The organism is Bradyrhizobium sp. PUT101 (assembly GCF_052043945.1).
Taxonomy (GTDB): Bacteria; Pseudomonadota; Alphaproteobacteria; order Rhizobiales; family Xanthobacteraceae; genus Bradyrhizobium.
In genome coordinates this window covers 7,321,017-7,377,813 of record NZ_CP197207.1, presented here as the reverse complement: position 1 = coordinate 7,377,813, position 56,797 = coordinate 7,321,017, and the positions used below count along the sequence as shown (strand labels likewise).

Genomic DNA, 56,797 nt, shown 5'->3' with positions numbered 1-56,797 from the left:
CCGACCGTGCCGATACCGGACGCCGGCAGCGTGCGCTTGGACGCCTGCGCGAACACGGCGTTCTTGGGATCCGCCGTCCAGATCGGCGCCGACTCATAGGCGTTCAAGGTCTGCGTCAGATAGCCCTGCGCGCCATCCAGCCACTTCTCGTAGTTCTCCTTCTCCAGCATGAAGGCAACGAAGGCCTTCGCCGCGTTCGGATATTTGGTGAAGTTGAAGGCGAGGATCGGAAGCGCGAGTTGCAGTTCGGTCGGCTTGCCGACCGGTCCGACCGGCCAGAGCGCGTGATAGGTGTCCGCGGCAAGCTCCTTCTTGCTCGCGTCGGTCTTGGCAGCGACGTAGATCGAGATGCCGTTCGCCGTGCAGTAGAGCTCGCCGGCGAGGAATGCCTTGTTGTTGGAGGAGTCGTTCCAGGACGCCGTGCCCGGGATGAAGCTCTCGTACAGCCCCTTGCAGTACTCCAGCGCCTTCGCCGTCTCCGGCGAGTTGATGATGATCTTGTCGTTCTGGTCGACGGTGTAGGCGCCATGCCCCCACAGCACCCAGTGCAGCCAGGAATTGCCGTCGCCCGAGGCATGACCGAGCGCGAAGCCGGCCGGCGTGTTATTCTTCTTCAGGGCCTTGCACATCTCGAGGAAGCCGGGGAAATCCTTCGGGAATTCCTTGAAGCCAGCCTTCTCGAGCGCCGACTTGCGGTAGGTCATGTAACCGCCGTTGGTCGCGACGGGAATGCCGAGCCAGTCGTTGCCCTGCTTGCAGGTCTTGGCGGCCGCATCGGTCCAGCCGCCGTATTTCTTGCCGAGATAATCGGCGACGTCGTTCATCTTCAGCACTTTGGTGGGGAACAGCTGCGGCAGCGTGTGCAAGCCCCAGGCGAGATCGAGCCCGGAGCCGGTATTGGCCGCAACCGAGGCCTTCGGCTGCACGTCCTCGAAGGATTCGCTGAACACGTTCATCTCGGTGCCGGTCGCAGCCTTGAACGCCGCCACCATCGCGTTGAATGCATCGTCCTCCTGCGGCACGAAGCGCTTCCACCGCATCACGGTGAGCTTGGCGCCGGGCTCGGCCTTCCAGGGCGCGCTCTGTGCCCAGGCCTTGGCGAAGTCGAACAGCGCCGGCCCGGTCAGCATGCCGGTCGCAGCCAGTGCCGTTCCGCCTTGAAGCAGAGTCCGGCGGGTAAAGTCTTGCATGTTGTCCTCCCTGTGATGCTTTTTTGTCGTCTTATACTTTGTCGTCTTATGCGCTACGCGTTGAGGCGTTTTCCCGTCGCGTCATCGAACAGATGAACCAGCGACGGGTCGGGCTTCAGCCGTACCTTGTCGCCCGGGTTGAACTGGTGACGCTCGCGGAAGACCGCGACGACCTGCTCGCCGCCGACCTTGGCGAACACCTGCGTCTCCGAGCCGGTCGGCTCGACCACGATGATCTCGGCCTCGGCGCCATCATCGGCGATGGTGAAATGCTCAGGCCGCACGCCATAGACCGCAGGACGGCCGTCGGAGCCCGTCGGCGCAGTCTTGAGCGGCAGCTTGACTCCGTTCGGCCCCTCGAAGGTGGCAACGCCGTTGACGCGCACATGGCCCTTCAGGAAGTTCATCGCGGGCGAGCCGATGAAGCCCGCGACGAACTGGTTGTCCGGCTTGTCGTAGAGCTCGAGCGGCGTGCCCATCTGTTCGACGATGCCGTCATGCATGACGACGATCTTGTCGGCCATGGTCATGGCCTCGATCTGGTCGTGGGTGACGTAGACGGTCGTCGTCTTCAGCCGCTGGTGCAGCTCCTTGATCTCGGTGCGCATCGCGACGCGCAGCTTGGCATCCAGGTTCGACAAGGGCTCGTCGAACAGGAAGACTTGCGGATCGCGCACGATGGCGCGGCCCATGGCGACGCGCTGGCGCTGGCCGCCGGAGAGCTGGCGCGGATAGCGGTCGAGCAGCGGCGACAGCGCGAGGATCTCGGCGGCGCGCTTGACGCGCTTGTTGATCTCGTCGGCGCTCGCACTCCGCAGCTTCAGCGAGAAACCCATGTTCTCGGCCACCGTCATGTGCGGATAGAGCGCGTAGTTCTGGAACACCATCGCAATGTCCCGCTCCTTGGGCTGGACATTGTTGACGACGCGGTCGCCGATCGAGATCGTGCCGGAGGTGATGTTCTCGAGACCGGCGAGCATGCGCAGAAGCGTCGACTTGCCGCAGCCGGAAGGGCCAACCAGGACGACGAACTGGCCATCCTCGATCGGAATCGTCACGCCGTGCAGGACTTCAAAATTGCCGAACGATTTCCGCACGTCGCGGATTTGCACAGACGACATCTAGCTCCCTCCTCGAAAGTTCACGACGCCTCTCGCGCCGCGACCGTCTTGTTTTTCAGACTTCACCGAACGAAGCCCCATCTTAGCGGGCAACATTGTCGGTAGTTTGTGCGGTTTTGGCAATTTGTCTTTGGTTAGTCGTTGCTGGTAGCGCTGTCAACGTTCCTTTGTTTGCGGGACCGACTGTGTTAAGAGCAGCTAATGGGTCGAAAACGCACCAAGTCAGGCAAAATCCGGCTGGCCGAAGTCGCCGAGCTCGCCGGCGTCAGCCCGATTACCGCGTCCCGCTTCTTCCGCAATCCGGAGGCCCTGTCGGTCGCCAAGCGGACGCGGGTCGAGAGCGCCGCCAAGGAGCTCGGCTATGTGCCCAACCTTGCCGCACGCGCACTGGCTTCGCAACGCACCGAAGTCATCGGTGTATTGATCCCCTCCCTCACCAATAACGTGTTCTCGGACGTACTGCGCGGCATCTATGACGCGTCAGAGAGCAGCCGTTACTCGATCCAGTTGTCCAACACGCGCTACAGCATTCTCCAGGAAGAGAAGTTGCTGCGCCTGTTTCTGGCGCAGAAGCCGGCCGGGCTGATCGTCACCGGCATCGACCAGACCGCGGAATCGCGCGCGATGCTGGACGCCGCGGACTGCCCGATCGTGCAGATCATGGAGATCGGGCCGGATCCGGTCGACATGATGATCGGCTTTTCGCACTATGATGCAGCCCGCGCAGTGGTTGCGCACCTGTTCGAGCAAGGTCATCGCAAGATTGGCTTCGTCGGTGCGCGCATGGACCCGCGGGTGCAGCGACGGCTGGACGGATATGTCTCGGCCATGAAGGACGCCGCACTGTTCGAGCAGCGCCTCGTCGTCACGACGGCCACACCGACTTCGGTGACGCTCGGCGGAGCCCTGTTCACCGATCTCCTGGCGCGGGAGCCCGACATCGATGCGGTATTCTGCGCCAACGACGACCTCGCGCTCGGCGTGCTGTTCGAATGCCGACGCCGGGAGATCGCAGTCCCCGGGCAGATCGCAATCGTCGGCTTCAACGACCTCGAATTCATGGCCTCCGCCGTCCCCACACTCACCAGCGTTCGCACCAACCGCTACGAGATGGGGAAGACGGCCGCCAGCATGCTGATCAACGCGATCGAAGGGCGACGCCCGGAGCATCCGGTGCTCGATCTCGGCTTCAAGGTGATCGAACGGCAAAGCTCGTCGGCACGACGTTCGGACAGCAGGCCAGCCGTTTCCGGCGCGGGCGTAGCGAACAAAATGATAGCGTTACCAAGTAGCCGCGACTAGTATCGGACTCGTGAGGAAACGACCCGCCAGCGGGAACGCAGATCATCGCTCGTGCCGTTGGGCATCGCACATGCCGACACCATGAGACGGACGCCGGTGCGTTTGCATTGCAGGAGAAACCAATGACAAAGAAACCAACCAATGGGCATGCCGCCGGCAACAACGGCTCTCGCCGCCATCTTCGCTCGCAGGAATGGTTCAACAACCCGCACAATCCGGGCATGACCGCGCTCTATATGGAGCGCTACCTGAATTACGGCCTCACCCGTGCCGAGTTGCAGTCCGGCAAGCCGATCATCGGCATCGCCCAGACCGGCAACGACCTTTCTCCCTGCAACCGCCATCACATCGAGCTCGCCCATCGCGTCCGCGAGGGCATCCGCGAAGCCGGCGGCATCGCGATGGAATTCCCGACCCACCCGATCCAGGAGACCGGCAAGCGCCCGACCGCCGCGCTAGACCGCAACCTCGCCTATCTCGGCCTCGTCGAGGTCCTCTACGGCTATCCGCTCGACGGCGTCGTGCTGACCACCGGCTGCGACAAGACCACACCGGCCTGCATGATGGCAGCGGCCACCGTGAACCTGCCCGCGATCGTGCTGTCGGGCGGCCCGATGCTGAACGGCTGGCACAATGGCGAGCGCACCGGCTCCGGCACCATCGTTTGGAAATCGCGCGAGCGGCTCGCGGCCGGCGAGATCGACTATGAAGAGTTCATGGAGATCGTGGCCTCCTCTGCGCCCTCGGTCGGCCATTGCAACACCATGGGCACCGCCTCGACCATGAACGGGCTTGCCGAAGCGCTCGGCTTCTCGCTGCCGGGCTGCGCGGCGATCCCCGCGCCCTATCGCGAGCGCGGCCAGATCGCTTACGAGACGGGCAAGCGCATCGTCGAGATGGTCTGGGAGGACCTCAAGCCCTCGGACATCCTGACCCGCAAGGCGTTCGAGAACTGCATCGTGATCAACTCGGCGATCGGCGGCTCGACCAACGCACCGATCCACATCAACGCGCTGGCCCGCCATATCGGCGTCGAGCTCTCGATCGAGGACTGGCAGAAGGTCGGCCACGACGTGCCGCTGCTGGTCAACATGCAGCCGGCCGGCTTCTATCTCGGCGAGGAATTCCACCGCGCCGGCGGCGTGCCGGCCGTGGTGCGCGAGCTGATGAAGCACAAGCGAATCCACGAGGATGCGGTCACGGTCAACGGCCGCGGCATCGGCGAGAACTGCAAGAATGCGCCGGCGCCCGACAACGACGTGATCTGGGCTTACGAGAAGCCGCTGGTGAAGGATGCCGGCTTCCTGGTGCTGAAGGGCAACCTGTTCGACTCCGCGATCATGAAGACCAGCGTGATCTCCAAGGAATTCCGCGACCGCTATCTCAGCAACCCGAAGGACCTCAATGCTTTCGAGGGCCGCGCCATCGTGTTCGAAGGACCTGAGGACTATCACGAGCGGATCGACGATCCCTCGCTCGACATCGACGAGCACTGCGTGCTGTTCATCCGCGGCACCGGTCCGATCGGTTATCCCGGCGGCGCCGAGGTCGTGAACATGCAGCCGCCGGCAGCATTGATCAAACGCGGCATCCTGTCCCTGCCCTGCATCGGCGACGGCCGCCAGTCCGGCACCTCGGGCTCGCCCTCGATCCTCAATGCTTCGCCGGAAGCCGCCGCCAATGGCGGTCTTGCGATCCTGAAGACCGGCGACAAGGTGCGTATCGACCTCAACAAGGGCAGCGCCAACATCATGATCTCGGACGAGGAGCTGAAGAAGCGCCATGCCGAGCTCAAGGCCAATGGCGGCTTCAAGCATCCGCCGAACCAGACGCCGTGGCAGGAGATCTACCGCAACACCGTCGGCCAGCACTCGACGGGCGCCTGCATGGAGCTTGCCACGCGTTATCAGAACGTCGCCGGCACGTTTGGCGTGGCGCGGGACAATCACTAGGAAAGATTGTCATTCCGGGATGCGCCGCAAGGCGCAGGCCCGGAATCCATATTCCCGATCGTGGTTATGGATTCCGGGCTCGCGACTGCGTCGCGCCCCGGAATGACGAGAGACAATTCAAAGGAGAACAACATGGCAGACCGCCTCAAGGGCAAGCGCGCCGTCGTCACGGCTGCTGCGGCAGGCATCGGGCGCGCATGCGCCATCGCATTCGCGCGTGAAGGTGCGACCGTGATCGCCACCGACATCAACGAGGCCGGCATCGCGAGCCTGACCAGGGACGGAATCGCCGAGGTCGCCAAGCTCGACGTCCGCAACACCGCCGACGTCAACGCCTTTGCCAAGCGCGTCGGCAAGATCGACATCCTGCTCAACGCGGCGGGCTTCGTGCACCACGGCACCATCCTGGAGTGCTCCGAAGAGGATTTCGACTTTTCGTTCGACCTCAACGTCAAATCGATGCACCGGACCATCAGGGCCTTCCTTCCCGACATGCTCGCGGGCGGCGGCGGCAGCATCGTCAACATCTCCTCCTGCGCGGCGCTCCGGCCGCCGGCCAATCGCTACGTCTACAGCGCGTCGAAAGCGGCGGTGTCGCTGCTGACGCGCGCGGTCGCGCTCGACTTCATCACCAAGGGCATCCGCTGCAACTCGATCTGCCCCGGCACCGTAGAGACGCCCTCGATGCTCGACCGCGCCGCAGCCCAGGGACCGCAAGGTAAGGAGATGTTCATCTCCCGCCAGAAGATGGGCCGGCTCGGCACCGCCGAGGAGATCGCATCCATGGCGGTCTATCTCGGCAGCGACGAGAGCGCTTTCACCACCGGCGTCGACCTCGTTGTCGACGGCGGCTACATGCTCTGATCACTCCTCATCCCGAGGAGGCGCGACAGCGCCGTCTCGAGGGATGGGCCACGGGCTCCATGGTTCGAGACGCGCGCCAGGTGCGCGCTCCTCACCATGAGGGATAGGGAGGATTTCTCGATGAACAAGATCGATCTCAACGGCCGCCTCGCCATCGTCACGGGCGGCGCGCAGGGCTTTGGCCGCGCCATCACCGAGCGCTTTGTCGCCTCCGGCGCCAAAGTCGCCATCTGGGACTTCGACGCCGCACTCGCCGAAAAGACGGCAAAAGAGATCGGCGGCGAAACAAAGGTCTTCAAGGTCGACGTCACCGACACCGCGGCCGTCGAGCAGGCGCGCGATGCCACGCTGGCCGCCTTCGGCAGGATCGACATCCTGGTCAACAATGCCGGAATCGCCGGGGTCAACAAGCCGGTCTGGGAGACAGATCTGGAGGAATGGCGCAAGGTGCTGCGCATCAACCTCGACGGCCCCTTCATCTGCTGCAAGGCGATCGTGCCGGCGATGCTCAAGCAGAAATACGGGCGGATCGTGAACATTGCATCGATCGCCGGCAAGGAAGGCAATCCGAACGCGGCGCACTATTCGGCCTCCAAGGCCGGCCTGATCGCGCTGACGAAGTCGCTCGGCAAGGAGCTCGCCGCCCATGACATCCTCGTCAACGCGGTGACGCCGGCTGCGGCGAAGACCGCGATCTTCGACCAGATGACGCAACAGCACATCGACTTCATGCTGTCGAAGATCCCGAAGGGCCGCTTCGTGCTGGTGGAGGAACTCGCGGCGATGGTGGCCTGGCTCGCATCCGAGGATTGCGCCTTCTCGACCGGCGCCGTGTTCGATATCTCCGGTGGACGCGCGACCTATTGAGGAGCGTCATGATCCGGGAAGGTGGCTGCCGGTGCGGCGCGTGCGGTTCAAGGCGCAGGACGAGCCGATCAACGTCCGCATCTGCCACTGCGATGAGGAGAGCCTGATGGAGTTCTATTGGGAAACCAAAGACGGCAAGTGGTTCCTGCGTCCCGCCGTCGAGGCGCTGGAGCAGGCTCCTATCACCGTCGAGCAGGAGGACTGGTATTGGCTCGTGAAGATCGGTGGTCGTCCTCTCAATTTCCGCTTCACGGGTCTGATAGGTGCGAGGCAGAGCGCTTGGGAGTACGTCAAGCGCTACAGTCACATGCACTATGGCATCAAGTCGATCACGCTGCGGTCGATCGAGGAGCCTCACCGATCAGCTTGATGATGACCATCGAGCCTGTTCATCGCCTACCTTTGCCCGCGGTCGTCGCGATCCAGATCCCGGCAAACACCGCGACGATGCCCGCCGCCAGATTCCAGCGCAGCGGTTCGTTCAGCAGCCAGGCCCCGACCAGCGATGCCGTGATCGGATTGACCGTCACCGAAATCGCGACGCGCGTCGGCGTCGTCCGCTCCAGCGCCAGGGCCCAGAGGTAGAAGGTCAGCGCCGCGCCGAAGGCACCGAGATAGAAGGCCGCCAGCCATTGCGGCGTGCCCCAGCCGGCGACCGGCGCGAAGCTGCCGTGGATAGACGAGAGCAGGATGAGGCAGGCCGCGCCGGCCGCCATGCTCATGGTCGTAAAGGCGATCGGACTGGAGCGCCGGATCAGCGGCTTCGACCAGATGCCGTACAGCGCCATGCACAGTGCAGCCGCCATCATCAGGAGATCGCCGCGCCAGGCGCCCGACGGGGCTGATGTCAGGTCGGACAGAAGCGCCACCGCAACCCCAAGGGTCGCGATCACGACACCGACCGATTTGCGCCAGGTCAGGGCTTCGGCGCTGAGCGCAGCCCCGATCACGAGCGACAACAAAGGAAGCGTCGACAACGCAAGCGCACCGCGCGCGGCGGTCGTGAAGATCAGCGACGCGTTGAACAGGATCGGAAACAGCGCGAAGAACAGGATGCCGAGAGCGACGGCGGCAGCCCGATCGCCTCGCGTCGGCCAGCGATCGCCGCGCAGCAGCGCCAGCGGCAGCAGCAGGAGAAGGCCGATACCGAACCGGAACGAGCCGATCGCGAGCGGATCGATGCTTCCCACGAGATAGCGCGTGGCACCGATGGAGGTCCCGCCCAGTGCGCTCGACAACACGGCGGCAAAAACGCCAAAAATCTCGCCCACGATTCCTCCCAATGGCTCTGCGGGCAGCATAGGAGGCGCGCCGAAACGGGGAATGGAATTTCCGTCATGCCAGGATAAGTTTTCGTCATGACCGCGCCCGATCTAGACCCCGACCTCCTGAAGGCCTTCCTCGCTGTTGCCGAGCATCGGTCGTTCACGCGCGCGGCCGCGGTCCTCAACCGCACCCAATCGGCGGTGAGCGTCCAGATCAGGCGCCTGGAAGAACGGCTGGACGTCAGGCTGTTTCACCGCACGAGGTCGGGCGTGGCACTGAGCGCGGCCGGTCACGAGCTGCTCGTCTATGCAAGGCGGCTTCTCGACCTCAATGCAGAGGCGGTCGATGCGCTCCGCCCGTGCAAGCGCGATGCCGTAGTCCGCCTCGGCGTGATGGACGACTACGGCACGATCGTCATTCCGCCATTGCTGGCGCACTTCGCCAAAAGCCGTCCGGAGATCCGCGTCGAGATTGAGACGGGAATGACGGCGACGATGCCGGCCCGGCTCGGCGAAGACTATGACCTCGTTATCGCCATGCATCCGGAAGGCAGCGGCAATGGCGAACTGCTGCGACGCGAGCAGGCCGTCTGGGCCGCAGCCGCGTCATATTCAGCCGGGCCGCAGCGCCCCACGCTGCCCGTCGCACTCTATCCGCCGGGCTGCCTGTTCCGGCAGTGGGCCGCCGACGCCCTCGATGCCGCCGGCCGCCCCTGGCGGCTCGCCTATGTCAGCCGGACGCTTGCAGCGGTGGAAGCGATCGCGGCGCAGGGCCTCGCGATCACGGTCGTGAAGGCGGGCACCCTGCCCCCTCGCCTGCGCGTTCTGTCCGAGCGCGACGGCCTGCCGCCGCTGCCGGCGGCGGACATCCGCCTCCATCGCGCGCGCAACCTGTCGCGTCCGGCGTCACTGCTGGCGGATCATTTGCAGCGGGCAATTTCGGAATTGGGCGCCATATAACGGTAGATCGTAAAGGGTTGTGGCCCTATACGGCCTGCTTTGCAGGGCGCGCGGGCCGAACCGGAACGGATGAGCTGGTGAATATCTCCTTCTATGATCTTTCCGTCTGGGTGCTGCCACTGGTGCTGGCGATCACCTTTCATGAGGCCGCGCACGCCTTCGTCGCGGACCGGCTCGGGGACAACACGGCCTCGCAGCTCGGCCGCGTGAGCTTCAACCCGCTCAGGCATATCGACCCGTTCGGCACCCTGATACTGCCTGCAATGCTGCTATTTGCGCATTCGCCATTCCTGTTCGGCTATGCCAAGCCGGTGCCGGTGAACTTCCGCAAGCTGAACAACCCCAGGGTCGACATGGTCTGGGTGGCGCTGGCCGGGCCCGTCACCAACATCCTGCTGGCGCTGGCCGCGGCCCTCGCCTTCCATGCCCTGCCCCTGGTGCCCGCGAGCTCCGCGAAATGGGTTGCGGACAACCTCAAGAATGCCCTCGTGATCAACGCGATCCTCGCCGTGTTCAACATGATGCCGATCCCGCCGCTCGATGGCGGGCGCGTCGCAGTCGGGCTGTTGCCCCGTCCCCTCGCCGTTCCGCTGTCCCGGCTTGAGCCGTTCGGTATGCTGATCCTGATCGGCCTGTTGATCCTGCTGCCGCTTGCGGGTTCGCAGTTCGGTCTAAATCTTGATGTTATTTCAGCAATACTGCGAACGTTGACCGGTTATGTGATTCAGGCTGTTCTCTTCCTGACCGGCAACGCTTAGTTGAACAGAACACTCCCACGCCGAAGGGCCAGAGGCCGACTTGGTCAAAGCTGCCGATATGCTGATCGCGCGACGAGCCGACACCCGCGCCCGCGCCGATTTTGCCACCTGGAACATGATGGCCAAGCTCAACGGGTCGTCCGCACTGCCACCGGAGGCCCAGGAATTCCTCGCCAGCTACAGGAACCTGCTGACGCAGATGAGCGATAACGAGGCCACCGAAGCCACCATCGGCGCGATCTACAAGGCCTATTATGCCGAGATGGGCGGTGCTGGAACGCCGCCCGACGTCCGCGTCCGTCCGCCTGAAACAGCGGCGGACAATGTTACCGCCTTTCGCCGCCCGGCGCCGAAACCGAAGAAGGCCGCCTCCTTCGGGGCGGCGGCATTCGCTGAAAGCCAGAAACGGTCGCTCCCGGTAGCGCTGATTTTCGCGTGCCTGGTCGTGGTCTACGTCGGGATCCGGCTTTACTGGCGCTGAGCCGTCTTTTTCTTCTTCGCGTCCGGCGGTGTGAAGATGATATCGACGGTACGTTCGAACCGGTCCTCGGTCAGTCCGGCAGGCGGCTGCGGGATGGGATCGGACTTGCGGACGATCGACACCGCCGCCGCATCGTAGGCTGCATCCCCCGACGACTCCACGACATCCACCGTCAGCACGTTACCCTTCCGGTTGATGGCGAAGCTCACCTTGACCTTCTGGTTATTTGGCACTTTGCCTTCCGGATTGACCTTGTGCAGCGCCAGATGCGCGCTGATCTTGCGGTTCCAATCGGCCGTCAGCTTCAGGATGTCCTTGCCGATACCGATCACAGGTGCCAGTGCCTTCTCGGCCTCGCGCGCATCCTCCTCGAGCGTCTGCCGTGCCGTCGCAACCGATTTCGGCGACGCTTCGGCGGCCGGAGTCTCGACCGCCTGAATCTTCGGATCGTCTTCCGTCGGTTTCTTCGCGTTGTTCTCGGTCACGACGCGGTCGGGATCCTCGACCTCCTGCGACTGATCCTTTGGAAGCTCCGTCTCCTTGGTCTCGGCCTTCTGCTCGGGAAGCGCCTGCTGTTCCTGCATCGCTTCGCTGTCGGGCCCGGGCGGCAGATCGGTTTCGGGCGCCTTGGGTGATGCCATCTCCACGGCGAACTCCGCACCGTTGGCACCTAGGCCGTCGCCGTCATCATCGGTTTGTAGATGGGCCAGCGCGAGCGCAGCACCTCCCAGATGGAGTGCGAGCGCCGCCACCGCCGCCAGGATCCAGAGTTTTCGGGATGGTCTGAGTTCGTCCGACATGACGGGCCTTTAAGGCTGAGCGGCGCCTGGAGCAGGCGCCCCCGGCGCGCCTTCCAGCGCGACCAGTTTCACCCGTGTATAGCCGCCTGAGCGCAAGAGCTCCATGACTCCCATTAATTCGCCATACGGCACCGAACGATCGGCGCGCAGGAACACATACTTGTCCTTGCTCATGTCGGACAGGCCATCGAGGGTCCCGATCAACTCGGCCCGGTGAACAGGGTTCTCTCCGATCGCGAGCGTCAGATCGGGCTTGATGCTCAGATAGGTCGGCTTGTCCGGCTTCTTCTGCGGCGTCGCGCTCGACGTCGGCAGATCGATCGGCAGGTCGACCGTGGAGAGCGGCGCTGCGACCATGAAGATGATCAGCAGCACCAGGATGACGTCGATGAACGGCGTGACGTTGATGTCATGCGTTTCCGAGAAATCGTCGTCTTCGCCGTCGTTGTCTGCGAGCGAAACGCCCATGGTTCACTCCGCTGCGCGCGAATGCACGCTGCCGTGGCTGCGGTCGAGATCGCGCGAGAGCAGCCGTCCCGCCGCGCCCGAGGCGCGGCTGACGAGCTCGAGATAGCCCTTCGTCACGCGCGAAAAGTGGTTGTAGATGATGACGGCGGGAATGGCGGCGACGAGGCCGATCGCGGTGGCGAGCAGCGCTTCGGCGATGCCGGGCGCGACCACGGCGAGGTTCGTGGTCTGCGACTTCGAGATACCGATGAAGCTGTTCATGATGCCCCAGACGGTGCCGAACAGGCCGACGAAGGGCGAGGTCGAGCCGATGGTCGCGAGCACGCCCATGCCGATCCGGATGCGCCGCTGTTCCGCGCGCACGATCTCGGAAAAGCTCGAGGCCGCGCGCTCCTTGATGCCGGCATCGCTGGACAGGCCGGCCGACATCCGCGCCTCACGCAGCGCTGCCGCCAGGAAGGACGGCAGGATGCCCTGCTTGGTGCCGAGGGCCATCTGCGCTTCGGCGAGCGAGCGCGCCTCCGCAATCTTCTTCAGCGCCGACCGAAGTTTTGTGGATGCGACCGACAGCTCGATCGATTTGGCAATGAAGACTGTCCAAGTCATCAGCGAGGCGAAGGCGAGCCCGATCATCACCGCCTTCACGATGACGTCCGCCGACATGAACATCACCCAGGGCGACAATTCCTTCATGGCCGGCGCGACGGCGGCCGCCGCATCGGGCTTTGCGGTCGTCGACATGGCGGCCGCGGGAGGCGCCGCCGGAGCAGCGGGAGCGGTTGCCGTCGAGGCCGAAGGCGCCGGATCTGCAGGCGCGGTAGCTCCTGGTGCCACCGCGGTCGGGCCGGCCGGGGCCGGCTGAGCCACCGATTGCGCCGGTGCCGGAGGACTTTGCGTCTGGGCAGAAACGGGGGATGCGAGCCAGGCGGTCGCCAGCATCAAAGCTGCGGCAAGGCTTGCTTGGAAGGACATGGTCTTCATACTTCGGCCCAGTAGCGAATGAGGTTGTGATAGATACCCGTCAATTTGACCGTTTCGGGATCGTCACGCCCGAGCCGTTCCACCAGCGCCTGTATCGCGGTGTCGAGGTCAAAGATCATGCTCCGAGCTTGATCGTCCCGTATCATGCTCTGAAGCCAGAAGAAAGACGCAACCCGCGTTCCCCTGGTCACCGGGGTGACCAGATGGAGGCTGGTCGAGGGATAGAGCACGCAGTCCCCGGCTGGCAACTTGACCTCGTGCGAACCATAGGTGTCCTCGATCACAAGTTCGCCACCGTCATAATCTTCCGGCTCGGCGAGGAACAGCGTGACCGACAGGTCCGTACGGATGCGAAGGCCGGTCAGGCGGTCGCCGCGGATCGCATTGTCGACGTGCAGGCCGAAATGATGGCCGCTGCTCGCCGCATAGCGGTTGAACAGCGGCGGGAAGATCTGCAGCGGGATCGCCGCCGCAATAAAGCGCGGGTTCGAGGTCAGCGCCGAGATGATGCGGTGGCCGAGATTGCGCGCGACCTCGCTGTCCGGCGGCAATTGCTCGTTGCGCTTGACCATCGCCGACTGCGCGCCGGCGGTGGAGCGACCGTCCTCCCAGTCGCTGACGTCCATGATGCGGCGGAAATCCGCCACATCATCCTTGCTGAGAACGCCAGGCAGGCAGGTCAACATGATCAGAACTTCGCTGTCGTCACGACGTAAAACGCCCGTCCCGGCGCAACCGCCACGAAAGGCACTGCGCTGCGATAGAGCGTATCGTAGTACAGCTTGTTGGTGAGGTTCTGGGCGTAGAGCTTCATGGTCCAGTTCTGGTCGATCTTCTTCTCGACGAACGCGTCGAAGCGCCAGTAGCTCGGCAATTCGTTGCCGGTGTTGGCCGCGAACGTGCCGCCATAGACCTTGGAGCGGTACACCGCCTGGCCGCCAAGCTCCCAACCGCCATCGAACTTGTACTTCGTCAGCATGCTGAACGACTGGTGGGCAATGTTGGCAAGCTGGAGCCCGAGATTCGAAGCGACGCCGCTCTGCGTCACCTTCGACTGCATCAGCACCAGGCCGCCAAAAATGCTCCAACGGTCGGTGATCTTACCCTCGGCTTCGATGTCGATGCCCTGGATCCTGTAGGCAGCGCCCGACGTCAGCAAGCCGTTGACGGTCTCGCGCGCGTTGTCCTTGGTGGTCTGGAACAGCGCGCCGGTCACCAGCAGATGGCGGTCGGCGAGCTCCCATTTGGTGCCGAGCTCGATCGCCTTGTTGCGCTCGGGCCCGAGCAAGAGGGTCGAGTTGGGGGGAACGCCGCCGTAATCGGTGCCGGTCGCGTCAAGCTCCGAACCGAACGGATTGGCCGAGGTCGCATAGGCTGCATAGATGCTGCCGATCGACATCGGCTTGTAGACCAGGCCGACGTTGTAGTTCACGAGATCCGCGTTCTGCTTCACGTAGCTCGAATTGTTCGACGAGCTCTGGCTGTAGCCGTCGTAGCGCACGCCGCCGTTGACGATGATGGTGTCCTGCCAGTTCGCGGTATCCATCACGTACACGCTGCTGGTGTTCACACCATAGCGTGTCGGGTTCCCGATCAGCGACGGCGTGTTGCTGAAGGGAATGTTGGTGTACTGCGGAGAGTAAAGATTGACCCCTGTGACGGCCCCGTTGCTCGTGGAGCCGCCGCCGAACAGTTCTGACGACAGGCCTGTGTAACGATCAATCGAGATGTTCTCGTTCGAATATTCGACGCCGAACACCGCAGTGTGCTTGACCCCGCCTGTGTCGAGCTTGAAGGTGGCTTCGTTCTGGTTGGCCCACACGTCCACGTTCTGGTAGCGGCTCTGCGCGCTCGCCGTCGTGGTCCAGAGCAATGGATTGGAGCTGGTCGTGTTCGGGTTCTGCGGCAGCGTGCCGATGTAGTTGAGCAGCGAGTGCTCACCGCGGACCTTGCTGGTCAGCGTGATGGCCTCATTGACCTTGTACTCGATCGTGCCGGTGCCGAAATCCTGCCGCGCGGTCTGGAAGTCGCGGTTGAGGAAGCCGTACCAGTTTTCGCGCGGAATGCCCGCCGAGGTCACCGGCACGTTGCCCTGCTTGTAATAGGGCACGCCGAAATCCGGATAGCCGCTGAGATCGGTATGGACGTAGTTCGTCGTGATCTTGATGTCGCTGGTCGGGGTGTACTTGGTCGAAATGAAGCTGCCCCAGCGATTGTCGGTGACGTAGTTGCGTCCGGCGACGTTGGCGTCCTGGAACAGACCACCGGTGCGCACCGAGAAGGTCGGATCGATGACCTGGTTCACGTCGAGCGTGACGCGCTTGGTCATGTCGGTACCGAACTCGCTAGCTATCCGTTTGAAGTTGACGTCGCCGGCCTGCTTGGTGACGATGTTGATGGCGCCGCCGGCGGTACCGCGGCCGGCATAGGAGGATGCCGGTCCGCGCAGAATCTCGATCTGCTCGGTGAAGAAGTTCTCGCGGATGGAAACGGCGGGATCGCGGATGCCGTCGATGAAGACGTCGTTGCGTGCGTCGAAGCCGCGGATGAAGAAGCGGTCGCCGAACGCGTTGCCGCCCTCGCCCGAACCGAGCGTCACGCCCGCAGTCGAGCGTCCGATCTCCTTCAGCGTCGTGGCGTTCTTGTCCTCAAGCACTTCCTTGCTGAGCACCGTAATGGTCTTGGGCGTATTCAGCATCTTCTCGGGAAACTTGCCCGAGGCCTGCACGTGATCGACCTTGTAGGGCGCCTCCGGATCGGCATAGGGATTGGCGTCGGCGGGGCCTGACGGCGCGGTTGGAGCCGTCTGCTGCGCCTGCTGGCGCTGCGCGGCGCGGCGAAGCGCGTTGCGGGCACGGACCTGCTCGGGCGACGGCTTCGAGGCAGTCGGACGCGGACGCTCGACCGGAGCATCGACCGTCACCGGCGGCAGGTTCGACTGCTGCGCTTGCGCGCCGCCCGACACCGACGCCACCGCGATCAAGCTTGCAACCGCCGAAACCTTTTTGCCGGGTACGCCCGCGGACCTCTCATCCAACGGATCCAATGCTGCGACCGAACGCAACGACTTCGGTGCGACCACCTGCCCCATTACCAAACGCCCCATCTTCCTGTTCGCTCATTCACTTCGACGAACGATGGCTGTTGGTATCGGCCACAAAATAGCGGGTCAATGCGAGCCGCTCGCGAGAACCCTTGAATCAATCCAGATCAAAACGATTCTAAACTGCGGTTTGAAATCGTTCTAAGACGAGACTGGACTCGTTCTAAACTCGGCGCAGATAGACCGCTCGCTCTCAGTCGCTGCTCGGCGGCTTCATCAGCGAAAACAATTCGTCGACGGTCTTCTGCGCGACGGCGCGCACGCGATCGGTGTTGTCCATGCCGGCGATGTTCACGCCCTTCACGACGGCTTTGATCTCGTCGCGAAAGTCCGTGAGGAAGCGCAAGGGATCGCGCTGCTCGTTGGCGACACGCGCAATCAATCCCGTGATCAGAATCTGACACGCGATCAGCTTACCGTTCAGCTCGTCCATCCTGCGCTCCATTCATGGCGCCGCCGATATGAACGATGCCGAAATCCCTGACAACCGAAACGGCCTCCACGCGATTTAGAACCGTTCTCGTGACTGAACCGGGCCAAGACTCCGCGCGGCGCCATTCGGCCTTTGCACACCGCCATGGGTGCTGCGCAAGAGTGGCGCGCCGATTGGTCGTGCCGGATAAAAGCAGGGCTGCACAGCGCCGCGCCAGAGCACTGCCCAGGGAGTGCAAAGCTTTCCAATTGTTTAGGTTTCCGAACCGATAGTGCTGTTTACACTGGAACTTGGCGTGTATTATACAAGCGCGCTGGAACCGTATCATTGCCCCATAATTCGTAAGCGTAGGGCACAAGAGCCGACACGAGACGATATGAAAAAGTCCCGGCCGATCCTCTGGATTTTGATCGTCGCGGCCGTGGCCTCCGCAGGTTACTATGGATGGCAGAGGTTCGGCTCGGCCGGACAGATCCAGACAGCACAGAATGCGGCGCCCCGCCCGTCCGCTATTCCCGTCAGCGTCGCGCCGGTCCAGAAGACCGACTTCCCTGTCTACCTGACCGGTCTCGGCACGGTTCAGGGCTTCAATACCGTCCAGGTCCGCAGCCGGGTCGACGGCCAGATCATCAGGCTCCAGTTCAAAGAAGGCCAGATCGTCCAGCAGGGCGACCTTCTGGTCTCGATCGATCCCCGGCCCTATCAAGCCGCGCTCGACCAGGCGAAGGCCAAGAAGGCGCAGGACGAGGCTAGCCTGGCCAACGCCAATCTCGAACTTCAGCGCGCCACGAGGCTCGGCGAATTCGCAACCGCACAGCGGGTCGATACCCAGCGCTCCACGGTCGCCCAGCTCACCGCGCAGATCGCCGCCGACGAAGCTGCAATCGCCAACGCCCAGACCCAGCTCGACTACACGCAGATCAAGGCGCCGATCACCGGTGTCGCCGGCCTCCGCCAGGTCGACATCGGCAACATCGTCAACGCCTCGACCCAGACGGGCATCGTCACGATCTCGCAGGTCGAGCCGATCTCGGTGATCTTCACGGCACCGGAAGACCAGCTCCCCTATATCAGCGAAGGCCAGAAGGCCGGCGCGCTCCAGGTGATTGCCTTCACCACCGACGGCAAGAAGACGCTGGCCGAGGGCAAGCTCGCGGTCATCAACAACCAGGTCGACACGACCAGCGGAACGATCCGTCTCAAGGCGGTGTTCGACAACAAAGATCACGCGCTGTGGCCGGGCCAATCGGTCTCGACGCGGCTCCTGGTGCGGACGTTGAAAGATGCGACCGTGGTTCCTGATGACGCGGTCCAGCATTCCACCAACGGACTCTACGCCTATACGGTCAATCAGGACAGCAAGGCCGAGGTTCACAAGGTCAAGGTCAGCTATGGCATCGACGGACGTTCGGTCATCGAGGAAGGCTTGAGCCCGGGCCAGCAGGTGATCGTCGGCGGTCAGTTCAAGGTCCAGCCCGGAAGCCTCGTGTCAACGGCGATGGCAAGCTCGGATCCGGTCCAGAACAAGGTACGACAGGAATGATCGGGGGCGGGATCTCGGCACCTTTCATCCGATATCCCATCGGCACCTCGCTGCTGATGGCAGGCATTCTCTTCGTCGGCCTCGTCGCCTATCCGCTGCTTCCGGTCGCGCCGCTGCCCCAGGTGGACTTCCCGACCATCCAGGTCACCGCCAACCTGCCCGGCGGCAGTCCCGAAACGATGGCCTCATCGGTGGCACAGCCGCTCGAACGGCAATTCGCCCAGATTCCTGGCATCGCGCAGATGACCTCGACGAGCTATCTGGGCACCGCGTCGATCACCATACAGTTCGACCTCAACCGCAGCATCGACGCTGCTGCCAACGACGTGCAGGGCGCAATCAACGCCGCAGGCGGCCAATTGCCGAAGAACCTGCCCTCGCCGCCGACCTACCGCAAGGTCAACCCGGCGGACGCGCCAATCCTGATTCTGTCCGCGACGTCGGACACGCTCCCGCTCACCACGGTCAGCGACTCCGTGGACGCCCAGCTTGCCCAGCAGATCAGCCAGATCTCGGGCGTCGCACAGGTGTTCATCGGCGGTCAGCAGAAGCCGGCCATCCGCGTCCAAATCGATCCGGCCAAGCTCGTCGCCAAGGGGCTTTCGCTGGAGGACGTGCGCAGCCAGATCGCAATCACCACGGTCGACAGCCCCAAGGGCAACATCGACGGGGAGCGGCGCGCCTATACGATTTACGCCAACGACCAGTTGACGGACGCCAAGGACTGGAACGACGTCATCATCGCCTATCGCAACGGCGGACCGCTGAGGATCCGCGACATCGGGCGGGCGATCAGAGGCCCTGAGGACGCAAAGCAGGCCGCCTGGGCCAACGGGAAGCGAGGCGTGTTCCTCGTCGTGTTCAAGCAGCCCGGCGCCAACGTCATCGAGACTGTCGACCGGATCAAGGCAACTCTGCCGCGCCTGGTTGCGGCAATCCCGAACGCCATCAAGATCGAGCTGATGAGCGATCGTACGCAAACGATCCGCGCTGCGGTGGATGACGTCCAGTTCACCCTGCTCCTCACCGTCTTCCTCGTGGTGATGGTGATCTTCATCTTCTTGCGCAGCTTTTGGGCGACGGTGATCCCGGCCGTGACCGTGCCGCTCGCCCTGCTCGGCGCCTGCGCCATGATGTGGGTTGCAGGCTATACACTCGACAATCTCTCGCTGATGGCCCTGACAATCGCGGTTGGGTTTGTCGTCGACGATGCCATCGTCATGCTCGAAAACATCTCCCGCTATGTCGAGCAGGGCGAATCGCCCATGGCCGCAGCCTACCGGGGCGCGAAGGAAATCGGGTTCACGATCGTGTCCATCAGCATCTCGCTGGTCGCGGTGCTGATCCCGCTGCTGTTGATGGGCGGCATCATCGGACGACTGTTCCGCGAATTCGCGGTCGTGCTGGCGATGACGATATTCGTGTCGATGTTCGTCTCCCTCACGCTAACGCCCATGATGGCCTCGCGCTTCCTGCGCGCGCATGGCGAGGTCAAGCACGGCCGGATTTTCCAGTGGAGCGAACGCGGATTCGACGCGCTGTTGCGCGGCTACGAATACGCGCTCGACATCGCGCTGAGTTGGAAGCGCACAACGCTTGCCGTCTTCTTCGTGACACTCGCGCTGTCGGTCTATCTCTTCATTCTGATCCCCAAGGGCTTCTTCCCGCAGCAGGATAATGGACTGATCACCGCGACCTCGGAGGCCTCGCAGGATATTTCGTTCAAGGAGATGCAGAGGAAGCAGGAGGCGCTCGGCAGGATCGTCCTGTCCGATCCGGACGTTGCCGCTGTTGCCAGCGTGATCGGCGGCAGCGGCCGAGCCGGCAACAACGGCGCCCTGTACATCACCTTGAAGCCACGCAACGAGCGCGAGGCCTCCGCGCAACAGATCATCGCGCGACTGCGTCCGCAGTTCGACAAGGTCGAGGGCGCCCGCCTGTACATGCAGGCGTCCCAGGACGTCCGGCTCGGCGGCCGGCCGACGCGCACGCAGTTCGAGTTCACCTTGCAGGATGCCGATCTCGCCGAGCTCAACGAGTGGGCGCCGAAGATCCTCGCCAAGATGCAGACGCTGCCGGAGCTGCGCGATGTCGCCACCGACCAGCAGACGCAGGGCACAACGGTGCAGCTCAAGATCAACCGCGACACCGCCGCCCGCTACGGCATCCAGCCGCAGCTGATCGACGACACGCTCTATGACGCCTTCGGACAGCGTCAGGTCACGCAGTATTTCACCCAGCTCAACACCTACAAGGTCATTCTCGAGATCCTGCCGGAGATGCAGGGCAATCTCGAGAGCTTGAACAAGCTCTATCTGAAGTCGCCGTTGACCGGCGACCAGGTGCCGCTGTCGACCTTCGCGACCTGGACCACCGACCCGGTCCGCCCGCTCTCGATCAGCCATCAGGGCCAGTTCCCGGCGATCACGATCAGCTTCAACCTGGCGCAAGGCGTGGCGCTCGGCCAGGCCACGGAAGCCGTGCAGCGGGCAATGGCCGAGCTCGGCGCGCCGCCGACGCTGAACTCCAGCTTCCAGGGTACTGCGCAGGCGTTCCAGCAGTCGCTCGGCACCGTGCCGCTCTTGATCCTCGCCGCCCTCGTCGTGGTCTACCTGATCCTCGGCATCCTCTACGAGAGCTACATCCATCCGATCACGATCCTGTCGACGCTGCCCTCGGCCGGCGTCGGCGCGCTCGCAATCCTGATGGCGGCCGGCTTCGACTTCAGCCTGATCGCGCTGATCGGCATCATCCTGCTGATCGGCATCGTGAAGAAGAACGGCATCATGATGGTCGACTTCGCGATTGCCGCCGAGCGTGACGAGCACAAGACGCCGGAGGAATCGATCCGCCAGGCCGCATTGTTGCGGTTTCGCCCGATCATGATGACGACGATGGCCGCGCTTCTGGGCGGCGTGCCCCTGATGCTCGGTCACGGCACCGGCGCCGAGATCCGTCAGCCGCTCGGCTACGCCATGGTCGGCGGCCTGATCGTCAGCCAGGCGCTGACGCTGTTCACCACGCCCGTCGTCTATCTTTATCTCGACAAGCTCAACAACTGGTTCTCCACCTGGGGCCGTTCGGGCGACGGCGAAGGCGACGAGGCCCCCGAGCACGGCAGCGTCAAGGAAGCCGCCGAGTAAGCTTGCGCTGCGGCTTCCGCGACGCTACAGCGGGGCCCCGTTTCACGCCACCGCGGTTTCGCCATGCTCATGCAACCCAGACTTGTCGCCCTTGCCGCAGCTGTCTTGTTGTCATTTGGCGCCGCGTATGCCCAGCAGGCCGCCAAGAGGAACACCGCGCCCCCTGCCCCGGCCACACAGCCCGCGCCTGCCCCGACGCAATCACAGGCTGACGGCGCTCCTGCGCAACCCGGCTGGATCGTCCGCTGCACCAGCGCCAGCCGCGATGCGCCGCTCGAATGCGCGATGGAGCAGAACGCGGTGCTGACCAAGACCGGCCAGACCGTCCTCCTGATCAACATCCGCATCGCGCCCGACACCCGCACGCCGGTGGCGCTGCTGCAATTGCCGCTTGGCCTCAACCTTCCCATCGGCGCCAAGCTCCAGGTCGACGAGGGCAAGACGGTCGATCTCCAGATCCAGACCTGCGAGAACCGCGGCTGCTACGCCTCGACCCCGGTCGCGCCGGACCTGCTCGCCTCTTTGCGGTCGGGCAAGCAGCTGAAGGTCTCCTTCCAGAACATGGCCAAGGAGACGATCGCGATTCCGATGCCGCTGGGCGATTTCGGGGCAGCTTACGACAAGATCAAGTAACGGGCTTCTTCCGCTATTGCCGCGCCATCTGCGCCTTGCCGACAGCATCGCCATCGAGCTTCTGGTCGTCGTGCATGATGACCGTGACGCGCAGCAGACGTCCCTCGTACTCGAAGGGCGCCTCGTAATCCGACACCGGGCTGCCGCGGTCGCGGCCGATGTCGAGCCCGGACCACGAAATCAGCGTGTGGAAGCCGAGCTGGGTCTGAAGCGAACCCGCGGGCTCGCCATCGATCAGCAGCGTGTATTCCGAGACACCCGTGCGCGCGCCCTTGGCCGGCGGCTCCTTGCGCACAAGCCGTTCGACGTGAACGCCGAGACGCCGCGCGCCCGGCGGCACCTTGCGGTCCGACCGCACGATCTGGTGGCTGCCGCCGATGTTGAGATCGTGCACGAGATGGCCGCCCTTGACGTAAAGGCTGTAGCCCGACGTCGCATCGCCGTGTGAGATCAGCACGCCGTCTGCGCCCGCCTCGCCGATCTCGACATGCGCCTGGATCGTGTAGCTGCGGCTGCGCACATCAGGCGCCACGTCCGTCGGCACATGCCCCATCCCGGCGTGGAAGACGAAGTGCCGGCGTGCGCCGTGAAAGCGCGCGGCATTCTCCGCAAAGCGCGGCCCGAAGCGGTCGTCGAGGGGCAGCACCTTGTGCCTCTCGGCTTCTTCCCACCATGCCGCGATCATCCGGGCAAGGCGCTCCGGCTCCCTGGCCGCGAGGTCGCAGGTCTCGGAGAAGTCCTCGTCGAGATGAAACAGCTCCCATTTGTCGTTCTCGAACGGCGTGCCCGACGGATGAAAGGCAACCGCCTTCCATCCACCGTGCCAGAGCCCGCGATGGCCGAACATCTCGAAATATTGCGGCGAGCTTTTCGAGGGCGCAGACGCCTCCGTGATCGAACGCGCAAAGCTCTCGCCCTCCAGCGGCATTTGCCGGCAGCCCGCGATCGTTGCAGGGGCCTCGATGCCGACCAGCTCCAGCAGCGTCGGCGTGAGATCGCAGGCGTGGACGAACTGGTGCCGCAACTCGCCTCGGCCTGCGATCTTCTTCGGCCAGTTGATCACGAAGGGATCGCGGACGCCGCCGCCATGGGTGTTCTGCTTGTAACGGCGCAACGGCGTGTTCGAGGCCATCGCCCAGCCATGCGGGAAATTGCTGTGCGTGTCTGGCCCGCCGATGTCATCGATGCGGCTGAGCTTTTCAGCGATCGGCTCCGGCTTGAAGTTGAACGGTCCCATTGCGTTGACGAAGCCGAGCGGCCCGCCCTCCTGGCTCGCGCCATTGTCGGACATCACGATGATCACGGTGTTGTCGCGGATACCGGCCGTCTCCAGGAACGAGACGAGGCGGGCAAGATGCCGATCGGAATGGTCGAGCATACCCGCGAAGGCCGCCTGCAGGCGCGTGAAGACGCGGCGCTCGTCGGCCGAATGCTCCTCCCAGGCCTTGACGCCGTCATTGCGCGCCGGCATCCGCGTTGCCTCCGGCACCAGCCCCATGGCTTTCTGGAGCGCCAGCCGCTGCTCGCGCTCGACGTCCCAGCCGTGCGCGAAGGCGGCGTCGTAGCTCATGATGATCTCGGCCGGCGCCTGATGCGGCGCGTGGCAGGCGCCGAGCGCGACCCAGGTGAGCCAGGGGACATCCGGACGGTCGGCATGGTGATCGCCGATGAAGCGGATGGTCTGGTCGATCAGATCCTCGGTCAGATGATAACCCTCGGCATGGGTGCCCGGCGGATCGATATGCGTGTTGTCGGAGACGAGCTCCGGCGCATATTGGTCGGTCTCGGCATCGAGAAAGCCGTAGAAGCGGTCGAAGCCGCGCCCGAGCGGCCAGCCGTCGAACGGACCGGTGGCGCCACTCTCGGTCAGCGGCGTGACATGCCATTTGCCGACCATATAGTTGCGGTAGCCGTGCACGCGCAGCATCTCGGCGAGCGTCCCCGCCTCGCGCGCGATCTTGCCGCGATAGCCGGGATAACCGGAATCGAAATTGGCAAGACAGCCGACGCCGACCGAATGATGGTTGCGCCCGGTGAGCAGCGCCGCGCGCGTGGTCGAGCACATGGCCGTGGTGTGGAAGCCGCTGTAACGCAGGCCTTCCGCGGCGAGCTTGTCGATGGTCGGCGTCCTGATCGCCGAGCCGTAGCAGCCGAAATCGGAGAAGCCGACATCGTCGAACAACACCACCAGGATGTTCGGCGCGCCCTCGGGCGGCTTCACGGCCTCCGGCCACCAGGGCCGTGAATCCGCTATGGTCTTGCCGACGGTGCCGCGGAACGACGCGGTGCTTCCTGCGCTCATCTGCTCCTCCCTGTGCCATGCCCGGCGGTCGCGGTTGACCCGCAGCTTGCCCAGGCTTAAAATCATAATCAGAATTATGATTATGAAATTGACCGGGATGCAAGCACGGATGAGGCCACGTTCGGTGCCCGAGCTTCGCGATTTCGACCTACCCGGAGTCGCCCCGTCGCGGCAGAAGCGCAGCCGCGAGACGACCCTGGCGCTGCTGCGCGCCGGCGCCGACATGCTGCGGACGCGCAGCCTTGCCGAGCTCTCGATCGAGGCGCTCTGCGCCGAGGTCGGCGCCACTGTCGGCGCCTTCTACAGCCGTTTCGAGAGCAAGGAGGCCTATTTCAACGCCCTGATGGCGCTGGCCGCGCGCGACGGCGAGCAGCGGCTGGGCGAGATCAGGCGCCCGTCACCGGATACGAGCCTCGACCAGCTCTGCCAGATCATCGTCAGCGGCATCGTGGCCTGGATGCGCAGCCACGAGGGCGTGCTGCGCGCCACGCTCCAGCATGACGACACCCGCCCGGACAAATGGACGCCGTTCAAGGCGCTCGCCCAGGCGACCACGATGCGCGCAACCCCTCTCCTGTTGCCGGCCATGGGCAAGGGCCGCAAAGCGGCAAAAGCCCGCGTCATCGCCTTCGGCTTCCAGGTCGTGCTGGGCACGCTGGTGAACGCGATTCTCAACGATCCCGGGCCGCTGTCGCTTTCGTCGAAAGAGATGGAGACGCGGCTCGCCGGCTGCCTGTCGCTGTTGCTGCAGGCGGAGGTCGGTCAACCTGCCGCGAAATAGGCTTTCCGCGCCTGCTGTCAGCCAACGATATCGTTCGCCCGGAGCAGCGTCGTGAAGCCGCCATAGATCATGCGCTTGCCGTCGAACGGCATGCCCTCGAACTTCATCCGCGGGTCCTCCATCACCTTCTTGTTGACGGCATCGCGGGTCTCCCGGTCGCGGTAGACGATCCAGGCGAACACCACGACCTCGTCCTCTTTCGCCATCACCGCGCGCGGAAACGAGGTGAGCTCTCCATAAGGAACGTCATCACCGATGCATTCGACATAATCGAGCGCGCCGTGCTCCATCCAGAGCGCGCAGGCGGTCTTCGCTAGCACCTTGTAGGCCTCGATCTTGTCCTTCGGCACGGCAAGAATGAAACCATCGACATAGGGCATCAGGGATCTCCTTGGGTTGTACGGCCCAAGGACGATACAGTTCGCGCTTATCCGACTCGGAAACACGAATGCGAGATGAGGCAAAGCGTCGCGAGCGCCGACGCGGCCGATCAACGTGCCATCCTGCTCGGGATCTGAACTACACCTTGGGAAGGACCGGGAGCTGGCTGGGGAACCTGGATTCGAACCAAGACAAACAGAGTCAGAGTCTGTTGTGCTACCGTTACACCATTCCCCACCGAAGCGCTTGAAATCGCTAAGCTTTCTTCGGAAGTCCTGCGAGGCTGGCTGAAGTTCTGCAAATCAGCGCTCGCAGGCCGCTCATATAGCCGCGCTGACCTTCGCGGTCCAGTCCTTCTGTGAACATCGTCGCGTGTTCTCGCTGCGTTCACGCTCGAGCGAAACGCGTCTTGCTGCTCCTTTTCGGCCGGTCTCATGACCTCGCGACGGGCTGATCAGACGACGATGCGATCGAAGTCCGCGGCGATCCGGGTACTCGGGAAGATCTTTGCGGCTTCGGCGAGAATCTCCTCGTCTTCGTAGCGTCCGGACATGTGCGTCAGCACGAGCTGCCCGACATTATTCGTGGCTGCAAAGAAAGCCGCTTCTGCCGCGGTGAGATGGCCGTAGCTCCGCGCGGTCGGCGCGTCACGATCGAGGAACGTCGCCTCGATCACCATCACGTTGGCGCCGGCAACGTATTGCGACAGCCCCTCGGTGGTCTCGGTGTCGCCGATCACGACGAGCTTCCTGCCGCCGCTCGGCGGGCCAAGGACGTCTTCCGGGTCGACGGTTCGGTCGGCAAGCACGACCGGGCGACCCGCGGCCAATTCGCCGCGCAAGGGACCGTCGGGAACACCAAGCGCCATGAGCCGATCGGGCCGAAGACGACGGCGCGCGGGGCTCTGGAATACGAAACCAAAACTGTCGGTGTCGCGATGGCGGACCGGAAAACAGTCGATGGTGAATTCACCGGCATCGATGACCTGCCCTGCGGTCAGCGGTGCGAACTCGACCGCGATGGGCGCCCGGCCCGCGCCCCACAGACCTGCGAGCATTCGGATGACGATGTCGAGCGTTCCTTCCCCGCCGTGAATTGTCATCACGTCGGAGGTCTGCCGCAGGCCCAGCGTCGAGAAGAGGCCGGGAATGCCGAGTACGTGATCGAGATGAGCGTGCGTCAGCAGGATGCGGTCGAGCCGCCGAAAGCCGGCGCCGCTGCGCAGCAACTGGCGCTGCGTGCCCTCGCCGCAATCAATCAGGACACGCTTGCCCGCGGCTTCCACGAGGAGCGCCGGATGATTGCGCTCGGCCGAGGGAACGCTGGCGGAGGTGCCGAGAAATGTCAGGGCGAACATGGTCGTCACGCGGTCCGGCTGTGGACGGTCTCACCGCCCCCAATGCCACGTGAGCAGCAGCGCGTACAGGGCCATCGACGCGACGTAGAGCGCTACAAGCAGCGCATAGCCCGCGATCTGGCGGCCGAGCGTCGCCTTCGACGTCACCCACCAGTCGAGCGCCCTGAAGGCTGCGGGCACCAGCCACCAGCCGAGCAGCTGGGTGCTCACGAGATTGCCGACGAACAGCGACAGCCAGACCGGCACGCCGTTTCTGTCGATCAAGGGCGCGCTGATGAAATAGCCCCAGAGATAGACCACGGGATAGAGCACCAGGAGGACGATCAGGTTGCTCTTCCAGATGAAGCCGGGCCCTCGCTCGGAAGCCTCCGTCTTGCCGGCCGGAAACCAGAAATTGAAGCCGTAGCTCGCCCGCTTCACGTTCATGCCGGCGTTGAAGCGCTCGCCCTCCTTCAGCAGCGTCTGCCGCAAGGGCGAGTCGAGCCATGCATTGAGATTGGCATCAGAGTCGAACGACAGGATGATGATCCATTCGTCGTGCAGGCCCGGAATCGGCCGCTCGATCTTGTGGCGCAGGAAACCCTTGAACTCGGCCTCCGCCGCCTGGATGCGTTGCTGCCATTTCAGGAACGCATCCTCGAGCCCATCGGGGACTTTGAAAGAGATGACCGCCGAGACAGCGCTGTCGCGCTGGATGCCGGTGTCGGGCAGGATTTGGACGTCCTCCGAACCGACGAAGAAGCGCTGCACCTGCCCGATCAGTTTCGCCCGCTCCTCGCTCTGGAGCCAGGCGCGTGCTGCGGCCGGGCTGGCGAAACGCAGGATCGTCACCCAGTCCACATGCGCCGGCGGCTGTGGCGGCACTACCTCCTGGCCGAGGAAGCCGGGCCATGCCTTGAGCACCTCGCCAACCTCGCCGTTCCACCGCGCGAACGCGGCAAAGCCATCGTCGGCGACGCGGCGCTGGATGACGAGGGCGACCGGCTGGCGGGCCGTGTCGGGGGATGCGCTCATCGCGGCCGCCTCAACTCTTCTTGTAGAGACGCTTGCCCATCACCCAGGTCTCGTCGACGCAGCGATCGTCGCCGACCATCATCACGGCGAACAGCATGCTCGCGGCCTCATCCATCGTGTGCGGGCCGGCGCCGTCGGCGATCAGCGACTGATGCCACGCTTGCGCGGCCTGCCCGCCGCTCGGATCGAGCGCCACGAAATCGGCCTCCTTGCCGGGCTCGAAATTGCCGAGCTTGTCGTCGATGTAGAGACCTTCTGCACCACCGAGCGTGATCGACCAGAAGCCGCGATAGGGCGAGAGCTTGTTGCGTTCGGCCTCGGCGATATCCTTGCGGGCCGGATCGATGCTGCCGTCGAGCAGCGTGTTGTTGCACATGCCGACCTTGTAGGCATCGTCCAGTACGGAGATCATCGAGAAGCGGTTGCCGCCGCCGACGTCGGTGCCGAACGACATCTTCACGCGATGCTCGGGATCGGTGGCGCGGCCGAGGCGGAACAGGCCGCTGCCGAGGAACAGGTTCGAGCACGGGCAGAACACCACCGCGGCGCCCTTCTTCGACATGCGGCGGAACTCGTTGTTGGAGAGATAGACGCCGTGGCCGCCGGAGAACTTTGGACCGACCAGGTCGAACTTCTCGTAGACGCCGAGATAGTCCTGGCAATCCGGATGCTCGACCAGCACGCCGCTGCATTCGGCCGGGTTCTCGGAGATGTGGGTGTTGACCCAGCAGTCCGGGTGCTCGTGCTTGAGGCGCTGACACGCTCTCAGCAGTTCCGGCGAGGCGCCGAAGGCGAAGCGCGGCGTGATGGCGTAGAGGTTGCGGCCCCTGTTGTGGTACTGCGCGATCAGCCGCTTGCTGTCGCGATAGAAATTGTCGGGCGTGTCGACATAGTCGGCCGGCGCGTTGCGATCGATGCCGGTGAGGCCCGCGATGACTCGCATGTTGCGGCGGGCTGCCTCCTCGAACAGCTCCTCGGTCGAGACCGGCGAAGAGCTCGTGAACGCCTGGCAGGTGGTGGTACCGGAGGCCAGCAACGCGTCGAGGAAGCGCTTCACGCCCTCACGCGCATAGTTGCGGTCCTTGTATTTGAGCTCTTCCGGATAGATCCACATCTGGAGCCACGGCAACAGCTGCTCGCCGTAGGCGCCGAGCACGCGGGTCTGCGGAAGGTGGATATGGCCGTCGATGAACCCCGGGACGATGATGCGGTCCCTGATATGGGTGATCTCGACGTTCGGATGCGCGGCGGCGACCTTGTCGTACGACCCGAACGCCTTGATGATTCCGTCGGTGACGACCATGAGGCCGTCCTGATGAAAGCGCGCGGCCGCCTGTTCGTTGCCGACGTGCTTCCAGGGATCGTCGACGAAGTCGAAGAACGTGCCGCGAATACCGACGGTGGTCATGATTTGGTTCCTTCTAAATTCTGTATGGCGTCGCGCGCCGAGGGCAGCGAGATCGCGAGCAGCGCTCCGGCGGCGGCGCAGAGAGCGAGGTAGAGCCATCCGATCGGCGCCTGCGTCGCCTCGGGCAACACTGCCGCGATCGCCATGACACCGCTTACGGCGAGATAGCAGAGCGCGCTGATGAGGCCGCCGATCAGGCCGTGGTCGCGCTCGAACAGGCCGAGCGCCATGCCGTACATCATCGGACACAGCACGCCGCAGCCGCCGAGCACCAGCGCACCGCCGATCGTGATTGACATGAAATCCAGACCGAGGGTCATGCCTGTTACGGTCAGGACCACCGCACCGGCAAGAAACAGCGCGAAGGCGCCGAGGCCAAGCATGCGTGCCGGGATGAAGCGTGCGAAATGCGCGCAGCCCAGTTCGCCTGCGAGATTGACGCCGCCAAGCCCGAGCGCGACGAGGCCGTAGATGGCCGCCGAATAGCCGAGGCCGGTCTGGTAGAAGAACGGCGCGACGACGCCGAACGCCAGCTGCGCGCTCGCCGCCGCGGCAAAGACCAGCACGAAAGCCAGGAAGCTCCGGCGAACGAGTGCCTCGCGCAAGATACCGGCAGTGCGGCGCGGATCGAACGGCGCACGTCGTTCCGCTGGCAACGTTTCAGGCAGAAGAAATACGACGATCGTGGCAACGATTGCTGCGGCGATGGCAATGACGACGAAGACACCGCGCCAGGACGTCAGCTCGACGATGAAGCCGCCGGCTGCCGGCGCAAGCACGGGCGCCAATCCCCAGGCGGCTCCAAGCAGACCCGAAACCGCCGTGAGCTCGCGGCCGCGGAAGCAATCGGCGGCGACCGCATAGGCGACGACGAGACAGGTGCAGCCGCCGATGCCTTGGAGGAAGCGCAACGCAAGCAGCAGCGAGGCGCTGGTGGCGAGCGCACAGGCGATGCTCATCGCGATCAGCACCGAGAGCCCTGCGAGCAGGACGTTGCGGCGGCCGAGCGTGTCGGAGGCGATGCCGACCGGCACCAGCGCGAGACTCATGCCGAGCATGTAGGCGGTGACTGTGTTCTGCATCGACGCCGCGTCAGCGGCGAGATCCGCCACCATCTGCGGCAGGCCTGGCGTATAGGCATCGAGCGGAATCTGGCTGAACGGCACGACGCACAACAGGATCGGCACGATCCCATCCTTCGCGCGACCAGCGTCCGAAGCAAGTGCAGTCATCGCTTACGCCCCTCGATGTCCGCGGATCTCGTCTTTTCGTGCGCGCGATGAGACGCGACGATGCAGGTTGCGGATATTGACGCGCGGAGCGTGCCAGAACTGTGTGTAGAAACTCTTAGGAGGTCCCGTAGCGATACGGACTCTGACAGCTGATGCTGTGGCGCGGAGCGCGCTGACAAAAAACGCGAAAACAACCCCATGCAAAGTAGAAATCACTGAAGAATTTCGTCCGCCGCGACTCTTGCCCTGTCGGCACGAAGGTTTGACTCGTCGGGCAAAACAGGCGCAGAATTACATCATCGCCAATTGCGAGTTCGTCGTTGCACCGACGCCATTAACCGCTCGGAAGGCATCGCTGTTTCCGATACGCGACCGGCTCCGGCCGGGCGAAGATCAGCGCAAGAATCCCTCGAGAGCTCCGAGAAACTGCCGCGGCGATTGAAGCTGCGGCACGTGCGCGCATCCTGGAATGATCTTGAGCTCGGCGTGCGGCAACCCGGCAGCCAGCTCGTGCGACATCGGCGGAGGCGTTGCTTCGTCGTGCTCGCCGACCAGAACGAGGACCGGAACTTTCACCGCGGCAAGCTCGGCGCGGAGATCGAGGCCGGCCAACGCATCGCATGCGCTGCAAAACACATCGGGATCGGTCCGTAGGAATGCTGCACGACGATCCTGCATCAGCTCCGGATGCCGCGCCTGAAACTCGGGCGCGAACAGGCGCCGCATCGCGACGTCAGTGATGGCCTCCAGCCCCTTTGCCCGGGACACCTTCGCCATGTTGCGAAATGCCTCGCGTCCGGGCTCCGAAAAGGCCGCGCCGCAATCAGCGAGAACAAGCCGGCTGACGATCTTCGGATGCCGGATCGCCATCTGCAGGGCGACGAAGCCGCCATAGCCATTGCCGAGCACGATCGACGGCGCGCCGCCCGCGGCATCCCGCACAGCCTCTGCCATCCGGTCCGCGACAGCAGCAAGTCCGCCCTCGACCGCGCGTGAACGGCCGAACCCGGGCAACTCCGGCACGATGATTCGAAACGATCCCGCAAGCTCCGGCACGATCGCATCGAAGCTGGCCCGATCCGATAGCAGCGAATGGAAAAGAAAGAGCGGCGGCCCCTCGCCCGATTGCGCGGCGTTGACGGTCCCGTTGGCAAGAAGCCTGTCCATATTCCGGTCTTTCCCTCGCTTCGTCGGCGGCTGGCATGCCGCGGAGGCCCTTGATTGATAAATCAACTGTCAGGGAATTCAAGCATTTGGCTCTTGACGTGAAATATCAGGATTGTCAGATTATGGCCAACGAGGTCAAAAGAATCATGCTTTTGCGCGAAAATATCTACGATCTTCTCAGAGCTGATATTTTAGCTTGCCGCCTTACGCCGGGCGATGAAATGCGCGAGCAGGACCTTGCCGAGCGCTATTCGGTGAGCCGGCAACCGGTCCGGGACGCGCTTCTGCGGCTCCAACGCGAGCACCTCGTGACGGTGCAGCCGCGCCAGGGCTACCGAGTGACGCCAATCTCGCTCTCCGATGCCCGCGATCTCCTGCGCTTCCGCCTCGCACTGGAGCCGGCCTGCGTCGCTGAAGCGATCGAGAGCGCTCCCGACAGCGTCTTGAAATCGCTCGACGAATTCCGCCGCTTCTCGGGCAATCACGAGGACTTCATCGCCTACAATCGCGGCTTCCACACTGCGCTGGCCCATGCCTCCAGCAATCGCCGCATGGCGACGGCGCTGTGCGACCTGATCGGCCAGGCCGACCGGCTGGTCCGCGTCAGCATTTCCAACCTGAAGGGCCACGACCCCGCAAAGCTCGTCGCAGAGCACGTCGCACTGATCGACGCCATGCAGCAGCGCGAAACGCGCACCGCGGCGCGCATCATCAAGGCTCACATCGGGGACACCGAAAAACGCGTTCTGCCGGCGCTCAAGCGCAACGCCGTCATCGTCGAGGAGAGGTCATCATGAACGTTCCGTCGAAACCCGCGTCGATCGACGTCGAAACCCACGGCAATTTCATCGATGGACGGGAAGTCGAGGCCGGAGGCGGTGCGATGCTGGATATTCGCAATCCCGCGACCGGCGACGTCATTGCCCGCATTCCCAATTCAACCGCTGAGGATATCGACCGCGCCATGAAAAGCGCGCGCGCCGCGTTCGACGGCAAGGCCTGGGGCGGCATGGACACCCGCGCCAGGGCCAGACTGGTCAACAAGCTCGCCGATGCGTTCGAGGCCAATCTCGACAGCCTGTATCGGCTCGAGACTCTCAACAACGGCCGCCCGGTCAACGAGACCCGCGCCCAGCTCTCCCGCCTGCCCGATTTCTTCCGCTATTTCGCCGGCCTCGCTTTGTCACGCCGTGACTCCGTGATCCCCGTCGAAGGCGCCTATCTGAACTACACGCTCCGCACGCCGATCGGCATCGTCGCCAATTGCACCCCATTCAATCACCCCCTGATGATCCTGTGCAAGTCGCTCGCCGTGGTGCTGGCGACCGGGTGCGTCACCGTGGTGAAGCCGTCCGAATACACGCCGCTCACGACCTTGAAGCTCGCGCAGATCTTCACTGAGGCGGGCCTGCCGCCCGGCGTCTTCAATATCGTGCTCGGCCTCGGCCCGAGCGCCGGCAAGATGCTGGCCGAGCACGGCGACATCAACAAGCTGGTCCTGACCGGCGGCACCGAGGCAGGCCGCATCGCCGGCAGCGCAGCCGCAAAAGTGTTCGCGCATCAGACCATGGAGCTTGGCGGCAAGACGCCGGTGATGGTGTTCGACGATTTCGACGTCGACCGCGCCGTCAACTATGCCGCCTTCGGCGCCTTCATCGGCGCCGGGCAGACCTGCGTCTGCGCCTCGCGCCATCTCGTCCAGGCCTCGATCTACGACGAGTTCGTCGAGAAGCTGCAGGCCAAGACCCGCACGATCCGCGTCGGCGATCCTTTTGATCCCAGCACCCAAATGGGCCCAGTGATCTCGGCCAAGCAGCGCGACCGCGTTCTCGCCTATGCGGGCTATGGTCACGCCGACGGCGCGCGTCTCGTCACCGGCGGCGTTGCCGCCAAGGTGCCGGGCCACGACAACGGATATTTCGTGGAGCCAACGGTCTTCGCCGACGTCAAATCCGACATGCGCATCTTCCAGGAGGAAGTGTTCGGTCCCTTCACCTCGGTGACACCGTTCAAGGACGAGGCCGATGCGCTCAGGCTTGCCAACGACTCGCCCTTCGGCCTCGCCGCAGCGATCCGTACCCGCGACGTCGCCCGCGCCCACCGTGTCGCCGCCTCCGTCAAGGCCGGCATCGTCTGGATCAACGATCATCACCGCCTCGACCCGGCCTCGCCCTGGGGCGGCGTCGACGATTCCGGCATCGGCCGCGAATGCGGCACCGAAAGCTTCAACGACCATTTCAACACCAAGAGCGTGATGGTCGCGACCCACGAGCAGCCGTTCGACTGGTACCGCGACACGGCCAGTCAAAAGCGACTGAACTAGCAGTACTGCAAGCGGCCGACCGCCCATAGAAGGCGGGCCGCATCAACCAGAATGACAGTCAAGGGAGAGCGTCAATGTCGACATCGGTAAACGCGGGTGGCCGCCTCGATCGGCTGCCGGTCGGGCCATTCCACCGCCGCATCATGCTGCTGATCGGCATCGGCATGTTCTTCGACGGCTTCGACATTTACATCGCCGGAACCGTGCTCAGCGTCACGCTGAAATCAGGCTTTTCGACGCTCGCTCAGAACGCGGCCTTCATCTCCGCGACGTTCGTCGGCATGATGCTGGGGTCGTTCGGCACCGGCTTCCTTGGCGACCGCTACGGTCGCCGATTCACGTATCAGTTCAATCTCCTTCTTTTCGGTATCGCTTCCCTTGCCGCGGCATTCGCGCCGAACATGGCCTTCCTGATCGCCTGCCGCTTCGTGATGGGCGTCGGGCTCGGCGCGGAGAACGTCGTCGGCTATTCGACGATGACGGAGTTCGTGCCCGCCCGCACCCGCGGCAAATGGCTCGGCCTCACCGCCGTCTGCGTCGTAACGGGCCTGCCAGCAGCACTTTTGATCGCATCCGTGCTCGTTCCGCAATTCGGCTGGCGCTCGATGTTCGTGCTCGGCGGCATCGGCGCGCTCGTCGTCTGGTACATGCGCAAGTCGCTGCCGGAATCCCCGCGCTGGCTCGAAGCCGTGGGACGCACCGCCGAGGCGGAAGCGTTGATGCAGGCGATCGAGAAGGAAGCGGCGCAAGGACAGCCCTTGCCTGCTCCAGCGCCCACGACACCCGCTCCGGTCGCTCCCGATCTCGGCACGTTATTCACACCGCCCTTGCTGTCGCGGATGATCGTCGGCGCCGTCTGCCTGATCACGATCAACACCCTGCTCTATGGCTTCGTGACCTGGCTGCCCGTGTTCTTCGTCAAGCAGGGCCTGTCGGTCGCGACATCGTTCGGCTATTCGCTGCTGATGGCGCTCGGCGCGCCGATCGGCGCGGCCATCGGCGCATTGACCGCCGACCGCTGGGGCCGCAAGCCAACGATCATCGGCGCGTCGCTGATCGCGGTGGCGCTGGGCATCCTCTATCCCATGATCTCGGATCCGATCCTGCTGCCGGCCGTGGGCTTCGCGCTGACCGTGCCGATCTATGTGCTGGTCGCGCTCCTGTTTGGCATCTACATCCCCGAACTGTTTCCGACCGAGGTTCGCCTGCGCGCCTCCGGCCTCGTCAACACGCTGGGGCGCGGCGCCACGATCGTCACGCCGTTCCTCGTTGTCTCGCTGTTCGAGTCGCGCGGCGTGGCCGGCGTGATGGCGCTGATGATCGGGCTGCTGGTGGTGCAGATCATCACGGTCTGGGCCCTCGGCATCGAGCCCCGGCATCGCAGCCTCGAGGAGCTCAAGGCGGAGGAAACGGCCGCGCCGGTGCTCAAGGAGGCGTCCTGAACCGGGCTCTCGGTTCAATCGCAGTCGCTCCTATCCCAGGCCGGAGCTCCGCTAGTCTCCACACCGTCGCGGGCGTGTCCCGGCCACCAGCCTTGTCGTGCAGCAATGAGAACGTGGATGCCCGGGACAAGCCCGGGCATCACGACGAGATGCGATAGCCCCGCCCCCGATCGGCGGGCAGATCTGGTTCCCGTTGCGCCGCCTCCTCATCCCGCTCCCGACATTGCATGCTTGACGCCCGGATCGGTTCGCCGAGACGATGAGATGCAAGGGAGATCGTGATGCAGCGAGGGCCGGCCACAGATGCCGTTGATGTGAATTACGGCTCGATCGGTGCACTGCTGAGCGCCCTGCACGCGCGCGAGATGTCGGCGACAGAGTTGCTCGAGCACACCATCGCGCGCATCGAGGCGCTCGATCCGCAGATCAACGCGATCATCGTTCGCGATTTCGATCGCGCGAGAGACGCCGCCCGCGCCGCCGATGCCGCGCTTGGCCGCGGCGAGCGGATGTCATTGCTCGGCATCCCCGTGACATTGAAAGAGCCGTTCAACGTCGCCGGCCTGCCGACGACATGGGGTTTTCCGCATTTCAGGGATTTTCGACCGGCGGAAGACGCCCTTATTGTCTCGCGGTTGAAGGCGGCGGGTGCCGTCATCATCGGCAAGACCAATATCCCGATCGGCTTGCGGGATTTCCAGAGCTACAACGAGATCCACGGGACGACGAACAACCCGTGGGATCTCGGCCGGTCGCCCGGCGGCTCCTCGGGCGGATCGGGTGCGGCGCTGGCGGCGGGCTTCGGCCCGCTCTCGATCGGCTCGGACATCGGCGGCTCGATCCGCGTCCCCGCGCATTTCTGCGGCGTGTTCGGGCACAAGCCGAGCCTCGGCCTGGTCCCGCTGCGCGGATACAGCCTGCCACCGGCACCGCCCGTACCTGGCCAGGGCGATCTCGCCGTGATCGGGCCGATGACGCGCACCGCCTCGGATCTCGCATTGGCGCTCGACGTGATTGCCGGTCCCGACGAGACGCGCGACGGGATCGGCTACCGCCTTGCGCTGCCGGCACCGCGACATGCGCAGCTTGGGGATTTCAGGATTCTGGTGATCGACACCCACCCGCTGATGCCGACGGGCGACGCCGTGCGTTCTGCCATCGAACGATTGGCGGAACGGCTCGAACGATCAGGCGCGCAAGTGGCGCGCGCGAGCACGTCGCTGCCCGATCTCGCCGAGTCCGCACGGCTCTACATGAAGCTGTTGAACGCCGCGCGAAGCCCGCGCCTGACACCGGCCGCGCTTGCGGAGGCGCAAGGCGTTGCCGCGACGCTCTCACCCGGCGATCGCAGCCTGCAGGCCGAGCGCGCCCGCGGCTGGGGCATGATCCATCGCGATTGGCTGGCGGCCGATGCTGCCCGCCTGCAGCTGCAACAGAAGTGGCATCAGCTGTTCCGCGAGTTCGACGCGGTGATCTATCCCGCCGCCGCCGTGCCGGCCTTTCCGCATGACCAGTCGGAGCCGTTCGACGCGCGGCAACTGGACATCGATGGCAAGCTCTACGATTACTCCGATGCGTGCTTCATCTGGGCCGATCCCGCCTCGACCTGCGGACTGCCGGCGACCGCCGTCCCGATCGAGCGCACGGCGTCAGGCTTGCCAATCGGCGTTCAGATCATCGGGCCGTATCTGGAGGACCGTACGACGATTGCGCTGGCCGAACTGATCGAACGCGAGTTCGGCGGCTTCGTCCCGCCGCCATCGCTGTCTGCAATGCGATCTGCGAGATAGCTACGTCTTGTCAGCCGACTGCGCCTCGACCGCCTGCACGGCGACACTCGCGACCTGCCGCAACGCTTCGCGATCCGCGCCTGAGGACGCCATCACACCCATGCCGACCGACACCGCGGAGACATAACGCGCAAGCGCGGCGGGATCGGACGTTGGCTTGAGATCACCTTCGGCCTTGGCGCGAACAAAACGGTCGCGGAGCTGGTCCTCGTTCTGGGCGCGGCGCGTGGCCAATTCGAAGGGGACGTTCTCGGAGCCGGTGCCGCAGGCGATGCCGCCTTGCACCAGCAGGCAGCCGGGCGGATTGGCAGGATCGGTCTGCTTGTCGGCGATGCCCATCAACATCCGCTCGGCGACGGCGCGGGCGGTGGGCGCTGCCACCACCTCCTCCATCCAGATGTTCCGCAGCTTGGTGTAGCGGTCGAGAGCGGCCTTCAGCAGGCCTTCCTTGTTGCCGAAGCAGGCATAGAGACTGGGCGGGTTGATGCCCATGGCCTCGGTGAGCTGGGCAATGGTCGCGCCCTCATAGCCATGGCGCCAAAACACTTCCATCGCCTGGTCCAACGCCATTTCGGCGTCGAATTCGCGGGGGCGTCCCATGCCCATGTGCCTGTCTCCTCGGAATTCGCGTTCTGCAGAAGGCTTAACGTCGAATCCTAACTATTTGTTCTAATTCTACTTTCCCAGGGTCTTCCAATTCTTGCGGTATGCCGCTACAATTTTCTTAGTGAATGGTACATAAGTATCTTGCACTGCGGTATCCAGCTCCACATCTGTAGTGAACACTACATATCTGGAGCGCGCAAATGCCCCCCTCCCAAAACACCTCTCGCACCGGCCGTTTCCGCCGCCTTCTGGGCGGCGTCGCCATCGTGGGCGCCCTCGCCGTGGCCGGCTCGATGGCGACCGGCCGCTACTTTCACGCGGCGCAAGCGACGGCACCGGCAGCCGCGGCCGAACAAGCCGTTTCCGTCACCGTCGCGATGATCGAGCCACGGCAGACCGTGCTGTGGGACGACTTCTCTGGCCGGCTGGAGGCCATCAACCGCGTCGAGCTCCGCCCGCGCGTTGCGGGTGCGATCCTGTCGGCAAACTTCACCGAAGGGGCGCTGGTGAAGGCCGGCGACGTGCTGTTCAAGATTGATCCCGCCCCTTATGAGGCCGAGGTCGACAAGGCTGCGGCCCAGCTCGAAGCTGCGAAAGCGCGCGTCGTCTTCACCCAGAGCGAGCTCGAGCGCGGTGCGCAGCTCGTCGGCAACGCCGTGGTAACGCGCCGCGACTACGACCAGCGCGACAACGCCAATCGCGAAGCGATCGCCAATGTGAAGGCGGCCGAGGCGACGCTCCAGACCGCAAAGCTCAATCTCGACTACACCGAGGTGCGCGCGCCCGTGGACGGCCGCGTCGGCAAGATCGAGGTCACCGTGGGCAATCTCGTCGCCGCCGGCACCGCGTCCCCGGTGCTGACCTCGCTGGTCTCGGTCAATCCGATCTACGCCTCGTTCGATGCGGATGAAGAGCTCGTGCTGCGCGCGCTGAACTCGATCGCGGATGCCTCCGGCAGGCGCGGCGAGCTCGACCAGATCCCGGTCGAAATGACGACCTCGGGCGACCTGTCTGCGAAGGGCCACATCCAGCTCATCGACAACCAGGTCAACGGCCAGAGCGGCACCATCCGTGTCCGCGCCGTATTCCGCAACGACGACGGGCGCCTCATCCCCGGCCAGTTCGCCCGCGTGCGCATGGGCCAGCCGAAGCAGCAGGCGCTGGTGATGATCGACGAGCGCGCGATCGGCACCGACCAGGACAAGAAGTTCGTGATGGCGGTCGGCGACGACAACCGTGCCGTCTACCGGCCGGTCACGCTCGGCGGCACCGTCGATGGGCTTCGCATCGTCACCTCGGGCCTGAAGTCCGGCGACCGCATCATCGTAAACGGACTACAGCGTGTGCGTCCCGGTGCCCTGCTCAAGACGGAGATCGCGGCCATGGGTGCGCGCGGGCAGCAAGCCGCCTCCAACCACAGCAACCAGGACGTGGTGCAACGCTAAGTCATTCCGGGGCGCGACGCAGTCGTGAACTCCGGTGCGCAATTGCGCACCTGAGAATCTCGAGATTACGAAGCTCCGGTCATCTCACCTCTGGATTCCGGGTTCGCGCGCGATGCGCGCGCCCCGGAACGACGGTGAAGCGGTCGGAGATAGGGAAGACATTGCCCAGGGGCAAAGCCAATGAATCTCTCGAAGTTTTTCATCGACCGTCCGATTTTCGCCGGCGTGCTGTCGGTGCTGATCTTCCTGGCGGGCCTGATCTCGCTGTTCGCGATGCCGATCTCGGAATACCCCGACGTGGTGCCGCCCTCAGTCGTGGTGCGCGCGACCTATCCCGGCGCCAATCCCAAGGTGATCGCGGAGACGGTGGCAACCCCGATCGAGGAACAGATCAACGGCGTCGAGAACATGCTCTACATGTCGAGCCAGGCGACCACCGACGGCGCGATGACGCTGACGGTGACGTTCCGGCTCGGCACCGACCCCGACAAGGCGACGCAGCTGGTGCAGAACCGCGTGCAGCAGGCCGAGCCGCGCCTGCCGGCCGTGGTGCGCCAGCTCGGCATCATCACCAAGAAGTCGTCGCCCGACCTCACCATGGTCGTGCACTTGCTGTCGCCGAACGGCCGCTACGATATGACGTATCTGCGCAACTATGCGGTGCTCAACGTCAAGGACCGGCTGGCGCGGATCGACGGCGTCGGCGACGTCCAGCTTTATGGCGCCGGCGACTATTCGATGCGGGTCTGGGTCGATCCACAGAAGGCGGCCGAGCACGGCCTGACCGCGAGCGACATCGTACGGGCAATTCAGGCGCAGAACGTCGAGGCCGCCGCCGGCGTGGTCGGCTCCTCCCCGAACGTCAGGGGTATCGACCTGCAATTGTCGGTCAATGCGGAAGGCCGGCTCGCGAACGAGGAGCAATTCGGCGACATCGTGGTCAAGACCGGCACGCGCGGCGAAGTCGTGCGGCTGCGCGACGTCGCGCGCATCGAGCTTGGCGCCTCCGAATACGGCCTGCGCTCGCTGCTCGACAACAAGCAGGCGGTGGCGATCCCGATCTTCCAGGCGCCGGGCTCCAACGCGCTGCAGATCTCCGACAACGTTCGCGCCACCATGGCCGAGATCAAGAAGAACATGCCCGAGGGCGTGTCCTACCAGATCGTCTACGACCCCACCCAGTTCGTGCGCTCCTCGATCGAAGCCGTCATCCACACGCTGCTGGAGGCCATCGCCCTTGTCGTGCTGGTCGTTATCCTGTTCCTCCAGACCTGGCGCGCCTCGATCATCCCGCTCCTGGCCGTGCCGGTGTCGATCGTCGGCACGTTCGCGGTGATGCACGTGTTCGGCTTCTCCATCAACGCGCTCAGCCTGTTCGGCCTGGTGCTTGCGATCGGCATCGTCGTCGACGATGCCATCGTCGTGGTCGAGAACGTCGAGCGCAACATCGAGGGCGGGCTGTCGCCGCGGGATGCAACGTACCAGGCGATGCGCGAGGTGTCGGGTCCGATCATCGCGATCGCCATGGTGCTGATCGCGGTGTTCGTGCCGCTCGCCTTCATTTCCGGTCTCACCGGGCAGTTCTACAAGCAGTTCGCGCTGACGATCGCGATTTCGACCGTGATCTCCGCGATCAACTCGCTGACGCTGTCGCCGGCGTTGTCGGCGCTGCTGCTCAAGGGCCACGACGAGCCGAAGGATAAGCTGACGCTGGTCATGGAGAAGAGCCTCGGCTGGTTCTTCCGCGGCTTCAACAAGGCCTTCACGCGCTCCTCCGAAAGCTACAGCGGCAGCGTTGGCAAGGTGATCTCGGGCAAGGCCGCGGTGATGGGCCTCTACGTGGTTCTCGTCGGCATCACTGCCCTGTTGTTCCAACAGGTGCCGAGTGGCTTCGTGCCGGGACAGGACAAGCAATATCTGGTCGGCTTCGCCCGCCTGCCCGATGGCGCGACGCTGGACCGGACGGAAGAAGTCATCCGCAAGATGAGCGACATCGCGCTGACCCAGCCCGGCGTCGAGAGCTCGGTCGCCTTCCCGGGCCTGTCGATCTCCGGCTTCACCAACTCGTCCAACGCCGGCATCGTGTTCTCGACGCTGAAGCCGTTCGACGAACGCAAGGATCCCTCGCTCAGCGGCCCCGCCATCGCGGCCGAGCTGAACAAGAAGTACGCGGGCATCCAGGAAGCCTTCATCGCCATGTTCCCGCCGCCGCCGGTCAATGGCCTCGGCACCATCGGCGGCTTCAAGCTGCAGATCGAGGACCGCGCCGGCCTCGGCTATGACGCCCTGAACGAAGCGACGAACGCGTTCATGGCGGCGATGCAGAAGGCGCCGGAGATCGCCGGCGTGTTCTCGAGCTTCCAGGTCAACGTGCCCCAGCTGTTCGCCGACATCGACCGCACCAAGGCGCTTCAGCTTGGCGTACCCGTGACGGAAGTCTTCAACACGCTCCAGATCTACCTGGGCTCCTACTACGTCAACGACTTCAACAAGTTCGGCCGCACCTATTCCGTCCGGGTTCAAGCCGACGCGCCGTTCCGCGCGCGCGCCGACGACATCCGGCAGTTGAAGGTGCGCTCGACCTCCGGCGACATGGTGCCGCTGTCTGCGCTGCTCACGATCCGCCAGAGCGCGGGGCCGGAGCGCGCGATCCGCTACAACGGCTTCCTGTCGTCGGACATCAACGCGGCCGCTGCGCCAGGTTTCTCATCGGGCCAGGCGCAGGAGGTGGCGACGCGGATCGCCGCGGAGGTGCTGCCGCCGGGCTTTGCCTTCGAATGGACCGACCTGACCTACCAGGAGTTCATCGCGGGCAATTCCGGCGTCTGGGTGTTCCCATTGGCGATCCTCTTGGTGTTCCTGGTGCTTGCCGCGCTCTATGAGAGCCTGACGCTGCCGCTGTCGATCATCATGATCGTGCCCATGGGCCTCCTGGCGGCGATGTTCGGCGTCTGGATCTCCAAGGGCGACAACAACGTCTTCACCCAGATCGGGCTCATCGTGCTGGTCGGCCTCTCCGCCAAGAACGCGATCCTGATCGTCGAATTCGCGCGGGAGCTCGAGTTCGCCGGCCGCACGCCGATCCGGGCCGCGATCGAGGCGAGCCGGCTGCGGCTGCGTCCGATTCTGATGACGTCGATGGCGTTCATCATGGGCGTCTTGCCGCTGGTGCTTTCGACCGGCGCCGGCTCGGAGATGCGGCGAGCCATGGGCGTCGCCGTGTTCTCCGGCATGATCGGCGTCACGGTGTTCGGCCTGTTCCTGACGCCGGTATTCTATGTGCTGCTGCGGACCGTCACCGGCATGAAGCCGCTGACGCATCACGGCAGTGACATCAGCGCGGCACCGGTCCAGGGGCCTGCCGAGTGAACCGCGTCCCGCCGCGGCGCGCCCCCGGCGGGACCAACAAGATCAGTCGCCCGCACGGAACGTGCCTGTGCCCTACCCCCGCCGCGGCACGATTGCGATCGGAGTAAAGGTGTAAACCTCCTCGCCGTTCTGGTTGTACATGGTCCATTTCACCAGCGCGATACCCTGCGGCTTCGACTTGGAAGGCGTCAGGTTCATGACCTCGCCGACCAGATGCAGACGGTCGTCGGGGCGCACGGGCATCGTCCAGCGCAGGCCGTCGACACCGGCGCCAATCAGCGGATGCGGGCCGAACGGGCGGGTCTGGATTGCGAGGTTCATGGCGATCGCGGCGGTGTGCCATCCTGAGGCGGCGAGCCCCTTGAACAGGGTCGTCTTGGCGGCCTCGTGGTCGAGATGCATCGGCTGCGGATCGAACTCGGCGGCGAAGCGCTTGATATCGGCCTCGGTGACCAGAACTTCGGGCGACTTGAACCGCATTCCGACGATGAGATCGTCGAACCACTCGACCTGCGCCATGATTTTACCTCGCAGTGTGATGCGCCGCTCCCGACGAGGCGGCTAAAAAGGCTTGGGCAATAACGGGATATGGCGGGCCCGCAGCGCGTAAACCAGCGCAGGGTTCCGCGCGAAACCCCTTTCCCGATGCGACGAAACACGCCTGAAACAGATCGCCGGTTAAGTGGTTGTCAAAATAAGTACAGGGACGGCCACCATGCAATTCATCCTCGACCTGATCTACGAATACTCCTGCTGCCAAAACCTCGTCGCCCAGCCGCCACGGGAGGACGAACTATGATCGAGCTGATCTCAGCACTGCTCGCCCTTTGCAGCATCGGCGTCTTCGCGGCGCATGCGCTGGACGCCTACCGCTCCTCGCAATACTGACGGCCTCGGCCTTCCCGGCGCTAGAAGGGCCGACGGTAGAAATGCTCGGAATGCGTGGCCGGCGGAAACCGGTTTGCGAGCGCAAGCGCTCCCTTCTCGTCCGTCTCGAGCGCGATCTTCTGCGCCAGCATCACGTCGCCAGGAACCAGGAAGCCTGACGGGACGAAGCACCAACCCATCGTCGCGCGCCCGTCGCCGTCGATCTCGTGCACATTAGCGGCCGTGCCATAGTGGATGCGATAGGTTCTGCCGGTGTCGCAGCCGACGACGTCGAAATACCGGTGCTGCTCGAACTGAACGCGCTGCGCCGGCGACAGCCATTCGGCCAGAAGCCGGCGGCCGCGCGCATCCGGCGTGTTCTCGCCAAAGAAGCGGCGATAGAGTTCGCGCAGCGCATGCAGACGCGCACGCGCCGGCGCGCGGAGCCAAACTGCCGCGATCATAGGCAGCTCAGATCAACCGCCGACCAGGCGGGGATAGAACAGCGTTTCCTGCGCGGTCGGATCGAATGATCGGATCCGGGTAACTTCGCCGGGCCCGGTTCGAAGAGCGGCGGTGAAGCCGGCTCCGGTCAGCTCCCGAAAGCGCCGTTCGGCTCGCGCCAGCGCTTCGGCATTGCCAGGATCAAACTCGTGGCGCGTGTCGCCAGTTTGGTCCATCACGATCTGGGTAGCCATGTTGAGTCTCCTCATGCCCAGCCCTGAACTCGATCAAAGCAAACGTCGTGCCGTCAGTTCCAGTTGGCAACAACTTTCTCGCGCCGGCGCATCACTCCTTGCTGAGCAGCCCAAAACGAGACGAGATTGTCATCGCGCTCTAGGCTCTTGTTTAAGCATGATCTTTTCGGAAAACTGCTGCACACTCCTCCGGATCATGCTTTAGCGCGAAGCCGCCGCGGCCCCGCCCTCGTCGATCTGCCGACCCATCAGCGCGATTGCCTTCTGATAGACGCCGGCGGCATTCCAAGCCTCGATCGCGGCGAAATTCGGTTCGCCGGGCTGGTATCCGGCTCCCGCGCGCCAACCATGGGCTTTGAGGAAGTTCGCGGTCGAGTTCAGCGCATTGGCAGCAACTTCAAGATTGCCGCTGCCATAGGCCAGAATGTTCTTGGGCATGAATTGGGTCTGGCCGACCTCGCCATGCATGGAGCCTCGAGTTGATCCCGACAGCGTACCCCGGTCGATCAGTTTCAAGGCTGCATAGAGCTGGTCAGTGAAGAATTCGGGCCGGCGGCAGTCATAAGCAAGGGTCGCGATCGACGACAGCATGTTCTGATTGCCGCGCTGGCTTCCGAAGCCAGTCTCCATGCCCCAGATCGCGATCAAGGGTCCGGGCGGGACGCCATAGCGCTGCTGGATCGAAGCGAACAAGGCCGCATGCGTCTGCTTGAGCTGCCGTCCCTTGGCAACGATGGTGGTGGCGCCGCGCTTGGCGAGGAACTGGTCGAGCGTCAGCGAAAAGCTGCGCTGGCTGCGGTCGGCCGCGATGGTGGCGCCGGCATAGTTCGTCTGCATCAGCGCCGAGAGTGCGGTGGGGCCGATGCCCTTGCCCTGCGCCTCCGCGCTGAACTCGCGCTTCCAGGCCTCGAAACCCGCCGGCGAGCTGCCGCATTGCGCGGCCTCGACGGAAGATGCCAGGCAACCGAGCAGCGTCATTGCGCCAAAAACCGCTCCCACAACAGCCCTGCCCCTGATCATTCCCAATCTCCCGTCCTGTACCGCTTGGCGGCGCAATCTTAACCGGTGGAAGGCGCCGACTCCATGGCCGGATCATAGGACAATTCGAGGCCTTCCAGATTGCCCTCCTTGCGCCATTTGTCGAGCAGCCGCAGGAATGCCATCGGCCCGCGCCAATATTGGCTGTTTCTTGCCGCGATCGGATCGAACACGCCTTCGTTGTTGTAGTAGCCCGGCGTGCATTCGGCCAGATAGGTCTGCCGGCCGAGTGCGGCCCTGACGACCTCGTCGACCCAGGCGTTCTCGGCGGCGAGCGTCGGCTCGAGCGTGCGCGCGTTGCGCGCGCGGACGTCCTTGATGACATAGGCGATGTGCTGCGATTGCTCGTCGATGATGTGCGGAAAATTGGCGCTCTGTCCGGCCTGCACCGTGACGATTAGGAAGCAGTTCGGGAAGCCGCGGCTGTAGAAGCCGTGCAGCGTCTTGACACCGTCACGCCACCGCTCGGACAGGCTCATGCCATCGCGGCCGTAGACCTCGAAGCCCATGCGGCGCGCGTAATCGGTACCGACCTCAAAACCGCTGGCATAGATCAGGCAGTCGAGCTCGTAGGCCTTGCCGTCGACGACGACGGCATTCTCCGTGATGCGCTCGACGCCCTGCCCTTCGGTGTCGACGAGATGCACGTTGGTGCGATTGAAGGTGTCGAGATATTCGTCGTGGAAGCACGGCCGCTTGCAGAACGCCTTGTACCAGGGCTTGAGCGCAGCCGCGGTCGCCTCGTCCTTGACCATCGCGTCGACGCGGGCGCGGATCTCCTCCATCTTGCGGTAGTCGGCCTGCTCGATCACCTTCAGCGCCTCGTCCATCGAGGTCACCGGCTGGGGCTGACGACGCGGCGCCAGCAGGATCTCGCCGAGCAGGCCGGTCCAACCGTCCTGCACCAGATCCTGTTCGAACGGCTCGCCTGAAATCACGGCCGTAAAATTGTCCATTCGTTCGCGCTGCCAGCCTGGCTTGAGGCTCTGCGCCCAGGCCTGATCCGTCGGACGGTCGTCGCGAACGCCGATCGCAGACGGCGTGCGCTGGAACACATAGAGCTCCTTCGCCGAACGGCCGAGATGCGGCACACATTGCACCGCGGTGGCGCCAGTGCCGATGATGCCGACGCGCTTGTCGGCGAGACCGGTCAGGCCACCGTCCGCATTGCCACCGGTGTAGCCGTAGTCCCAGCGGCTGGTATGAAAGCTGCGGCCTTTGAACGTCTCGATGCCGGGAATGCCCGGCAGCTTTGGGCGGCTCAGCGGCCCCCCGGCCAAAATGACGAAGCGCGCGCGGATGCGATCGCCCCGATCGGTCTCGACCAGCCAGCGCGCCTCCTGCTGCTGCCATGTCATCCGCGAGATGACGGTCTGAAACAGCGCGCGCTCGTAGAGCGCGAAATGACGGCCGATGCGGCGCGAATGCTCGTAGATCTCGGGCGCCCGCGCGTATTTGCGCACCGGCATGTAGCCGGTCTCTTCCAGGAGCGGCAGATAGATGTAGCTCTCGGTATCGCAGGCGGCGCCGGGATAACGATTCCAGTACCAGGTGCCGCCGAAGTCGGCGGCCTTTTCCACGATACGAAAATCCTCGATGCCGGCGTCGCGCAACCGCGCACCACACAACAGACCGCCGAAGCCGCCACCAACGATGAGCACTTCGGTCGCTTCGCTGACGGCGGCGCGCGCAAACCCGGGATCGGCCCAGGGGTCGTCGAGATAGCGGCCGAATTCGCCTGTGACTTCGAGATACTGCGCCTTGCCCTCGGCGCGCAGACGACGGTCGCGCTCGTCGCGGTAGCGGGCACGGAGCGCGGAAACATCGACCGTAGATGCGCCGGTTGTGCCGGTCTTGTGTCTTTCCGCTGACATTCATCTCCTCCACCGCGAACGCTGCTTCGCCGGCAGCTCACTTCACGTTAGCTCTGAAAAAGTGCCGCATGCAATCATGCTCGCTGTTTTTTGCGTGAACGCCGCGCGGCGTTCCGCTAACCTCGCGCGCAAGATCACAAGCCTGCGCCATGCAACGACGCGGCGATCTGGAGGAGACCATGCAGGGATTGATGATGGATATGCCGCTTCTGATCAGCGGCCTGATCCAGTACGCCGCCGACTACCACGGCGAAGCGGAAATCGTCGCACGCGAGATCGAGGGCGACATCCACCGCTACACCTATGCCGACGCCCATCCCCGCATCAAGCGCATGGCACTGGCGCTCAAGCGGCTCGGCATGAATCCCGGCGACCGCGTCGGCACACTGGCCTGGAACACCCATCGCCATTTCGAGATGTTCTACGCTGCGCCGGGCATGAGCTACGTGCTGCACACCATCAATCCGCGGCTGTTTCCCGAACAGCTCGTCTACATCATCAACCATGCCGAAGACCGTCTGTTGTTCATCGACCGCGCCACGCTGCCGCTCGTCGAGGCGATCGCGCCGCAGCTCAAGACGATCGAGGCCTATGTCGTGATGTCCTCGCGCGAGCGCATGCCCGAGACGAAGCTCGCGAACGTCCATTGTTACGAAGAGCTTCTGGAGAAGGAGAACGAGGCCGGCTTCGCCTGGCCGGAGTTCGACGAGAAGGCCGCCTCGACCATCTGCTACACGTCGGGCACGACTGGCAATCCCAAGGGCGTGATCTACTCGCACCGCGCCGCGATCCTGCAGACCATGACCTGCTGCAATTTCGACTTCCTGCCGGGCCATGTCGAGGGCGTGCGCGAGGTGATGATGCCGATGGCGCCCCTCTTCCACGGCAATGGCTGGAACATGCCGTTCACGGCTCCCTATACCGGCTCGAAACTGGTGCTGCCCGGCCGCAACTACGAGCCCGACAAGCTCTATGAATTGCTCGAAGGCGAGAAGGTGACGCTCTCGGCGGGCGTGCCGAGCTTCTGGCTGATCCTGCTCGACTGGCTCGGACGGACCGGCAACAAATTCTCCACGCTGCGCGCAACGCTATCGTCCGGCTCGGCGCCGCCGCGCGCGATGGTCGAGAAGCTGAAGCGCGAATATGGCATCGACTATATCCAGGCCTGGGGCATGACCGAGGCCTTGGGCTGCTCGATGCCGGGCTTGCGGCCCGGCTCGGAGCACCTCAGCGAGACGGAGAAATTCGACCGACGCCAAGTCTCGGGGCGCGCCTGTTTCGGCACCTCCTTGCGCATCGTCGACGACGCCGGCAACGAGCTGCCGCGCGACGGCAAGACCGTCGGGCATCTGCGCGCGCGTGGCCCCTGGGTCGCCTCGGGCTACATGAAGTTGGAGGAAGGCCTCGACCGCGACGGCTGGCTCATCACCGGCGACATGGCGGTGATCGACCCGCAAGGCCACGTCACCCTGACCGACCGCTCCAAGGACGTGATCAAGTCCGGCGGCGAGTGGATCTCATCGATTCAACTCGAGGACATCGCGCTGTCACATCCCGACGTGCTGCAAGCTGCCGTCGTCGCGATCGCGCACGAGAAATGGCAGGAGCGTCCCCTGCTCCTCGTCGTCCGCAAGAAGGGCGCGACCGTCGACGGCAAGACGCTGCTCGACCACATGCGTCCGAGGATCGCGAGCTGGTGGATGCCGGACGCGGTGGAATTCCTGGACGAATTCCCGATGACCGGCACGGGCAAGGTGCTGAAGTCCGCTCTGCGCGAGAAGTTCAAGGAGTACCGCGCCGCGTGAAGCGACGCATGATCGCGCTGAAGTCCGCGCCGCCCTTCGATCCAGGAGACGAAAGATGCTCTACCCGATGTCGCCCAAAGTCGTCGAGCTCAAGCGCAAGCTCGAAAGCTTCATGGACCGGCACATCTATCCGAACGAGGAGCGCTTCTATCGCGAGGCCGAGGAGCTCGGGCCGTGGAAGGTCTATCCCGTCGTCGAGGAGCTGAAGCCGCTGGCGCGCGCCGAGGGGCTCTGGAATCTGTTCCTGCCGGAATCCAGCCACGGCGCGGGTCTTTCCAATCTCGAATACGCCCCGCTCTGCGAGGTGATGGGACGCTCGCACCTCGCGCCCGAGGTGTTCAACTGCTCGGCGCCGGACACCGGCAACATGGAGGTGCTGGAGCGCTACGGCACCGAGAAGGACAAGCAGCGTTGGCTGAAGCCACTGCTCGCAGGCGAGATCCGCTCCTGCTTCGCCATGACCGAGCCGGCGGTCGCCTCGTCGGATGCGACCAACATCGAAAGCACGATCGTGCCTGACGGCGATCACTACGTCATCAACGGCCGCAAATGGTACACGACCAACGCGACCGACCCGCGCTGCAAGATCTGCATCTTCATGGGCAAGACCGATCCTGACAATCCCGACCGCCACAAGCAGCAATCCATGATCCTGGTGCCGATGGACACGCCCGGCATCGAGGTGAAACGTCCCCTGCCCGTGTTCGGCTTCTACGGCGTGCCCGACCGCGCCTCCGAAGTCGTGTTCACCAATGTACGCGTGCCCAGGGAGAACATGCTGCTCGGCGAAGGCCGCGGTTTCGAGATCGCACAGGGGCGCCTCGGGCCTGGCCGCATCCATCACTGCATGCGCCTGATCGGCCTGACCGAACGCACGCTGGAGAAGATGTGCCGCCGCGTGCGCAGCCGGGTCGCCTTCGGCAAGCCGGTCTCGGAGCAGACGGTGACGCAGGAGCGCATCGCGGAATCCCGCATCATGATCGAGCAGGCCCGGCTGCTGACGCTGAATGCGGCCCACGCGATGGACACGGTCGGCAACAAGGTGGCGAAGGCCGAAATCGCCATGATCAAGGTCGCCGTGCCCAACATGGCCTGCCAGATCGTCGACTGGGCGATCCAGGCGCATGGCGGCGGCGGGACCTCGAACGATTTTGGATTGACGCAGGCGTACGCGACGGCGCGGTTGCTGCGTCTTGCGGATGGACCGGACGAGGTGCACCGGAACCAGATCGCGCGGTTCGAACTGAAGAAGTATTCGAACGCCTAGAGCAGTACTCGCCGAGAGGCGCAGTGCCCTCTTTCCTTCTCCACTTGTGGGAGAAGCTGTCGCGCGTAGCGCGCCGGATGAGGGGTATCCATCCGCACGGCAAGTGCGGAGACATCCCCCTCACCGGAGTGCGTTCTTATCAGCCAGCGGGGCTGCCCTCTCCCACATCCGCCTTCGCCAAGGCTTCGGCGGACATGAGGGACGAGGGCACAGCAATGCGCAGTGCGATTGCGCGACCCCGCCTCAGTTCATCACGTAGACTTCAGGATCGGCGCTCGAGCTCGGCTTCTTGAAGGCGTTGCGCAAGGCAGGAGACATCGGGACGTTGTAATTGAGGCCGTTCGGCGGGGTCGGCGATTGCAGCCACTTCTTGTAGAGCACCTCGATCTCCGGGCTTGCATAGAGCTCCGCTGTGGCGCGGTCGGCGAGTGCCTTGAACGGCGTATCCTCCCGCCGCAACATGATGCCATACGGTTCCGGCTTCGAGAACGCCTCCTCGCTGATCATGTAAGCTTGCGGCTCCTTCGACCGCGCGATGGCGACGGCAAGCTGCACGTCGTCGAGCGCGTAGGCCTGAGCGCGGTCGGTCTCCAGCAACAGGAAGGCCTCGGCCTGGTCCTTGGCCGGCATCAGATTGATGCCGAGATTGCGCTCGGTGTTGACCTTGGCGAGCTGCGTCAGGTTGACCGATCCCGCCACCGCCGTGACCGCCTTGCCCTTGAGATCGTCGATGGTGTTGATCTTGGCGGCCTTCTTCGCCGCGAACCGCGTCGCGCTCAGGAAATGCGTGTTGGTGAAGGCGACCTGCTTCTGGCGGTCGGCATTGTTGGTGGTCGCCGAGCAATGCAGATCGAGCGTGCCGTTGACCATCAAGGGGATCCGGTTCGACGAGGTCACGGCGAGAGTGTCGACGGCGATGTCGGGCATGCCGAGCTGCTTCTTCACGGCCTCGACGATCTTGAAACAGATGTCCATGGCAAAGCCGACCGGCTTCTGGTTGCCGTCCAGATAACTGAACGGGACCGAGGCCTCCTGGTAGCCCAGCGTGATCTTCTTGCTCTCCTTGACCTTCTGAAGCGTGCCCGTGAGGTCTTCGGCTGACGCTGCGCCCGCAAGACATGTCAGGGCCAGGATAAGGGTGGGTAGACGCATCGGCTGCTCCTGGATGGGATCGTCGACCGGGGTCGAGACGAGATCGCGGAGGTGATAACCGACACATACGGCGTCGACCAGACGGGACAGCGACTACCAGCTATCGCGCTTTTCGATACGGCCCGAACGGGAGGCGCTTCACTGACATGTCAGCTGCTGTTCGAACCAGCCGCTCAAGCGGTCCGACAGAGGTGGCCACATCCGCTGGAAGTTCGCGAGCTTGCCCGCACCGGTCCGATACAGCGCTCGCAACTCCTGCTCGATGGCCGGCAAATCAACGCCGGAACAGACTCCGTCCCTCACGATCGTCCTGCCGGCGACGACGACCTCCTTCACCAGGGACGCATTGCCGCGCGCGAACAGCAGCGCCATGGGGTCGACAGGCATGATCCGGTCGCGGTCGAGCCGGTCGAGATCGATCACGACGTAGTCGGCGGGATTTCCGGTACCGAGCTCGCCGCTCCCGGGCGCGCCGGTGGCGCGACGCCCGTTGCGGATGGCCAGCGAAAACATCTCGGCCGGCGTCCACGTCTGCTTGAAGCCGAGGCCGCCATGGGCCATCTGCACCAGCCTCATTTCCCGCAGGATGTCGTCGTCCTCGTCCAGCGCCAGCCCGTCGACGCCGACAGCGATGGCGCAGCCGCATTTGTGCGCGGCGGCAATCGGAGCGAGCCCCGAGCGCAGATGCATGTTCGAGCTGAAATTGGTGACGATGCGCGTACCGGAGCCCGCGATCACCTCCAGCTCGTCCGGGCGGGCGTGGATGCAGTGCGCCAGCGTCAGCCGCTCGGAGAGGAAGCCAATGTCGCGCAGCCAGCGCACCATGTCCGGAAAATTCTGATCGGCCCAGGCGCGCTGGTACACGGTCTCCAGCAGGTGCATGTGGATCCGGCGGCCGGTCCGCGCCGAGTTCTCCGCTACCGCTTCCAGCAGCGGCTTCGAGCACCATTGCACGCCGGCAGGCCCGAGCTGCACGTCCACCATCGGATTGGCGATGGCACCGGCAATGGCGTCCGTGAGTTCAATATACGCCTTTGGCGGCATCGGCGCGCGGACGAAGAGGCGTTCGATGGTCTCGCGGTCGTCCCTGGAGAGACCCGAGAGCACCGGCTCGGCATCACCGTAGACGATCGGATTCTGGTCGCGCACGGCCATCGCAAACGCGATGCGGATGCCGACGTCGGATGCGGCCTTCGCGATGGCTTTCGCCTCGTCGACCAAGGGCATCGTCCCGCTCGGGCGCGTGTAGTGCACCATCATGGCCGCGCAGCCGGACCTGGCGGAACGCGCCAGCGCAGAGGCCGCGCTCAGATAGGGATCGACTGGCGTGCCCAGCGCGGTACGCAGGATCCAGCTTTCCAGGGGCATGCCGACCGCGCCGAAGGACGATGCGGTGGCACGGGCGTGGTCATGGGCGTTGACGAAGGCCGGGATGACGAAGGAGCGAGGCCCCGGCCCCGCTCCTTCCGCGATTTCGGTGATGATGCCGCCATCGTGCCGCAGCACGACGTTGTCGCCGACACCGAGGTCAGGGCCACGAAACAGGCAGCTTGCCGAAATCTCCGTGGCCATGACGTCTCCAAAGATCAGTTGGCAGTATACACCAGCTCCCGCTCCGCGCGTGGCGGCAGGAATTCGCGCGAAAACACCTCTGCGGGCGTCGGCGCACGGGCGAGCTGATAGCCCTCGACCACGATGCCGATGGCGCGTGTCATGCGGTCGTCCTTGATGTCGCCGATGCCGATCTCCTTCATCTCCGGCGAGACGATCAGCTTCTCGAAGGAATATTGCAGCCGGCGCTTCTCGACATCGGCGTTGATGAGGTTGTCGTAGTTCATCGCCGCCTTCATGCCGGCATTCTGGTCCTTGGCAACCGCGATCGCGCCCTTGTTGATGGCACGCACCAGGCCCGCGACCGCCTTCGGGTTCGAGGCGATCAGCTTCCGGGAGACCATCACGCCGTTGGAATAGAGGTCGAGGCCGTACTCACCGAACGAGAACCATTTGAAATCCTTGTCCGGATCCTGGCGATTGAGCACCAGGTTGAAATAGCTGGTGATGTTGAAGACGAGCGCTGCATCGATATCCCCCTTGATCAGCATGGGCTCCTGTAGGTTCGGCGCCATGTTGGAGATCTTGATCTTCTCGCCGTCGAGACCGTTCTTGCGCGTGAACACCGGCAGGAGGCGCGTCGTCGGCGTGCCCTGCGCGCCGCCGAGCGTGTGGCCTTCGAAATCCTTGATGGTGTTGATGCCGCTGGTCTTCTTGGCGACGATCGCGAACGGCGGCTGGTTCCACATCATGTAGACCATGACGGGCGCCTCCTGCGGCTTGCTCGAGGCATTCTGGATGATGGCGTTGACGTCGCCGAAGCCGGCGTCATAGGCGCCGGACATCACACGCGTGACGGTGGCGCCGGAGCCCTCGCCCTGGTCGATGATGACGTTGAGGCCCTCCTCCTTGAAGAAGCCGTTGTCCTTGGCATAGAAGAACGCGGCGTCGCTGCCCTGGGTCTTCCAGCCCAGCGTGAACTTGATCGTGGTTTCTGCCGCCGTGGCGGCGCCTGCGGACAGCGCCAATCCCACCAGCGCCGCGCTTAATTTCCTCAACATCGAGACCTCCTCAGCTTCGTTGCGTGACGGTTCAGGAATTTCAGGTTGCGATCACGTCGTTCTTGCGCGTGGCCCAGCCGGTGACCCGCCCCTCGATCAGCGAGAACACGACGTAGAGTGCGACGCCGAGCGCGGCGAGCACGAACAGGCCGGCAAACACCAGCGGCACGTTGAAATTGGAGGACGCGGTCATCATGACGTTGCCGATGCCGCGATTGGAGGCGACGGTCTCCGACAGCACCGCGCCGACGAAGGCGTACGAGATCGCGACCTTCAGCGAGGCGAAGAAGAAGGGCATGGTCCTGGGCAGGCCGACGTTCCAGAGGATGTCGAGCTTGCTGGCGCCGAGCGCCTTCAGGACGTCCTCGAGCTCGGGCTCGGTGGTCGCAAGGCCCGTGGCGATGTTCACGACGATCGGGAAGAAGCAGATCGACAACGCGGTCAGCACCGCCGGCACCGTGCCGGAGCCGAACCACAGCACGAAGATCGGCACCACCGCGACCTTGGGGATCGAGGAGAAGCCGATCAAGAGCGGGTAGCAGGTGTCGTAGGCCGTCTTCGACACGCCGATGATCGCGCCGAGGGCGACGCCGAGCGCGACACCGAGGACGAAGCCGAGCATCGTCGTGGCCAGCGTCTGCACGATATGCGGCCAGAGCACCGGGAAGCGCTGGAACAACGTCAAGAACACCTGCGAAGGCCGCGGCAGCACGAGATCCGACATGCCCGTCGTCAGGCAGAACAGCTCCCAGACGACGAAGAACAACACGATCAGCCCCGCCGACCACGCCTTCTGCCTGACATCGATCCCGAACATCAGCCTGCCCCCTGCTCAGCCGCGCTGCGTGCATCCTCGATGAAGGTCCGCAGCTTCTGGTTCAGCGCGACGAATTCCGGCTCGAAGGTCATGGCGACGGTGCGCGGGCGCGCAAACTCGACGCGGCTGTCGTCGAGGATGCGGCCAGGGCGCGCGCTCATCACGCAGATGCGGCTGGCAAGGAAGCCCGCCTCGCGTAGATCGTGCGTCACCAGCAGCACCGTCGGCTTGTGCGTCATCCAGAGGTTCTGGAGAATCGCCCACAGCTCTTCGCGGGTGAACTGGTCGAGCGCACCGAACGGCTCATCCAGCAGTAGCATGCGCGGCTCGTGGATCAGGGCGCGGCAGAGATTGGCGCGCTGGAGCATGCCGCCGGAGAGCTGCCAGGGGTAACGGCTGCCAAAGCCCTTGAGGCCGACCTGCTCCAGCAGCGCGTTGGCCTTGTCGCGGAATTCGGTCTTGCGCAGCTTCCGGAAGTTCGAGCGGAACGGCTCGACGATCTTCAGCGGCAGCATGATGTTCCGCTCGATCGTCATCCACGGCAGCATGGTCGGATTCTGGAAGGCCATGCCGACCCGCATCGCGTGCGCCGCGACTTCGCGGCCACCCACAATGACGACGCCGCTGGTCGGCTGCACGAGGCCGCTGACGAGACGCAGAATGGTCGATTTGCCGCATCCTGATGGGCCCACCAGTGCGACAAACTCCCCGTCGGCGATCTTCAGCGTGGTCTTCGACAGGGCGGGCACGGCGCGGTCGCCGCGCCCGAAGGTCACGGAAGCCTCGGACAGCTCGATGGCGGTGGCGGCGGCGCCTTCGGGAACGGGCTGGCCGTCAAACTGGGCGTTCGGTTGCATGCGCATCACAGCCAAAGTGCATGCAAGCTGGGTGCCAGCCTGCCGTCCCCGCGAAATCAATGATTTGCCAAATGCCCCGGCGAACGGCCGGATTCGATTTAGGCAATCCGGACATCAAACTGCATGCAATTGGAGCGCCGGATCACTGCAGGACTGTGCTAAAGAGAGGCTTCGACCCATCCCAAGGATTCGCCGATGGCGGCGCGCCCCAGCAGCAAGACTTCTGAATCGTCGGACAAGGTCAGCGTGATCTGCCGCGCGCTCAGGCGCGCGATCATCGAGCAGGCGCTGGAGCCCGGCGCAAAGCTGCCGGAGGATGCACTCGGCGAGCGTTTCGGCGTCAGCCGCACCATTGCCCGCCATGCGCTGGGCCAGCTCGCAGCGGAAGGCCTCGTCGAGCTGCGCCGCAACCGGATCGCGGTGGTGGCGACGCCGAGCTGGCAGGAGGCGCGCGATGCATTCGACATCCGCATCGAGCTCGAACGGCTCGTCGTGCGCCAGCTCGCGGGCAGGCTGACCAAGGCGCAGATCGCCGAGCTGAACGCCCATGTCGACGCCGAGGATCGGGCGCGCGGCGGCCCGGATGCGGTCTCGATCCGGCTCGCCACCGAATTCCACATCCTGCTCGCCCACATGACGAACAGCCCGATCCTGGTGCGCTATGTCAGCGAGGTCGCCTATCGCTGCTGCCTGACGCTGTCGCTCTACAGCCGGCCGCATTCCAGCGAATGTGCCATCAACGAGCACCGCGCCATCATCGCCGCGCTCGCCAAGGGCGACGAGGCCAAGGTGATGGAATTGATGCATCATCACCTTGATTCCGTGGCCAGTCGTGCATTGGTGGCCCCCGCTCCGCAGCGCGGCCGGGACCTGCTCGATATCCTCGCGCCCTATGCCGACGAGGTGACGAGCGATCGCGTCGTCAAGCTGCCGAAAATCGCGCGGAGGGGCTAAGCCTCGATGCCGCGCTGAACGAGGATGCGCTCGGCGCTGTCGTTCCACACGTCCATCTTCACGATCTGGCCGCCCTTCACCACGAAGCGATCGACATAGCGATTGCCCTCGAATGGCGTGCCGTCCATCCATTCGCCGTAGAGCGTGCCGACGCTGTAGACGACGGTCTCGTCCGCGCCGGGGCAGACATCAAAGCGGCCCATCTTTTTCTTCACCCAGCGATACCGCCTGGCGTTGAATCCGGTCGGCCCGCGCGGATGATCGAACTCGCGGCCGCCGGTAAACGTGATCACCGTGCCCGGCTTCATATGGACCGCCGCGGCATCGGGATCGGGAATCATCGACGCCGTGAGATAGGCTTCGACGATCTCGGCG

Annotated in this window: 49 protein-coding genes and 1 tRNA gene (2 of these 50 only partly in view); 21 read left to right on the top strand and 29 right to left on the bottom strand. The window is 64.3% G+C overall.

Features of this window, described 5'->3' with window-relative positions:
* Positions 1–1,190: the 5' portion of an ABC transporter substrate-binding protein gene (locus ACSHT2_RS34885; protein ID WP_440639668.1), read on the bottom strand. It extends 130 nt beyond the left edge of the window; 1,190 of the gene's 1,320 nt are visible here — the first part of the coding sequence; it begins with the start codon at positions 1,188–1,190; its stop codon lies off the left edge, out of view.
* Between the two features lie 53 nt (positions 1,191–1,243).
* A complete protein-coding gene (locus ACSHT2_RS34880) occupies positions 1,244–2,311 on the bottom strand; it encodes an ABC transporter ATP-binding protein (RefSeq protein ID WP_440639666.1) in 1,068 nt (355 codons plus the stop codon).
* A gap of 201 nt (positions 2,312–2,512) precedes the next feature.
* On the opposite strand from ACSHT2_RS34880, the gene ACSHT2_RS34875 reads away from it, so the two are divergent.
* The 5 genes from ACSHT2_RS34875 (at position 2,513) to ACSHT2_RS34855 (ending at position 7,666) form a co-directional block, all read left to right on the top strand.
* Positions 2,513–3,613, top strand: coding sequence for a LacI family DNA-binding transcriptional regulator (locus ACSHT2_RS34875; RefSeq protein ID WP_440639665.1), 1,101 nt, complete (start codon positions 2,513–2,515; stop codon positions 3,611–3,613).
* Between the two features lie 122 nt (positions 3,614–3,735).
* Positions 3,736–5,565: an IlvD/Edd family dehydratase gene (locus tag ACSHT2_RS34870; RefSeq protein WP_440639664.1), complete on the top strand. Its 1,830-nt coding sequence runs from the start codon at positions 3,736–3,738 to the stop codon at positions 5,563–5,565.
* A 132-nt stretch (positions 5,566–5,697) separates the two neighbouring features.
* Positions 5,698–6,429, top strand: a complete 732-nt coding sequence (locus ACSHT2_RS34865) for an SDR family oxidoreductase (protein ID WP_440639662.1) — start codon at positions 5,698–5,700, stop codon at positions 6,427–6,429.
* A gap of 120 nt (positions 6,430–6,549) precedes the next feature.
* Entirely contained in the window at positions 6,550–7,296 is a 747-nt protein-coding gene (locus ACSHT2_RS34860; RefSeq protein WP_440639660.1) for an SDR family NAD(P)-dependent oxidoreductase, read from the top strand.
* Positions 7,297–7,327: 31 nt separating this feature from the next.
* The gene (locus tag ACSHT2_RS34855) at positions 7,328–7,666 is read left to right on the top strand and encodes a hypothetical protein (RefSeq protein WP_440639658.1); all 339 of its coding nucleotides are present in this window, start codon (positions 7,328–7,330) and stop codon (positions 7,664–7,666) included.
* Positions 7,667–7,685: 19 nt separating this feature from the next.
* Here the strand turns inward: ACSHT2_RS34855 and ACSHT2_RS34850 are convergent, their stop codons facing one another.
* A complete protein-coding gene (locus tag ACSHT2_RS34850) occupies positions 7,686–8,567 on the bottom strand; it encodes a DMT family transporter (protein WP_440639657.1) in 882 nt (293 codons plus the stop codon).
* A gap of 87 nt (positions 8,568–8,654) precedes the next feature.
* On the opposite strand from ACSHT2_RS34850, the gene ACSHT2_RS34845 reads away from it, so the two are divergent.
* The 3 genes from ACSHT2_RS34845 to ACSHT2_RS34835 all read left to right on the top strand — a co-directional run bounded on the left by ACSHT2_RS34845 (position 8,655) and on the right by ACSHT2_RS34835 (position 10,760).
* Entirely contained in the window at positions 8,655–9,521 is an 867-nt protein-coding gene (locus tag ACSHT2_RS34845; protein ID WP_440639656.1) for a LysR family transcriptional regulator, read from the top strand.
* 77 nt (positions 9,522–9,598) lie between these two features.
* Positions 9,599–10,279: a site-2 protease family protein gene (locus ACSHT2_RS34840; protein WP_440639655.1), complete on the top strand. Its 681-nt coding sequence runs from the start codon at positions 9,599–9,601 to the stop codon at positions 10,277–10,279.
* A gap of 58 nt (positions 10,280–10,337) precedes the next feature.
* Positions 10,338–10,760 (top strand): hypothetical protein, encoded by a 423-nt coding sequence (locus ACSHT2_RS34835; protein ID WP_440639653.1) that lies wholly within the window; start codon positions 10,338–10,340, stop codon positions 10,758–10,760.
* Here the strand turns inward: ACSHT2_RS34835 and ACSHT2_RS34830 are convergent.
* From ACSHT2_RS34830 to ACSHT2_RS34805, 6 genes are all read right to left on the bottom strand, one after another.
* Entirely contained in the window at positions 10,748–11,560 is an 813-nt protein-coding gene (locus tag ACSHT2_RS34830) for an energy transducer TonB family protein (RefSeq protein ID WP_440639652.1), read from the bottom strand. The two genes, ACSHT2_RS34835 and ACSHT2_RS34830, sit on opposite strands and share 13 nt — an antisense overlap.
* Positions 11,561–11,569: 9 nt before the next feature.
* Positions 11,570–12,028 carry a TonB system transport protein ExbD gene (exbD, locus tag ACSHT2_RS34825; RefSeq protein ID WP_061876817.1) on the bottom strand — a complete coding sequence of 153 codons (459 nt, stop codon included), beginning with the start codon at positions 12,026–12,028 and terminating at the stop codon, positions 11,570–11,572.
* Between the two features lie 3 nt (positions 12,029–12,031).
* Positions 12,032–13,009: a tonB-system energizer ExbB gene (exbB, locus tag ACSHT2_RS34820; RefSeq protein WP_440639650.1), complete on the bottom strand. Its 978-nt coding sequence runs from the start codon at positions 13,007–13,009 to the stop codon at positions 12,032–12,034.
* Positions 13,006–13,695, bottom strand: coding sequence for a Fe2+-dependent dioxygenase (locus tag ACSHT2_RS34815; protein WP_440639649.1), 690 nt, complete (start codon positions 13,693–13,695; stop codon positions 13,006–13,008). Before ACSHT2_RS34815 ends, exbB begins: the two co-directional genes overlap by 4 nt.
* Before the next feature lie 2 nt (positions 13,696–13,697).
* Complete coding sequence (locus ACSHT2_RS34810; RefSeq protein WP_440643000.1) at positions 13,698–16,100, bottom strand: TonB-dependent receptor; 2,403 nt, start codon at positions 16,098–16,100, stop codon at positions 13,698–13,700.
* Positions 16,101–16,305: 205 nt separating this feature from the next.
* Positions 16,306–16,545 (bottom strand): hypothetical protein, encoded by a 240-nt coding sequence (locus tag ACSHT2_RS34805; protein WP_028170951.1) that lies wholly within the window; start codon positions 16,543–16,545, stop codon positions 16,306–16,308.
* 376 nt (positions 16,546–16,921) lie between these two features.
* Here ACSHT2_RS34805 and ACSHT2_RS34800 point away from each other — a divergent pair, with 376 nt between their 5' ends.
* From ACSHT2_RS34800 to ACSHT2_RS34790, 3 genes are all read left to right on the top strand, one after another.
* On the top strand, positions 16,922–18,088 hold the full coding sequence (locus ACSHT2_RS34800) for an efflux RND transporter periplasmic adaptor subunit (protein ID WP_440639647.1): 1,167 nt from the start codon (positions 16,922–16,924) through the stop codon (positions 18,086–18,088).
* Positions 18,085–21,231, top strand: a complete 3,147-nt coding sequence (locus tag ACSHT2_RS34795) for a multidrug efflux RND transporter permease subunit (protein ID WP_440639646.1) — start codon at positions 18,085–18,087, stop codon at positions 21,229–21,231. Before ACSHT2_RS34800 ends, ACSHT2_RS34795 begins: the two co-directional genes overlap by 4 nt.
* A gap of 63 nt (positions 21,232–21,294) precedes the next feature.
* Positions 21,295–21,864, top strand: coding sequence for an invasion associated locus B family protein (locus ACSHT2_RS34790; protein ID WP_440639645.1), 570 nt, complete (start codon positions 21,295–21,297; stop codon positions 21,862–21,864).
* Positions 21,865–21,877: 13 nt separating this feature from the next.
* Here ACSHT2_RS34790 and ACSHT2_RS34785 read toward each other — a convergent pair whose 3' ends face one another.
* Positions 21,878–24,166: an arylsulfatase gene (locus ACSHT2_RS34785; RefSeq protein WP_440639643.1), complete on the bottom strand. Its 2,289-nt coding sequence runs from the start codon at positions 24,164–24,166 to the stop codon at positions 21,878–21,880.
* 109 nt (positions 24,167–24,275) lie between these two features.
* On the opposite strand from ACSHT2_RS34785, the gene ACSHT2_RS34780 reads away from it, so the two are divergent.
* On the top strand, positions 24,276–24,947 hold the full coding sequence (locus tag ACSHT2_RS34780; RefSeq protein WP_440639641.1) for a TetR/AcrR family transcriptional regulator: 672 nt from the start codon (positions 24,276–24,278) through the stop codon (positions 24,945–24,947).
* 17 nt (positions 24,948–24,964) lie between these two features.
* Here ACSHT2_RS34780 and ACSHT2_RS34775 read toward each other — a convergent pair whose 3' ends face one another.
* From ACSHT2_RS34775 to ACSHT2_RS34745, 7 genes are all read right to left on the bottom strand, one after another.
* Positions 24,965–25,327, bottom strand: a complete 363-nt coding sequence (locus ACSHT2_RS34775; RefSeq protein ID WP_319331324.1) for a DUF1428 domain-containing protein — start codon at positions 25,325–25,327, stop codon at positions 24,965–24,967.
* 164 nt (positions 25,328–25,491) lie between these two features.
* Positions 25,492–25,565: transfer RNA gene (locus tag ACSHT2_RS34770), tRNA-Gln, on the bottom strand.
* Positions 25,566–25,782: 217 nt separating this feature from the next.
* Complete coding sequence (gene rnz / locus ACSHT2_RS34765; RefSeq protein ID WP_440639640.1) at positions 25,783–26,685, bottom strand: ribonuclease Z; 903 nt, start codon at positions 26,683–26,685, stop codon at positions 25,783–25,785.
* A gap of 30 nt (positions 26,686–26,715) precedes the next feature.
* A complete protein-coding gene (locus tag ACSHT2_RS34760) occupies positions 26,716–27,699 on the bottom strand; it encodes an antibiotic biosynthesis monooxygenase (RefSeq protein ID WP_440639639.1) in 984 nt (327 codons plus the stop codon).
* A 10-nt stretch (positions 27,700–27,709) separates the two neighbouring features.
* Positions 27,710–29,107: a guanine deaminase gene (gene guaD, locus ACSHT2_RS34755; RefSeq protein ID WP_440639638.1), complete on the bottom strand. Its 1,398-nt coding sequence runs from the start codon at positions 29,105–29,107 to the stop codon at positions 27,710–27,712.
* Entirely contained in the window at positions 29,104–30,339 is a 1,236-nt protein-coding gene (locus ACSHT2_RS34750; RefSeq protein ID WP_440639636.1) for a multidrug effflux MFS transporter, read from the bottom strand. The genes guaD and ACSHT2_RS34750 overlap by 4 nt, the downstream gene beginning before the upstream one ends.
* 393 nt (positions 30,340–30,732) lie before the next feature.
* Entirely contained in the window at positions 30,733–31,506 is a 774-nt protein-coding gene (locus ACSHT2_RS34745) for an alpha/beta fold hydrolase (RefSeq protein ID WP_440639634.1), read from the bottom strand.
* Positions 31,507–31,652: 146 nt separating this feature from the next.
* Between ACSHT2_RS34745 and ACSHT2_RS34740 the strand changes: the two genes are divergently transcribed.
* The 4 genes from ACSHT2_RS34740 (at position 31,653) to ACSHT2_RS34725 (ending at position 37,061) form a co-directional block, all read left to right on the top strand.
* Positions 31,653–32,303, top strand: a complete 651-nt coding sequence (locus ACSHT2_RS34740) for a GntR family transcriptional regulator (protein WP_440639633.1) — start codon at positions 31,653–31,655, stop codon at positions 32,301–32,303.
* Positions 32,300–33,829: an aldehyde dehydrogenase gene (locus ACSHT2_RS34735; protein WP_440639632.1), complete on the top strand. Its 1,530-nt coding sequence runs from the start codon at positions 32,300–32,302 to the stop codon at positions 33,827–33,829. The genes ACSHT2_RS34740 and ACSHT2_RS34735 overlap by 4 nt, the downstream gene beginning before the upstream one ends.
* 74 nt (positions 33,830–33,903) lie before the next feature.
* On the top strand, positions 33,904–35,271 hold the full coding sequence (locus ACSHT2_RS34730) for an MFS transporter (RefSeq protein WP_440639630.1): 1,368 nt from the start codon (positions 33,904–33,906) through the stop codon (positions 35,269–35,271).
* A 281-nt stretch (positions 35,272–35,552) separates the two neighbouring features.
* The gene (locus ACSHT2_RS34725) at positions 35,553–37,061 is read left to right on the top strand and encodes an amidase (RefSeq protein ID WP_440639628.1); all 1,509 of its coding nucleotides are present in this window, start codon (positions 35,553–35,555) and stop codon (positions 37,059–37,061) included.
* Here the strand turns inward: ACSHT2_RS34725 and ACSHT2_RS34720 are convergent, their stop codons facing one another.
* A complete protein-coding gene (locus tag ACSHT2_RS34720; protein ID WP_440639627.1) occupies positions 37,062–37,667 on the bottom strand; it encodes a TetR/AcrR family transcriptional regulator in 606 nt (201 codons plus the stop codon).
* Between the two features lie 200 nt (positions 37,668–37,867).
* On the opposite strand from ACSHT2_RS34720, the gene ACSHT2_RS34715 reads away from it, so the two are divergent.
* A complete protein-coding gene (locus tag ACSHT2_RS34715; protein WP_440639626.1) occupies positions 37,868–39,112 on the top strand; it encodes an efflux RND transporter periplasmic adaptor subunit in 1,245 nt (414 codons plus the stop codon).
* 180 nt (positions 39,113–39,292) lie between these two features.
* Positions 39,293–42,481 (top strand): efflux RND transporter permease subunit, encoded by a 3,189-nt coding sequence (locus tag ACSHT2_RS34710; protein ID WP_440639624.1) that lies wholly within the window; start codon positions 39,293–39,295, stop codon positions 42,479–42,481.
* 72 nt (positions 42,482–42,553) lie between these two features.
* Here the strand turns inward: ACSHT2_RS34710 and ACSHT2_RS34705 are convergent, their stop codons facing one another.
* The 5 genes from ACSHT2_RS34705 to ACSHT2_RS34685 all read right to left on the bottom strand — a co-directional run bounded on the left by ACSHT2_RS34705 (position 42,554) and on the right by ACSHT2_RS34685 (position 46,958).
* Positions 42,554–43,000, bottom strand: coding sequence for a MaoC family dehydratase (locus ACSHT2_RS34705; RefSeq protein ID WP_440639623.1), 447 nt, complete (start codon positions 42,998–43,000; stop codon positions 42,554–42,556).
* A 389-nt stretch (positions 43,001–43,389) separates the two neighbouring features.
* A complete protein-coding gene (locus ACSHT2_RS34700) occupies positions 43,390–43,812 on the bottom strand; it encodes a hypothetical protein (RefSeq protein WP_440639622.1) in 423 nt (140 codons plus the stop codon).
* 12 nt (positions 43,813–43,824) lie between these two features.
* Positions 43,825–44,046: a hypothetical protein gene (locus ACSHT2_RS34695; RefSeq protein WP_007592399.1), complete on the bottom strand. Its 222-nt coding sequence runs from the start codon at positions 44,044–44,046 to the stop codon at positions 43,825–43,827.
* Positions 44,047–44,247: 201 nt separating this feature from the next.
* A complete protein-coding gene (locus ACSHT2_RS34690) occupies positions 44,248–45,066 on the bottom strand; it encodes a lytic murein transglycosylase (protein ID WP_440639621.1) in 819 nt (272 codons plus the stop codon).
* Between the two features lie 38 nt (positions 45,067–45,104).
* Positions 45,105–46,958: a flavin-containing monooxygenase gene (locus ACSHT2_RS34685; protein WP_440639619.1), complete on the bottom strand. Its 1,854-nt coding sequence runs from the start codon at positions 46,956–46,958 to the stop codon at positions 45,105–45,107.
* Between the two features lie 179 nt (positions 46,959–47,137).
* Between ACSHT2_RS34685 and ACSHT2_RS34680 the strand changes: the two genes are divergently transcribed.
* Both ACSHT2_RS34680 and ACSHT2_RS34675 read left to right on the top strand, forming a co-directional pair.
* A complete protein-coding gene (locus ACSHT2_RS34680; protein WP_440642999.1) occupies positions 47,138–48,763 on the top strand; it encodes a long-chain fatty acid--CoA ligase in 1,626 nt (541 codons plus the stop codon).
* Between the two features lie 55 nt (positions 48,764–48,818).
* Positions 48,819–50,030, top strand: a complete 1,212-nt coding sequence (locus ACSHT2_RS34675; RefSeq protein WP_440639617.1) for an acyl-CoA dehydrogenase family protein — start codon at positions 48,819–48,821, stop codon at positions 50,028–50,030.
* 243 nt (positions 50,031–50,273) lie between these two features.
* Here the strand turns inward: ACSHT2_RS34675 and ACSHT2_RS34670 are convergent, their stop codons facing one another.
* The 5 genes from ACSHT2_RS34670 to ACSHT2_RS34650 all read right to left on the bottom strand — a co-directional run bounded on the left by ACSHT2_RS34670 (position 50,274) and on the right by ACSHT2_RS34650 (position 55,468).
* Complete coding sequence (locus ACSHT2_RS34670) at positions 50,274–51,182, bottom strand: amino acid ABC transporter substrate-binding protein (protein WP_440639616.1); 909 nt, start codon at positions 51,180–51,182, stop codon at positions 50,274–50,276.
* A 138-nt stretch (positions 51,183–51,320) separates the two neighbouring features.
* The gene (locus tag ACSHT2_RS34665; protein ID WP_440639614.1) at positions 51,321–52,754 is read right to left on the bottom strand and encodes an amidohydrolase family protein; all 1,434 of its coding nucleotides are present in this window, start codon (positions 52,752–52,754) and stop codon (positions 51,321–51,323) included.
* A 14-nt stretch (positions 52,755–52,768) separates the two neighbouring features.
* Positions 52,769–53,794 (bottom strand): ABC transporter substrate-binding protein, encoded by a 1,026-nt coding sequence (locus ACSHT2_RS34660; RefSeq protein WP_440639612.1) that lies wholly within the window; start codon positions 53,792–53,794, stop codon positions 52,769–52,771.
* A gap of 40 nt (positions 53,795–53,834) precedes the next feature.
* Positions 53,835–54,611, bottom strand: a complete 777-nt coding sequence (locus tag ACSHT2_RS34655) for an ABC transporter permease (protein ID WP_440639610.1) — start codon at positions 54,609–54,611, stop codon at positions 53,835–53,837.
* Positions 54,611–55,468 carry an ABC transporter ATP-binding protein gene (locus ACSHT2_RS34650; RefSeq protein WP_440639609.1) on the bottom strand — a complete coding sequence of 286 codons (858 nt, stop codon included), beginning with the start codon at positions 55,466–55,468 and terminating at the stop codon, positions 54,611–54,613. The genes ACSHT2_RS34655 and ACSHT2_RS34650 overlap by 1 nt, the downstream gene beginning before the upstream one ends.
* 195 nt (positions 55,469–55,663) lie before the next feature.
* Here ACSHT2_RS34650 and ACSHT2_RS34645 point away from each other — a divergent pair, with 195 nt between their 5' ends.
* Positions 55,664–56,422 (top strand): GntR family transcriptional regulator, encoded by a 759-nt coding sequence (locus tag ACSHT2_RS34645; protein ID WP_440639607.1) that lies wholly within the window; start codon positions 55,664–55,666, stop codon positions 56,420–56,422.
* On the opposite strand, the gene ACSHT2_RS34640 is transcribed toward ACSHT2_RS34645, so the two are convergent.
* Positions 56,419–56,797 carry the 3' portion of a nuclear transport factor 2 family protein gene (locus ACSHT2_RS34640; RefSeq protein ID WP_440639606.1) on the bottom strand. Its footprint extends 38 nt past the window's final position, so 379 of the gene's 417 nt are visible here — the last part of the coding sequence; the start codon falls outside the window, past its right edge; it ends in the stop codon at positions 56,419–56,421. The genes ACSHT2_RS34645 and ACSHT2_RS34640 overlap by 4 nt on opposite strands.

Bases quoted from the DNA above. Each gene is read 5' to 3' on its own strand.
- ACSHT2_RS34860 (WP_440639660.1), top strand. From the start codon at position 6,550: ATGAACAAGATCGATCTCAACGGCCGCCTCGCCATCGTCACGGGCGGC.
- ACSHT2_RS34700 (WP_440639622.1), bottom strand. From the start codon at position 43,812: ATGATCGCGGCAGTTTGGCTCCGCGCGCCGGCGCGTGCGCGTCTGCAT.
- ACSHT2_RS34720 (WP_440639627.1), bottom strand. From the start codon at position 37,667: ATGGGCATGGGACGCCCCCGCGAATTCGACGCCGAAATGGCGTTGGAC.
- ACSHT2_RS34795 (WP_440639646.1), top strand. From the start codon at position 18,085: ATGATCGGGGGCGGGATCTCGGCACCTTTCATCCGATATCCCATCGGC.
- ACSHT2_RS34650 (WP_440639609.1), bottom strand. From the start codon at position 55,468: ATGCAACCGAACGCCCAGTTTGACGGCCAGCCCGTTCCCGAAGGCGCC.
- ACSHT2_RS34775 (WP_319331324.1), bottom strand. From the start codon at position 25,327: ATGCCCTATGTCGATGGTTTCATTCTTGCCGTGCCGAAGGACAAGATC.
- rnz (WP_440639640.1), bottom strand. From the start codon at position 26,685: ATGTTCGCCCTGACATTTCTCGGCACCTCCGCCAGCGTTCCCTCGGCC.
- ACSHT2_RS34645 (WP_440639607.1), top strand. From the start codon at position 55,664: ATGGCGGCGCGCCCCAGCAGCAAGACTTCTGAATCGTCGGACAAGGTC.
- ACSHT2_RS34760 (WP_440639639.1), bottom strand. From the start codon at position 27,699: ATGAGCGCATCCCCCGACACGGCCCGCCAGCCGGTCGCCCTCGTCATC.
- ACSHT2_RS34740 (WP_440639633.1), top strand. From the start codon at position 31,653: ATGCTTTTGCGCGAAAATATCTACGATCTTCTCAGAGCTGATATTTTA.
- ACSHT2_RS34725 (WP_440639628.1), top strand. From the start codon at position 35,553: ATGCAGCGAGGGCCGGCCACAGATGCCGTTGATGTGAATTACGGCTCG.
- exbB (WP_440639650.1), bottom strand. From the start codon at position 13,009: ATGAAGACCATGTCCTTCCAAGCAAGCCTTGCCGCAGCTTTGATGCTG.
- ACSHT2_RS34785 (WP_440639643.1), bottom strand. From the start codon at position 24,166: ATGAGCGCAGGAAGCACCGCGTCGTTCCGCGGCACCGTCGGCAAGACC.
- ACSHT2_RS34745 (WP_440639634.1), bottom strand. From the start codon at position 31,506: ATGGACAGGCTTCTTGCCAACGGGACCGTCAACGCCGCGCAATCGGGC.
- ACSHT2_RS34750 (WP_440639636.1), bottom strand. From the start codon at position 30,339: ATGACTGCACTTGCTTCGGACGCTGGTCGCGCGAAGGATGGGATCGTG.
- ACSHT2_RS34730 (WP_440639630.1), top strand. From the start codon at position 33,904: ATGTCGACATCGGTAAACGCGGGTGGCCGCCTCGATCGGCTGCCGGTC.
- ACSHT2_RS34835 (WP_440639653.1), top strand. From the start codon at position 10,338: ATGCTGATCGCGCGACGAGCCGACACCCGCGCCCGCGCCGATTTTGCC.
- ACSHT2_RS34875 (WP_440639665.1), top strand. From the start codon at position 2,513: ATGGGTCGAAAACGCACCAAGTCAGGCAAAATCCGGCTGGCCGAAGTC.
- ACSHT2_RS34845 (WP_440639656.1), top strand. From the start codon at position 8,655: ATGACCGCGCCCGATCTAGACCCCGACCTCCTGAAGGCCTTCCTCGCT.
- ACSHT2_RS34710 (WP_440639624.1), top strand. From the start codon at position 39,293: ATGAATCTCTCGAAGTTTTTCATCGACCGTCCGATTTTCGCCGGCGTG.
- ACSHT2_RS34685 (WP_440639619.1), bottom strand. From the start codon at position 46,958: ATGTCAGCGGAAAGACACAAGACCGGCACAACCGGCGCATCTACGGTC.
- exbD (WP_061876817.1), bottom strand. From the start codon at position 12,028: ATGGGCGTTTCGCTCGCAGACAACGACGGCGAAGACGACGATTTCTCG.
- ACSHT2_RS34695 (WP_007592399.1), bottom strand. From the start codon at position 44,046: ATGGCTACCCAGATCGTGATGGACCAAACTGGCGACACGCGCCACGAG.
- ACSHT2_RS34655 (WP_440639610.1), bottom strand. From the start codon at position 54,611: ATGTTCGGGATCGATGTCAGGCAGAAGGCGTGGTCGGCGGGGCTGATC.
- ACSHT2_RS34675 (WP_440639617.1), top strand. From the start codon at position 48,819: ATGCTCTACCCGATGTCGCCCAAAGTCGTCGAGCTCAAGCGCAAGCTC.
- ACSHT2_RS34665 (WP_440639614.1), bottom strand. From the start codon at position 52,754: ATGGCCACGGAGATTTCGGCAAGCTGCCTGTTTCGTGGCCCTGACCTC.
- ACSHT2_RS34705 (WP_440639623.1), bottom strand. From the start codon at position 43,000: ATGGCGCAGGTCGAGTGGTTCGACGATCTCATCGTCGGAATGCGGTTC.
- ACSHT2_RS34805 (WP_028170951.1), bottom strand. From the start codon at position 16,545: ATGGACGAGCTGAACGGTAAGCTGATCGCGTGTCAGATTCTGATCACG.
- ACSHT2_RS34865 (WP_440639662.1), top strand. From the start codon at position 5,698: ATGGCAGACCGCCTCAAGGGCAAGCGCGCCGTCGTCACGGCTGCTGCG.
- guaD (WP_440639638.1), bottom strand. From the start codon at position 29,107: ATGACCACCGTCGGTATTCGCGGCACGTTCTTCGACTTCGTCGACGAT.
- ACSHT2_RS34810 (WP_440643000.1), bottom strand. From the start codon at position 16,100: ATGGGGCAGGTGGTCGCACCGAAGTCGTTGCGTTCGGTCGCAGCATTG.
- ACSHT2_RS34670 (WP_440639616.1), bottom strand. From the start codon at position 51,182: ATGCGTCTACCCACCCTTATCCTGGCCCTGACATGTCTTGCGGGCGCA.
- ACSHT2_RS34780 (WP_440639641.1), top strand. From the start codon at position 24,276: ATGAGGCCACGTTCGGTGCCCGAGCTTCGCGATTTCGACCTACCCGGA.
- ACSHT2_RS34660 (WP_440639612.1), bottom strand. From the start codon at position 53,794: ATGTTGAGGAAATTAAGCGCGGCGCTGGTGGGATTGGCGCTGTCCGCA.
- ACSHT2_RS34790 (WP_440639645.1), top strand. From the start codon at position 21,295: ATGCTCATGCAACCCAGACTTGTCGCCCTTGCCGCAGCTGTCTTGTTG.
- ACSHT2_RS34815 (WP_440639649.1), bottom strand. From the start codon at position 13,695: ATGTTGACCTGCCTGCCTGGCGTTCTCAGCAAGGATGATGTGGCGGAT.
- ACSHT2_RS34715 (WP_440639626.1), top strand. From the start codon at position 37,868: ATGCCCCCCTCCCAAAACACCTCTCGCACCGGCCGTTTCCGCCGCCTT.
- ACSHT2_RS34830 (WP_440639652.1), bottom strand. From the start codon at position 11,560: ATGTCGGACGAACTCAGACCATCCCGAAAACTCTGGATCCTGGCGGCG.
- ACSHT2_RS34735 (WP_440639632.1), top strand. From the start codon at position 32,300: ATGAACGTTCCGTCGAAACCCGCGTCGATCGACGTCGAAACCCACGGC.
- ACSHT2_RS34880 (WP_440639666.1), bottom strand. From the start codon at position 2,311: ATGTCGTCTGTGCAAATCCGCGACGTGCGGAAATCGTTCGGCAATTTT.
- ACSHT2_RS34680 (WP_440642999.1), top strand. From the start codon at position 47,138: ATGCAGGGATTGATGATGGATATGCCGCTTCTGATCAGCGGCCTGATC.
- ACSHT2_RS34870 (WP_440639664.1), top strand. From the start codon at position 3,736: ATGACAAAGAAACCAACCAATGGGCATGCCGCCGGCAACAACGGCTCT.
- ACSHT2_RS34800 (WP_440639647.1), top strand. From the start codon at position 16,922: ATGAAAAAGTCCCGGCCGATCCTCTGGATTTTGATCGTCGCGGCCGTG.
- ACSHT2_RS34690 (WP_440639621.1), bottom strand. From the start codon at position 45,066: ATGATCAGGGGCAGGGCTGTTGTGGGAGCGGTTTTTGGCGCAATGACG.